49 protein-coding genes, 2 tRNA genes and 1 pseudogene (2 of these 52 cut by a window edge) are annotated in these 57,671 nt (G+C 63.0%); 28 read left to right on the forward strand and 24 right to left on the reverse strand.

Features of this window, described 5'->3' with window-relative positions; all coding sequences use genetic code 11:
- Nucleotides 1-1,202 carry the 3' portion of an exodeoxyribonuclease V subunit alpha gene (gene recD / locus P3T23_RS07715; protein WP_429315587.1) on the forward strand. 838 nt of this gene lie to the left of the window's left edge, so only the last 1,202 of its 2,040 coding nucleotides appear in the window; its start codon lies beyond the left edge, outside the window; it ends in the stop codon at nt 1,200-1,202.
- A gap of 51 nt (nt 1,203-1,253) precedes the next feature.
- Here recD and P3T23_RS07720 read toward each other — a convergent pair whose 3' ends face one another.
- Nucleotides 1,254-1,898 (reverse strand): VC0807 family protein, encoded by a 645-nt coding sequence (locus P3T23_RS07720; protein ID WP_429315588.1) that lies wholly within the window; start codon nt 1,896-1,898, stop codon nt 1,254-1,256.
- A gap of 183 nt (nt 1,899-2,081) precedes the next feature.
- Here P3T23_RS07720 and arfB point away from each other — a divergent pair, with 183 nt between their 5' ends.
- Nucleotides 2,082-2,486, forward strand: coding sequence for an alternative ribosome rescue aminoacyl-tRNA hydrolase ArfB (gene arfB, locus P3T23_RS07725; protein ID WP_429315589.1), 405 nt, complete (start codon nt 2,082-2,084; stop codon nt 2,484-2,486).
- Between the two features lie 51 nt (nt 2,487-2,537).
- Here arfB and P3T23_RS07730 read toward each other — a convergent pair whose 3' ends face one another.
- On the reverse strand, nt 2,538-3,812 hold the full coding sequence (locus P3T23_RS07730) for a sensor domain-containing phosphodiesterase (RefSeq protein WP_429315590.1): 1,275 nt from the start codon (nt 3,810-3,812) through the stop codon (nt 2,538-2,540).
- 273 nt (nt 3,813-4,085) lie between these two features.
- Between P3T23_RS07730 and P3T23_RS07735 the strand changes: the two genes are divergently transcribed.
- Complete coding sequence (locus P3T23_RS07735; RefSeq protein ID WP_429315591.1) at nt 4,086-4,376, forward strand: putative quinol monooxygenase; 291 nt, start codon at nt 4,086-4,088, stop codon at nt 4,374-4,376.
- 145 nt (nt 4,377-4,521) lie between these two features.
- On the opposite strand, the gene P3T23_RS07740 is transcribed toward P3T23_RS07735, so the two are convergent.
- The 3 genes from P3T23_RS07740 to P3T23_RS07750 all read right to left on the reverse strand — a co-directional run bounded on the left by P3T23_RS07740 (nt 4,522) and on the right by P3T23_RS07750 (nt 6,142).
- On the reverse strand, nt 4,522-4,779 hold the full coding sequence (locus P3T23_RS07740) for a DNA-binding protein (RefSeq protein WP_429315592.1): 258 nt from the start codon (nt 4,777-4,779) through the stop codon (nt 4,522-4,524).
- A 177-nt stretch (nt 4,780-4,956) separates the two neighbouring features.
- On the reverse strand, nt 4,957-5,193 hold the full coding sequence (locus P3T23_RS07745) for a hypothetical protein (RefSeq protein ID WP_429315593.1): 237 nt from the start codon (nt 5,191-5,193) through the stop codon (nt 4,957-4,959).
- Nucleotides 5,194-5,422: 229 nt separating this feature from the next.
- Entirely contained in the window at nt 5,423-6,142 is a 720-nt protein-coding gene (locus P3T23_RS07750; protein ID WP_429315594.1) for a YdcF family protein, read from the reverse strand.
- A 246-nt stretch (nt 6,143-6,388) separates the two neighbouring features.
- Between P3T23_RS07750 and P3T23_RS07755 the strand changes: the two genes are divergently transcribed.
- Nucleotides 6,389-6,709 (forward strand): hypothetical protein, encoded by a 321-nt coding sequence (locus P3T23_RS07755; RefSeq protein ID WP_429315595.1) that lies wholly within the window; start codon nt 6,389-6,391, stop codon nt 6,707-6,709.
- A gap of 267 nt (nt 6,710-6,976) precedes the next feature.
- On the opposite strand, the gene P3T23_RS07760 is transcribed toward P3T23_RS07755, so the two are convergent.
- Both P3T23_RS07760 and P3T23_RS07765 read right to left on the reverse strand, forming a co-directional pair.
- Complete coding sequence (locus P3T23_RS07760; protein WP_429315596.1) at nt 6,977-7,231, reverse strand: hypothetical protein; 255 nt, start codon at nt 7,229-7,231, stop codon at nt 6,977-6,979.
- Nucleotides 7,232-7,536: 305 nt separating this feature from the next.
- Nucleotides 7,537-7,932: pseudogene (locus P3T23_RS07765) on the reverse strand (transposase); the annotation flags it as partial.
- 409 nt (nt 7,933-8,341) lie between these two features.
- Here P3T23_RS07765 and P3T23_RS07770 point away from each other — a divergent pair.
- From P3T23_RS07770 to truB, 9 genes are all read left to right on the forward strand, one after another.
- Nucleotides 8,342-9,244, forward strand: a complete 903-nt coding sequence (locus tag P3T23_RS07770) for a LysR substrate-binding domain-containing protein (RefSeq protein WP_429315597.1) — start codon at nt 8,342-8,344, stop codon at nt 9,242-9,244.
- Nucleotides 9,245-9,349: 105 nt separating this feature from the next.
- The gene (locus P3T23_RS07775) at nt 9,350-10,567 is read left to right on the forward strand and encodes a pyridoxal phosphate-dependent aminotransferase (RefSeq protein WP_429315598.1); all 1,218 of its coding nucleotides are present in this window, start codon (nt 9,350-9,352) and stop codon (nt 10,565-10,567) included.
- Between the two features lie 285 nt (nt 10,568-10,852).
- A complete protein-coding gene (scpB, locus tag P3T23_RS07780) occupies nt 10,853-11,950 on the forward strand; it encodes an SMC-Scp complex subunit ScpB (protein ID WP_429315599.1) in 1,098 nt (365 codons plus the stop codon).
- Nucleotides 11,951-12,012: 62 nt separating this feature from the next.
- A complete protein-coding gene (gene rluB, locus P3T23_RS07785) occupies nt 12,013-13,839 on the forward strand; it encodes a 23S rRNA pseudouridine(2605) synthase RluB (RefSeq protein WP_429315600.1) in 1,827 nt (608 codons plus the stop codon).
- A 394-nt stretch (nt 13,840-14,233) separates the two neighbouring features.
- Nucleotides 14,234-14,692, forward strand: a complete 459-nt coding sequence (rimP, locus tag P3T23_RS07790) for a ribosome maturation factor RimP (RefSeq protein ID WP_133663653.1) — start codon at nt 14,234-14,236, stop codon at nt 14,690-14,692.
- A complete protein-coding gene (gene nusA / locus P3T23_RS07795) occupies nt 14,689-16,164 on the forward strand; it encodes a transcription termination factor NusA (protein ID WP_429315601.1) in 1,476 nt (491 codons plus the stop codon). Before rimP ends, nusA begins: the two co-directional genes overlap by 4 nt.
- A gap of 93 nt (nt 16,165-16,257) precedes the next feature.
- Entirely contained in the window at nt 16,258-19,161 is a 2,904-nt protein-coding gene (gene infB, locus P3T23_RS07800) for a translation initiation factor IF-2 (RefSeq protein WP_429315602.1), read from the forward strand.
- Nucleotides 19,162-19,313: 152 nt separating this feature from the next.
- Nucleotides 19,314-19,679, forward strand: a complete 366-nt coding sequence (gene rbfA / locus P3T23_RS07805; protein WP_429315603.1) for a 30S ribosome-binding factor RbfA — start codon at nt 19,314-19,316, stop codon at nt 19,677-19,679.
- A 38-nt stretch (nt 19,680-19,717) separates the two neighbouring features.
- Nucleotides 19,718-20,650 carry a tRNA pseudouridine(55) synthase TruB gene (gene truB / locus P3T23_RS07810; RefSeq protein WP_429315604.1) on the forward strand — a complete coding sequence of 311 codons (933 nt, stop codon included), beginning with the start codon at nt 19,718-19,720 and terminating at the stop codon, nt 20,648-20,650.
- A gap of 89 nt (nt 20,651-20,739) precedes the next feature.
- Here the strand turns inward: truB and P3T23_RS07815 are convergent, their stop codons facing one another.
- Genes P3T23_RS07815 through P3T23_RS07830 form a run of 4 tightly spaced genes read right to left on the reverse strand, consistent with a single transcriptional unit; the run spans nt 20,740 to nt 25,689 of the window.
- A complete protein-coding gene (locus P3T23_RS07815; RefSeq protein WP_429315605.1) occupies nt 20,740-22,299 on the reverse strand; it encodes a DHA2 family efflux MFS transporter permease subunit in 1,560 nt (519 codons plus the stop codon).
- Between the two features lie 36 nt (nt 22,300-22,335).
- A complete protein-coding gene (locus P3T23_RS07820; RefSeq protein ID WP_429315606.1) occupies nt 22,336-23,571 on the reverse strand; it encodes an EmrA/EmrK family multidrug efflux transporter periplasmic adaptor subunit in 1,236 nt (411 codons plus the stop codon).
- A gap of 53 nt (nt 23,572-23,624) precedes the next feature.
- Nucleotides 23,625-25,121: an efflux transporter outer membrane subunit gene (locus P3T23_RS07825; RefSeq protein ID WP_429315607.1), complete on the reverse strand. Its 1,497-nt coding sequence runs from the start codon at nt 25,119-25,121 to the stop codon at nt 23,625-23,627.
- 52 nt (nt 25,122-25,173) lie between these two features.
- Nucleotides 25,174-25,689 (reverse strand): MarR family winged helix-turn-helix transcriptional regulator, encoded by a 516-nt coding sequence (locus P3T23_RS07830; protein WP_429315608.1) that lies wholly within the window; start codon nt 25,687-25,689, stop codon nt 25,174-25,176.
- A 352-nt stretch (nt 25,690-26,041) separates the two neighbouring features.
- On the opposite strand from P3T23_RS07830, the gene typA reads away from it, so the two are divergent.
- From typA to P3T23_RS07860, 6 genes are all read left to right on the forward strand, one after another.
- Nucleotides 26,042-27,868 carry a translational GTPase TypA gene (gene typA, locus P3T23_RS07835; RefSeq protein WP_429315609.1) on the forward strand — a complete coding sequence of 609 codons (1,827 nt, stop codon included), beginning with the start codon at nt 26,042-26,044 and terminating at the stop codon, nt 27,866-27,868.
- Between the two features lie 328 nt (nt 27,869-28,196).
- The gene (locus P3T23_RS07840) at nt 28,197-31,052 is read left to right on the forward strand and encodes a 2-oxoglutarate dehydrogenase E1 component (protein ID WP_429315610.1); all 2,856 of its coding nucleotides are present in this window, start codon (nt 28,197-28,199) and stop codon (nt 31,050-31,052) included.
- A gap of 135 nt (nt 31,053-31,187) precedes the next feature.
- Nucleotides 31,188-32,465 carry a 2-oxoglutarate dehydrogenase complex dihydrolipoyllysine-residue succinyltransferase gene (gene odhB / locus P3T23_RS07845; protein WP_429315611.1) on the forward strand — a complete coding sequence of 426 codons (1,278 nt, stop codon included), beginning with the start codon at nt 31,188-31,190 and terminating at the stop codon, nt 32,463-32,465.
- A 101-nt stretch (nt 32,466-32,566) separates the two neighbouring features.
- The gene (gene lpdA / locus P3T23_RS07850; RefSeq protein WP_429315612.1) at nt 32,567-33,997 is read left to right on the forward strand and encodes a dihydrolipoyl dehydrogenase; all 1,431 of its coding nucleotides are present in this window, start codon (nt 32,567-32,569) and stop codon (nt 33,995-33,997) included.
- Between the two features lie 91 nt (nt 33,998-34,088).
- Nucleotides 34,089-35,186, forward strand: a complete 1,098-nt coding sequence (gene zapE / locus P3T23_RS07855; RefSeq protein ID WP_429315613.1) for a cell division protein ZapE — start codon at nt 34,089-34,091, stop codon at nt 35,184-35,186.
- A gap of 23 nt (nt 35,187-35,209) precedes the next feature.
- On the forward strand, nt 35,210-35,782 hold the full coding sequence (locus tag P3T23_RS07860; protein WP_429315614.1) for a transposase: 573 nt from the start codon (nt 35,210-35,212) through the stop codon (nt 35,780-35,782).
- Nucleotides 35,783-35,895: 113 nt separating this feature from the next.
- On the opposite strand, the gene P3T23_RS07865 is transcribed toward P3T23_RS07860, so the two are convergent.
- On the reverse strand, nt 35,896-36,381 hold the full coding sequence (locus P3T23_RS07865; protein ID WP_429315615.1) for a DUF2147 domain-containing protein: 486 nt from the start codon (nt 36,379-36,381) through the stop codon (nt 35,896-35,898).
- A gap of 407 nt (nt 36,382-36,788) precedes the next feature.
- On the opposite strand from P3T23_RS07865, the gene P3T23_RS07870 reads away from it, so the two are divergent.
- Nucleotides 36,789-37,547, forward strand: a complete 759-nt coding sequence (locus P3T23_RS07870) for a DUF2968 domain-containing protein (protein WP_429315616.1) — start codon at nt 36,789-36,791, stop codon at nt 37,545-37,547.
- 201 nt (nt 37,548-37,748) lie between these two features.
- Here the strand turns inward: P3T23_RS07870 and P3T23_RS07875 are convergent, their stop codons facing one another.
- Both P3T23_RS07875 and P3T23_RS07880 read right to left on the reverse strand, forming a co-directional pair.
- Nucleotides 37,749-37,898 (reverse strand): hypothetical protein, encoded by a 150-nt coding sequence (locus P3T23_RS07875; protein ID WP_429315617.1) that lies wholly within the window; start codon nt 37,896-37,898, stop codon nt 37,749-37,751.
- Between the two features lie 241 nt (nt 37,899-38,139).
- Entirely contained in the window at nt 38,140-38,298 is a 159-nt protein-coding gene (locus tag P3T23_RS07880) for a hypothetical protein (protein WP_429315618.1), read from the reverse strand.
- A gap of 280 nt (nt 38,299-38,578) precedes the next feature.
- Between P3T23_RS07880 and P3T23_RS07885 the strand changes: the two genes are divergently transcribed.
- Nucleotides 38,579-38,836, forward strand: a complete 258-nt coding sequence (locus P3T23_RS07885; protein ID WP_429315619.1) for a hypothetical protein — start codon at nt 38,579-38,581, stop codon at nt 38,834-38,836.
- A gap of 47 nt (nt 38,837-38,883) precedes the next feature.
- On the opposite strand, the gene hfq is transcribed toward P3T23_RS07885, so the two are convergent.
- Nucleotides 38,884-39,393, reverse strand: a complete 510-nt coding sequence (gene hfq / locus P3T23_RS07890) for an RNA chaperone Hfq (RefSeq protein ID WP_429315620.1) — start codon at nt 39,391-39,393, stop codon at nt 38,884-38,886.
- A gap of 359 nt (nt 39,394-39,752) precedes the next feature.
- Here hfq and P3T23_RS07895 point away from each other — a divergent pair, with 359 nt between their 5' ends.
- From P3T23_RS07895 to P3T23_RS07920, 6 genes are all read left to right on the forward strand, one after another.
- On the forward strand, nt 39,753-39,899 hold the full coding sequence (locus P3T23_RS07895; RefSeq protein WP_429315621.1) for a hypothetical protein: 147 nt from the start codon (nt 39,753-39,755) through the stop codon (nt 39,897-39,899).
- Nucleotides 39,900-39,929: 30 nt separating this feature from the next.
- Entirely contained in the window at nt 39,930-40,448 is a 519-nt protein-coding gene (locus tag P3T23_RS07900; protein WP_429315622.1) for a sigma-70 family RNA polymerase sigma factor, read from the forward strand.
- The gene (locus tag P3T23_RS07905; RefSeq protein ID WP_429315786.1) at nt 40,448-41,242 is read left to right on the forward strand and encodes an anti-sigma factor family protein; all 795 of its coding nucleotides are present in this window, start codon (nt 40,448-40,450) and stop codon (nt 41,240-41,242) included. The genes P3T23_RS07900 and P3T23_RS07905 overlap by 1 nt, the downstream gene beginning before the upstream one ends.
- Before the next feature lie 272 nt (nt 41,243-41,514).
- Nucleotides 41,515-41,991 (forward strand): hypothetical protein, encoded by a 477-nt coding sequence (locus tag P3T23_RS07910; protein ID WP_429315623.1) that lies wholly within the window; start codon nt 41,515-41,517, stop codon nt 41,989-41,991.
- 81 nt (nt 41,992-42,072) lie between these two features.
- Nucleotides 42,073-43,665 carry an FAD-binding protein gene (locus P3T23_RS07915; RefSeq protein ID WP_429315624.1) on the forward strand — a complete coding sequence of 531 codons (1,593 nt, stop codon included), beginning with the start codon at nt 42,073-42,075 and terminating at the stop codon, nt 43,663-43,665.
- A 79-nt stretch (nt 43,666-43,744) separates the two neighbouring features.
- Complete coding sequence (locus tag P3T23_RS07920; protein WP_429315625.1) at nt 43,745-44,152, forward strand: hypothetical protein; 408 nt, start codon at nt 43,745-43,747, stop codon at nt 44,150-44,152.
- Here P3T23_RS07920 and P3T23_RS07925 read toward each other — a convergent pair.
- The 9 genes from P3T23_RS07925 to P3T23_RS07965 form a co-directional block, all read right to left on the reverse strand.
- Complete coding sequence (locus P3T23_RS07925; protein ID WP_429315626.1) at nt 44,149-45,114, reverse strand: DUF1571 domain-containing protein; 966 nt, start codon at nt 45,112-45,114, stop codon at nt 44,149-44,151. The genes P3T23_RS07920 and P3T23_RS07925 overlap by 4 nt on opposite strands.
- Nucleotides 45,115-45,161: 47 nt before the next feature.
- The gene (locus P3T23_RS07930; RefSeq protein WP_429315627.1) at nt 45,162-46,952 is read right to left on the reverse strand and encodes an AMP-binding protein; all 1,791 of its coding nucleotides are present in this window, start codon (nt 46,950-46,952) and stop codon (nt 45,162-45,164) included.
- Between the two features lie 120 nt (nt 46,953-47,072).
- The gene (locus P3T23_RS07935) at nt 47,073-48,374 is read right to left on the reverse strand and encodes an acetyl-CoA C-acetyltransferase (protein ID WP_429315628.1); all 1,302 of its coding nucleotides are present in this window, start codon (nt 48,372-48,374) and stop codon (nt 47,073-47,075) included.
- Between the two features lie 151 nt (nt 48,375-48,525).
- Nucleotides 48,526-49,437, reverse strand: coding sequence for a MaoC/PaaZ C-terminal domain-containing protein (locus P3T23_RS07940; RefSeq protein ID WP_429315629.1), 912 nt, complete (start codon nt 49,435-49,437; stop codon nt 48,526-48,528).
- Between the two features lie 2 nt (nt 49,438-49,439).
- The gene (locus tag P3T23_RS07945; RefSeq protein WP_429315630.1) at nt 49,440-50,849 is read right to left on the reverse strand and encodes a 3-oxoacyl-ACP reductase; all 1,410 of its coding nucleotides are present in this window, start codon (nt 50,847-50,849) and stop codon (nt 49,440-49,442) included.
- A 94-nt stretch (nt 50,850-50,943) separates the two neighbouring features.
- Nucleotides 50,944-53,442, reverse strand: a complete 2,499-nt coding sequence (locus tag P3T23_RS07950; protein WP_429315631.1) for an acyl-CoA dehydrogenase — start codon at nt 53,440-53,442, stop codon at nt 50,944-50,946.
- A 344-nt stretch (nt 53,443-53,786) separates the two neighbouring features.
- Complete coding sequence (locus P3T23_RS07955) at nt 53,787-55,007, reverse strand: MFS transporter (protein ID WP_429315632.1); 1,221 nt, start codon at nt 55,005-55,007, stop codon at nt 53,787-53,789.
- Nucleotides 55,008-55,518: 511 nt separating this feature from the next.
- Nucleotides 55,519-55,605, reverse strand: a tRNA-Leu gene (locus P3T23_RS07960).
- A gap of 186 nt (nt 55,606-55,791) precedes the next feature.
- Nucleotides 55,792-55,878, reverse strand: a tRNA-Leu gene (locus P3T23_RS07965).
- 263 nt (nt 55,879-56,141) lie between these two features.
- On the opposite strand from P3T23_RS07965, the gene rnr reads away from it, so the two are divergent.
- A protein-coding gene (rnr, locus tag P3T23_RS07970; RefSeq protein WP_429315633.1) for a ribonuclease R crosses the window boundary here: on the forward strand, nt 56,142-57,671 show its 5' portion. The gene runs 951 nt beyond the window's last position; the window shows 1,530 of its 2,481 coding nt (coding positions 1-1,530); its start codon is at nt 56,142-56,144; its stop codon lies off the right edge, out of view.

A 57,671-nucleotide genomic window follows, 5' to 3' on the forward strand; every position in this document is an offset into this window, starting at 1 on the left:
GGGACAACCCGTTGCCCTACGATGTGATCGTGATCGACGAAGCGTCGATGATCGACGTCGCGATGGCTGCTCATCTGCTCGATGCGATCGCACCGCAGACGCGTCTCGTGTTGCTCGGCGACAAGGATCAACTCGCGGCAGTCGAAGCCGGCGCCGTGTTCGCCGAACTCAGCGCGCAGCCGTCATTCAGCGCGAAGGGCACCGCAAGGATTGCAGCGGCATTGGGCATTGACGCATCGCAGCTTGCGGCATCGCTGCCGGTTGCCGAGGCGAACACGCTTAACCCGCTGCCGCCTGTCGACGATCTTTTCGCCGACGCAACTCATGGAGAACGCACAGCCATCGCAAGTCCGCAGCAAAGCCGCGACCCAGCCGCACTTGCTGACGCCGTCGTCTGGCTCGAGCGCAACTACCGCTTTGGCCTGGAATCGCCGATCGGACAGCTCTCGCTGGCGATCCGGCGCGGCGATCCACAGGCCGCGCTCGCGACCTTGACTCCCGATCCGGGAGGTCCATGCGCCGCAGCATTCTACGAAGACCCGGGGCCGGCTCCAGGCGATCGCACTATCGCAAGACTCGCGAGTGGCTTTGCCCTTTATGCAGAAGCGCTCTCTGTCGCGCTTGCCTCGGCCATGCCGGAGCCGGCGCCGCTTTTCGATGCGCTGAACCGCTTTCGTGTTCTGTGTGCGACGCGCTCGGGTCTGCGCGGTGTCGATCAGATCAACGCGCTGATGGCCGCGCAGATACGCCGCGTGGCGCGCGTGCCGCTTGCAGTCGGCGCCAGCTGGTTTGCGGGCCGGCCTGTGATGGTTACACGCAACGACTACGCGCTCGGACTCTTCAATGGTGACATCGGGATTGCCCTGCCGGGCGAAGACGGTGTGCTGCGCGTGTATTTCCGTTCGGGCGACGGCAGTCTGCGGGCCGTATCGCCCGCGGCGCTGCCACCGCACGATACGGCGTTCGCACTGACGGTCCACAAGTCGCAAGGCTCGGAGTTCGAACACGCTGCACTGATGCTGCCTTCGGCGTTCAGCCGCGTGCTATCGCGTGAACTGGTTTATACGGCGATTACACGAGCGCGCGAGCGTGTCGAAGTGATCGGCTCACGTGCAGTGCTGGCGCAGGCGATCGCGACGCCGACGCAGCGCGACTCCGGCCTCGCGGCACGCATTGCCGAGGCCATGGAGCGTGGGAGATGACACTCGGCATGGGGGCGAGGCAGGCTGGCAACGCGGCGGTGCGAGGGCGACTCAGCCCGTGACGCCATCGGTCGCTTCGCCGCCCGCTGTCGCGCGATCACGCATGCCTTTGCGGTACCACACCGTCCACAGCAGCAACGCGCCATAGATGCCGTAGCCGATAAACGGCGATACGACGAGAAAACGCTCGACAGGCCACGTCATCGCCATCCACGCGCGCAGGGCGGTTTCGCCGGTCAGGCCGGCGCCCCAGACGGCGGTCATCAGCCGAAGCGCGGACACGAAGGCGGGACGCTCGTGCCACAACGCTTCGATGCGCGCTGCGCCGTCAGCCATTTCGCGCGCGACGGTGGCACGTGCCAGATAGAACACGAGCGGTCGCGGCATCGCGAGGGAGAACAGGAACGCGACGCCGACGGCGCCGGACACGAGCGATTCGCGCAGTAACAACATGCGAGGGCTGCCGCCAAGCGCCATCGCCGCAATCGACAGCACGATGCCGAGCAGCACCATCACGCTCAACGCATCGACACGCCGGAAACGCGCCAGCTCAACCGCGCTCCAGACGAGCGGCGGCACGGCGGATGCAATCAGTCCGCCCGTCTCGCCCCAATGCGGAACAGCGAGCCGATAGGCAAGCCATGGTAAAACCAGGTTGACTGCCAGCTCGAAAAGGAAGCTCGCGCGTAGTTTCATGTCGATCGGTATTGTGGATAGGGTTGTCAGGCTCGACCAGCCACGTCTTCGCGAGCACGGGACAAGCTCGACATTGCCTGTCGCCGGCGTGCGTTTGCTGCGTGCACGAATCGAATCACCAGGCGCGGTCGCGGCCTGCAATAGTCTGTGCGAAACTTGTGTTTCGCCGCCCAACAAGCCGCCATGATCTCACGTTACCCAATCCCGCCAAACGAAATCGAACTGACTGCCGTGCGTGCGCAAGGGGCGGGCGGGCAGAACGTCAACAAGGTGTCGAGCGCCATTCACCTTCGCTTCGACGTGCATGCATCTTCGTTGCCTGACGTACTCAAGATGCGTCTGCTCGCGCTCTCCGATCATCGGTTGACGCGAGATGGCGTGGTCATCATCAAGGCGCAGGAGCACCGCACCCAGGAAATGAATCGCGCGGCGGCGCTCGCCCGTCTGGACGAACTGATTCAGAGCGTCAGCGTGACCCGCAAGGCGCGCGTCGCTACGCGTCCGACCCGCGCGTCCAATATGCGCCGGCTCGAAGGCAAGTCAAAGCGTAGTGAGATCAAGGCCGGGCGTGGACGTGTGAGCGACTGAGCTGTTGTCCCAGCCGTTGCCTCCACGTGGAGCGCGGAGCCCGGGTTGCGTTCAGCGTGGTCCGGCTCTCGACCGGTCGGGTAGAAAGTCGGCACAGAACACTTCGAGGCCGTCCTTGCCGCTGATCGCGATGGCGGTCGTGTAACAGTCCTCGCCCTCGGTCAGCGAGTAGTGCGGCCCCATCATCGCGACCCGTCCGGGAGCCGCCAGTGCATGCCGGAAATAGGCGCGTCGCGACCAGTTGCAAAGCGTGTCGGGAAAGAGCGGGGCGAGCCGCGCTGGCGGCGGCACGACATCGTGCGAGGCGACGGACGGCCGCTGCTGGAGCCCGTTCGCATCGAGTACAAAGACGCGGCGCGCTTCGCTCACGCGGAACACATGTTCAGCCGCCTGCGCGAGATCGCCGGTCGCGGCAAACACCATGGCGCCCGCGCGGACGGCTTCCGCGAAGCTCTCGAAACCGAGCCGCTGATAACGCGCGTTCGCGACATCGTAGGCAGCGTACTTTTGCCACATCGATTCGATCAGGCGAGGCGCGGCGGCGCCCGCGGCCTGTACCGAAGTCTGCGGCTGTCCGAACCAGAAGCCCTGCACGAAGTCGACGTCCGCCTGCATCAGGATCATCAGTTCATCGTCGGTTTCGACGCCTTCCGCGAGCACGAGCGTTCCTGCCTGATGCAGCATGGCAATCAGATGGGTCATCAGCGTCTCGTCACCCTCTCGCTTGCCGGCGCGAGCGATCAGCGACCGGTCCAGCTTCACGATATCGGGCCGGAAACGCCAGACGCGGTCGAAGTTCGAGAAGCCGGTGCCGAAGTCGTCGATCGCAATCAGAAAGTCGCGCGGCCGCGTGGCCGCGAGCGTGCGCGCGACCGCGGCTTCGTCGCCGGCGGGCTGCTCCACCAGTTCGATCACGATGCGCTCGTGCGGCAGCCCGAAATGCGCGGACAGCTCGTCGATGAAAGCGCGATGCGGCCAGCGTGTCTCGAAGACCTGCGGCAGTGCATTGAGGAAGAGCCAGCAGGTATCGATCTTCTGTTCGACGAAATTCGCGACGTGCAGACACCGTGACAGACGGTCCAGGATGGGCGCATTGGCGTGCGCTTCGGCCTGCGCGAAGAGGGTGTCCGGTCTCACCGGGTTGCCCGCCGGATCGGTCGCGCGCAAGAGCGCCTCGTAGCCGACGATGCGCTGATGCGTGATCGACAGAACCGGCTGGAACACGCTATAGAGCGTGATCGAACGCCAGTTCGCCGACCAGCCGGCGCCATCCCGCACGATACGGGGGAGGAGGCGGGAGAGCGTCAGTTCGTCGACGGTGGACATCGTGGCTCGCTGTGTAGACAAGGCAGTGCTGCAAAGCGCTGCCAGCCGCGCGCGGATACCGCGTAGGGTCGGCGACGATCCGCATCGCCTGAGCGGTCAAACCTGTGTCCCCAACGCGCAAGTCAACGCCTGCTTCGCCAGACTTCGGCCATGGATTGGGTCATCAAACAGTCTATCAGGTCATTTCCCCCTACGAGTGTTCGGGGCATCACACTGCGCTCTGTGTGTTCGCGGCGTGCCGGGTATCCTGCTGCTTTTCCAAAGGAGATGGGCATGGCGGAAATTGCAGTGGTGGCAATCTCGGTGGCGAAGCCTGGTTATGAGGCGCAGTTGCGCACCGCGCTCGAAGCTATCGTGGCCCCGACGCGCAGCGAGGCGGGCGCCTTGCAATACGATCTGCATCAGGATCTGCATGAACCGCGTCGCTTCGTCTTCGTCGAACGATGGGAAAGCGAGGCGGCGCTGGCGGCACACGCGAAGTCAGCCCATATATTGGCCTACAGCCAGGCAGTGGCGGACTGGATCGAGCACTCGGAAATTCGCGTGCTGTCGAAGATCGCCTGAACGGCGGATGGCGGACAGATGAAGCGCGGGGCCCGTTCAGGCGTCACGGAACGGATATTGCTGGCCCCGCCACCCCCATCGCTCACGGGGTGAATGAAGGCGGACGCGTGCGTGCCTTCATCCGTCGCCGGGTGGAACGGCTGGCTTAGTGCGTGGCTTGCGGTACGTCGAGGATCAGGATAATGGTCCAGTCCGCGTCGCCCTCGTGGTGGTACTGGCGTTCGGCGACGATAAACGGTTGCTGCTTGCCTGCCGGGCCCAGAAACAGCACGTCGCCTTCCATGGGCAGGCATTCGACGGGCGGCAGTGCAAGGAATGCTTCCTGGGTGCCGCGCGGCATCAGTTTTTCGATCTTGCGGGATGCCGCTTCAGTCCATTCGATGTCCAGCTGGATGTTACTCATTCTGTCCTCCGCACCAGGGTGCGCACGGGTTGGGGATGGTTCGGTGCGCGACTTTAGCATACCGTCACCCGTCCTCCGGCAATAAAAAAGCCGAAGCCGGTTACGCCGGCTTCGGCTTTTCCACCTGCGCGGCGCATGCCGCGACGCCGGGCCTTGACCCGTGGTTCCTGCTATTCGTTATTCGCTGGCGGCCATCGGTTTGGCGGCCTTCTTGTGGTGCATCATCTTGTGTTGCGGCATGGCTGGCGCGCTTTCCATGGCTTGCTGCTTCGACTGCACGTCTTGTGCGTGTTGCTCGAATTCAGCTGCTTTGGCCGGATCGGTGCTCATCGTGATGCCTTTGTCCGTTTGCGCATAAGCCGCGCCCGTCATCGCGGAAAGGGCTACCAGGACTGCCAGGGACACTTTTTTCATCGCTACCTCCGTAGAGTGGTTTATGGACCCGAGTAATGCCTGTCCAATCGGAAAGACACTGCATTCTAGCCAGCAATATCCGCTCCAGTAGGCAGGTTGTAACAGAATTAACGGATCGTTACATCTGGTTACATATTCCGGATGTGGCCATCAGCCTTGCTGCGCAAGGCGGCGAGGCGACGCGCGTGGATTCAGGAAGGGGGCGCGTACTCCTTCGGTCCCGGTTCGCTCAAAACCAGCCGATTGCCCGATAGATGTGAAATTGTGCAATGCCGATCAACTCATGCAGGGCGATTTCTGCATTGACGAGATTGGCGTAGCGCGGCAACACGCCCGTCTGGGCGCGACGGGTATTCGACACGACAGGCTGCGGCGTGACGCCAAAGCGCCTGAAATCCAGCAATGCCCGTCGCATATGATGAGCTGACGTGACCAGTATCAACGAATCGTAATGTTCGCGGGCCAGAATAGGGGTGACGTACTTTGCATTTTCGTAAGTGGTACGGCTTGCGTGCTCAAGAATGATGTCAGGTCGCGCGACGCCCTTACGCAGCAGCCAGGGCAGATAGACGTCTGCTTCGGCGGCTTCGTGCCGTTGCGGGTTGCCGCCGCTCACGATCACCGTGCAGCGGGATGCGACACGCGTGCAGATCGTGTACAGGTCGGCGGTTTTTTCGATTCGGGCGAAGCCATCGTGTTTTGGAATCAGGCGGTCGTCATCGTCGTATTCGGTGCCGCTGCCGAGCAGGATGATCGCGGGGCGCCCTGAGAAAGTTGCGTGCGCAACCGGCTGCATGCCGGCCTGAGCCCAGGCGAGCAGCGGCGCTGTCAACCATCCCGCCGACAGCAACCAGAAGAGCGTCAGGCCAGCGATAACAATCGTCAGACGCAAACGCCGGACTAGCACGAAAGCGGCAAAAAAAAGCGCCAATAAAGTGAATAGAATCAATTTAAATGGGGTAACGTATGACTTTCGGGACAATCCTCGCGCCAGCCATCGCACCGGGACCGGTTGCATCGTCGGCACGTGGAGGGAACGCAAAAAGCGCGTTCTGACGGGGGTTCTGAATACTACAGGCAGCGCCCGGTGACAAACGGAACATCGGGCAGATCCGGTGCTTCGCCTCTTGTCGGTGGCGCGATGATGAGGTGTCGTGCAAGTTGTGTCATGGCTGCACTTTAAGAAAGATGTGAGATGACCACGTATTCCAATGAAGCGGTACTTGAAGCGCTGCGGCGGGCGCAATATCGCCAGGTGCCCTGGGCGCGACGTCCCGGTGTTTTCGAATATCTTCGCGCGCTGGGTCTCATGGAGACGGTCCGCCAGCGTACGGTGGCACCCGCGCCGGGCTTTCACGCTCCGGTGGACATTGCGGTGTTGACCGAGCGGGGCCGGGCAGAGTTTGCGCGGCTCGAACGCGACGAACGTTCGCTGAACTGGCAGGCCCACCGGATGAACGACTACGTCGCTCTGGTCCGCGAAGCGAGTGCGACCGCGCTCGAAGCGCGCCCCTGACACCGCCACGGACTATCTGTGAAGCCGGCGAATACGCCGGCGTCGGGGTCATTACGCGAAAAAAAGCCCGTATCGTGAGATACGGGCATACCGGAACTACTTTGCCACGCTGTGCTTATGGCTTGGGTGAGACCGCAACGGTCTCAAAGTGGTTCCCGGCATTGTTCGCCTCGTGTGTTTGACTGGGGGATTTTCCTCGCGCGTCTGAGCTGAGTCTGCCTCGATCCTCCGTCCAGTCACTCTGCTTCGATAACCCTGGCCGTAGATTCACCGACGCCGCTGCCCACCGTCGCGAGGCGGTTCGGGCCGTTCGCGGACATTGCTGGCGATGTCGCCGCGCAGGTCGCCGCGCGGCGCAGGCGGTGTGAATGCGTGACCGCGGGCATCATCCTGCTGCCAGGCTTCAATGCTGGCTGAATGTTCCGGACGCCAGTTCCAGCCCTGCGGGCGTTGCTGGGCCAGCGCCGGTGCAGCAAGCGATGAAACCACAATGCCGCACAGAAGCATGGACATTGGTTTCATGATGGGCTCCCGTCAAGCCGCCTGGATAGGGCTTGTTCGCATACTCGTACGGTATGCCTGGGAGCGAAAGCCTGCTGTAAATAATGGTAATGAGATGTTTCGTCAGGCGCTGAATACGTAGTCGGTCTCACCTTCAGCAAAGGTGGAGGCCCGGCAGTCTGCTGCGGTCTGATTGTCGGCGAGTTGCCCCGCCCGGGGAAAAACAGCGTCAGGGGCGCAAACCTGTCGTTCGCGCACGAAAGCAGATCAAGCGATGAATGCGCAACGGGCGCCCGAAAGCGCCCGATGGCATGGGGTCGGCCTCAGGCCATTTTCACCGGCGCGCGCCAGGATTCCGGATTGGTCCAGAATGCGCCACGCAGACGATCGCGGCTCGGCGGTGCAGGCGGCTTCGCTGCTGTCGCGCCGATCCGGCCGCGCAGCGAAATTTCCCGGCCGCTCGTGCCGAGGCGCTTGACTATTTCGGCGAGCGTACCATCGGCCTGCCACTCGTCGAAGCGGCGGCGGCACGTCGGCGGCGACGGATAGCGGCCCGGCAGCTTGGACCAGCCTTCGCCTGTCGACAGCACCCACAGGACGGCGTTGACAACCGCGCGCGCTTCCACGCGAGGCCGACCGCGTCGCTCGCTCCGTGCTGGCTCCGCACAGAACAACGCCTCGACCAGCGCCCACTCGTTGTCTTTCAAATCGTCGAACAGCATCATGTTTTCACCTCAGCGAAGCTAACTCCGGTGCGCTGCCCCGCGCCGCGCACTCTTGATGCACTCGATCTCGAGTGCCAGGCGGGGTCGGGCAAGCCACGGCGATTGGAATGAACTATCGGCAACCCGCGCCGACCCAGTGCATACCCTTATGCAGGAAGCGTGCCATTTCTCCTGCAACCCCCTTGAAACCCCGTGGCAACAGGCCAGCGCGGGCGCTAGCCAGGGGCGTATGAGAATCCAAAAAATCCATTTCGCAAATCGGGACAATCACCAATCTTGTGCAATCAGGCCCGCCCAGCGTGCGTCTGCGCTTTATTGCTGCATTGCAGCGAATAGTCGTCGATGGGCTTCCATCGAAAGAAACAATAGAATGCGCATCAAAGCCTGGTATTTATGAGGTCGATGGATGAATGTGACGCTGCGTCAATTACGGGTCTTTATCGAGGTCGCGCGACTGCAAAGTTTCAGCCGCGCGGGGGATGAAATCGGGTTGACCCAATCCGCCGTGAGCCGCTGCGTGCGGGAGCTTGAAGCGGAAATCGGGCTGAAGCTGATCGACCGTACGACACGCGAAGTGCAACTGACCGATGTCGGCGGCAACCTGATCGCAAGTGTGTCGAGGCTCCTGACCGATCTCGACGACGCCTTGCGCGAAATCCGCGAAATGGGCGAGCAGCGGCGCGGACGGGTCGTGGTGGCGGCAAGCCCGACGGTCGCCTGCCGGCTGATGCCGCAGGTGATAGCGGGATGCGGTCAGCAGTTTCCGTTCATCACGCTGGGCTTGCGCGACGACGTACAGAGCGACGTCGTGCGCAAGGTGAAGTCGGGCGAGGTCGATTTCGGTGTGATCATCGGGCCGTTTTCTGCGGATGATCTCGCGAGCGAATCGTTGATGAGCGATTCGTTCTGTCTCGTGTCGCGCAGTGACCATCCGCTGGCTGCGCAGCAGCAGGTTGCCTGGACGGATCTCGAGGGGCAGCGCCTCGTGATGCTCGACTATGCATCCGGCAGCCGGCCGATCATCGATGCCGTGATGGCCCAGCATGACGTCAAGGCCACCGTGGTGCAGGAACTCGGGCATTCGGCGACCGTGTTCGGGCTGGTGGAGGCGGGTATCGGCGTCAGCGTGTTGCCGTGGCTCGCGTTGCCAGTGCCGGCGGATTCGTCGCTGGTCGCGCGGCCGCTCGTGCCTCGCGCGGAACGCACGGTGGAACTGGTTCGGCGGCGCGACCGCTCGCTCTCTCCCGCGGCAGAGGCGGTTTGGGGGTTGATCCGGCAGTTGCCTGCACGGGCCGAAGACTTGCGCTGAGAACGGCGCGGCCGGGGACGGATGCCGGCTTGCCGTCGCGGGCGTCCGGCGAACCGTTAAACTGACGCTTTCCGATCAATCAACCCAACCGACCTGAATGCCTCGATGACCACAGCGGATCTGCCCCAGCTTTCTTCCCCCAATGCCCGGGACGCCGTGCGCGCGTTGCGGCCTTCCCAGATTCGCGAGGTAGCAAACGCCGGCTTCGGTGTCGACAATGTGCTGCCGTTCTGGTTTGGCGAATCCGACCGCGTCACGCCGCAGTTCATCCGCGACGCGGCAAGCGAAGCGCTTGCCGCCGGTGCGACTTTCTACACGCACAATCTGGGAATCGCCCCGCTGCGTGCAGCGCTCGCCGACTACGTGAGCGCGCGGCACGGAGCCACCGACGTCGGGCACGTCGCGGTCACGAGCGCCGGCGTGAACGCGCTAATGCTGGCAGCCCAGCTCGTCGTCGGGGCGGGTGACCGGGTGGTTGCGGTGACGCCGCTGTGGCCGAATCTCGTCGAAATTCCGAAGATCCTTGGTGCCCAAGTGCATACCGTCGCGCTCAGTTATGGTGCGGCGGGCTGGACGCTCGATCTGGAAGCGCTGATCGCGGCGCTCACGCCGGATACCCGGCTGCTGATGCTCAACTCGCCCAATAATCCGACCGGCTGGGTGATGACCCGCGAAGAGCAGCGCGCGGTACTCGAACATTGTCGTCGCAACGGCATCTGGATCGTCGCCGACGAAGTCTATGAGCGTCTCTACTACGGCGATCAGGCCGGCCCGGACGAGCGTGCCGGCAGCGCGCCGTCGTTTCTCGATCTGGCTGCGCGCGATGAACGCGTGATTTGTGTCAATTCATTCTCGAAAGCCTGGTTGATGACGGGTTGGCGGCTAGGCTGGATCGTCGCTCCCGCCGCGCTGATGGACGATCTCGCGAAACTCGTCGAGTACAACACGTCGTGCGCGCCGTCGTTCGTGCAGCAGGCCGGCGTCGCGGCCGTACAGCACGGCGAGCGTTTTACACAGGATCTGGTCGCCGGGCTGCGCGCCTCCCGCGACCATCTGGTGCGGGCGCTGTCCGCCTTGCCGGGCGTCGACGTCAAGGCGCCTTCGGGCGCGATGTACCTGTTTTTCTCGTTGCCGGGGGCGGGGCAAAGCCTCGAGCTGTGCAAATCGCTGGTGCGCGAGGTCGGGCTGGGGCTCGCGCCCGGAAGTGCATTCGGCCCGGAAGGCGAGGGTTTCGTGCGCTGGTGCTACGCGTGCGATACGGCGCGACTCGATGCCGGTGTGGAGCGCCTGCAGCGTTTTTTGCGCGAACACGGTGCACGCTGAGCGGCCCCGGGTGAAGACGGGACGGACCTGAGCGCGGGATTACGTCCTGTATTTCGTCTTTACGCACCGGATATTTTTGCGTAAGATGGCGCTCAGTCACGCGATTCCTTACGGGAATTTCGCTGATCCGTCCGGCTGGGCTTGGCTCGATTAGCCTGTTTCGCCTCCCCCCGGTGCGTGCTCCCATCAATATGACCGATCAGAATCGGGCGAGCGCGTCTTCAGTTCCATATCGTCTGTCTGATCCGGTTCTTTGACCCTAACTCATAAGGTCGACCTGGCTGCATGAATACCCAAGAGGCGAAAATCGTCCTCGAGACTGCCTTGATCTGCGCGCAGGAGCCGTTAAAGCTCGGCGAGTTGCGCAAGCTCTTTGCCGACGGCGTGTCGGCAGACACGGTTCGCACGTTGCTCGAAGACCTGAAGCAGGACTGGTCAGGTCGCGGGGTGGAACTGGTGGGGTTGGCGTCCGGCTGGCGCTTCCAGAGCAAGCCGGCGATGCGCTCGTATCTCGATCGTCTGCATCCCGAGAAGCCGCCGAAATATTCGCGCGCCGTGCTCGAGACGCTCGCGATCATTGCGTACCGGCAACCCGTCACGCGCGGCGACATTGAGGAGATCCGCGGCGTGACGGTCAACACGCAGGTGGTGAAGCAACTCGAGGATCGTGGGTGGATCGAGGTCATTGGTCATCGTGATGTACCAGGGCGTCCGGCGCTGTATGCGACGACGCGTTCGTTTCTCGATGACCTCGGGCTGAAGGCGCTTGATGAACTTCCGCCCCTCGACGACCCGTCGGCGCAGCTGAATGTGAATCTGCTTGGTCAGCATGCGATCGAATTCGCTGACGGTGAAATGCCAGGCGGCGAACCCGTGGCCGAAGTTGCCCCAGACGTCGTTGCGGACGCGATGCACGAAAATAGCGAGTTGCCGGAGCCCGTTGCTGGTTATGTCGACGCGGAAACCGCGGCGGCGCCAGAAGGTGCGATGGGCGTCGAGTTTGACGCCGAACGGGCGCACGAGGCGGCGGGCGAAGACGAACCCGCCCGGCCTGCGCATGCGATGGAAGCCGTCGCTCGCGAAGAACACGGCGCTGCGGCTGCAGAGGTATCGTCGCAGACCACTGAATCAGATTTTGAGTTGCACACCGGGGATGCCATAGGCGTTGCCGGGCAGGCAGTAAATCAGGATCGGGTCTCCCAGGCCGATCCGGCAGCACCCGCGCACGACTCGGGCGATCTTCGCGTTGCAGACAACGCAGAGCCCGCCGCTGAGCCGAACCCGACACGTGCGGCACACGACGACGATCAGGATGATCGCCGCGAAGCCGTGCGGGACGCAGGCCTCCTGACCGACGACGAAACCGAGTCGCGCAGCGCCTGACGTAACCGAACTATTTGCCGCGCCCGCAACGGGCGCGCGCGACCTGACATTTTGAGGTTGTTTTGACACATACCCACGACACCGATTCGTCCGAATCCGAGCACGCCGTGAAATCCGCACGCTCCGACGAAACGCGCGAGGCGCAGACGCCGACCGGCGAGAGTGAGCGCAGTGGCGAGAGCGCGGGCGCCGACGGCGAAGACCGTCCGCGTCGCGGCCTGCGTCGCGGCCCACGTAGCCTGATCGCGCGCCGTCGCGCGGGGGCGAAGGCGAAGGGCGCCGAAGGTGCGTCTACGCAGGACGCCGTTGCTCCGGTGGTGGCGGAATCGCCGCCGGACGGCGAAGTCGTGGCGCAACCGCGGATGCCGCGTAAGGATGGCGGCAACGGCCAGGGGCCGCGAAGGAACAGCGGTGGTGGCAAGCGGCCGGGCGCCGTGCGCGAAGGTGCGCCGCGCGAGGGTGGTCAGCGGCAAGGCGGTCAGCGCCAGAACCGCCGCGGCGACGTGCCGCCGGTGGTGGCTGCAAGCGAGGCTTCGCAGGACGATCTGTTTTCATACGTGACTTCGCCGGCTTTCGACGCCGACAACAGCGCCACCGGTGGCGTGCGTGCGCCAATGCTGCGTCGTGGGCGTCCGCAGGCGCCCAAGCGGGTGCTGTCGCCGGACGACGACGCGCCGAAGCTGCACAAGGTGCTCGCTGAAGCCGGAATGGGCTCGCGCCGCGAGATGGAAGAGCTGATCGTCGCCGGGCGGGTGTCCGTCAACGGCGAGCCGGCGCACATTGGCCAGCGCATCATGCCGACCGACCAGGTTCGGATCAACGGCAAGCCGGTCAAACGCAAGCTCCAGAACAAGCCGCCGCGCGTGCTGCTTTATCACAAACCCACCGGCGAGATCGTCAGTCATGCGGATCCGGAAGGTCGTCCATCCGTATTCGACAAGCTGCCGCCGATGAAAACCGCCAAATGGCTCGCTGTGGGGCGCCTCGACTTCAATACCGAAGGTCTGCTAATGCTGACTACTTCGGGTGACCTGGCTAACCGCTTCATGCATCCGCGCTATAGCGTCGAGCGCGAGTATGCGGTGCGCGTCGTCGGCGAACTGGCTGAGGGCATGCGTCAAAAGCTGCTGCACGGCGTCGAACTGGAAGATGGTCCGGCGAATTTCCTGCGGATTCGCGATGGCGGCGGCGAAGGCACGAATCACTGGTATCACGTGGCATTGGCCGAAGGCCGCAACCGCGAGGTGCGCCGCATGTTCGAAGCCGTGGGCCTGATGGTGAGCCGGCTGATCCGCACCCGCCACGGTCCGATTTCGCTGCCGAAGGGTCTGAAGCGCGGCCGCTGGGAAGAGTTGGAAGAAAACCAGGTGCGCGCGCTGATGGCGTCGGTTGGTCTTAAGGCGCCGAGCGAAGAGAAGGGCGGCCGCAATGCGGCGCCGGAACGCCGGCAGCCGGATCCGATGCAGACGTCGATGGGTTTTATTAGTCGTGAACCCGTGCTGATGTCACACGGCCGTTTGGCGGACCAGCAGCCGCGCGGCCAGGGTCGCCGTGGTACGGCCGGCGGCTTCGGCGGCGGTGCGTCATCGGGCCTCGGCGGCGGCTATGGCGGTGGCCGTGGTGCCGGCATGGGGCGTAGCGGCGGTCCTGGAGCGGGTCCGCGTGGCGGACGCGAAGTCGATGGCAACCGTGCACCCTCGGGCAATGGTGGCAATCGTGCTGCCGGCGGCAATCCGAACCGCGCGGGCGGCAGCGGCGGCGGCAACCGCACGCCGGGCGGCAATCGCGGCGGCAACGGTGGCGCTCGTGCAGGCGGCAATCCCAATGCGGCGGGCAATCGTGGTGGTCCGCGCAGCGGCAGCCCGCGTAGCCGTCCGCGTAGCCGTTAAAGCGGTGTTTGAGGTCAATGCGGCGACAGCACCCTGGCGGTGCCGCCGCAGCTTGGGCGATGGCTTGCTCCGGCTTCTCTGTCACACTTTCGTGAGCACGCAGCAGCGCGGAAGTTTCCTGTGAAATCAGGCTGAAGTGCGCGCTGCGCAAGCATTGGCGGTTTGCGTTTGTACCGAAAAATGCTACAATCGCAAAGTCGCTGGGCGTGCGGCTTTTCAAGTGCGGCTCAGGTGCGACCACCGGCAATAAGATGATGGGCGTTTAGCCCATTTTTTTTTGGCCGAAGCGGTTCAGCATCTCGGGTAGCACGAACGTGCGCCGGCCTGGCGCGCGGCCCGCAGGTGTTCGTTGGCAACCCGGCAGGCTCGCTGCGCGAACATCTTAGAGGGCACTGTGCAACTGACGGAACTGATTGAAACCACGGTCGTGGGCCTCGGCTACGAGCTCGTCGATCTCGAGCGCACCGGGCGCGGCATGCTGTGTGTGTATATCGACCAGCCGGCCGGCATCGCGATCGAAGACTGCGAAAAGGTCACGCGTCAGCTCCAGCACGTTCTGACGGTCGAAAACATCGACTACGAGCGGCTTGAAGTCTCGTCACCCGGTCTCGACCGTCCGCTGAAAAAACTGGCGGACTTCGAACGCTTCGCGGGCAGCGAAGTGGTTATCACCTTGAAAAAGCCATTGGACGGACGGAAATCGTACCGGGGCATCCTGCATGCCCCCGAAGGCGAAACGATCGGTCTGGAATTCGAAGGGAAGGAAGGCGCCGCGATGCTCGATTTCACTGTAGCGGACATCGATAAGGCACGCCTAGTCCCCAAAGTTGACTTTAGGAGCCGCAAACAATGAGTCGCGAAGTGTTGATGCTGGTGGATGCGCTGGCACGCGAGAAGAACGTCGACAAGGACGTGGTTTTTGCCGCCCTTGAGGCGGCGCTCGCTTCGGCCTCCAAGAAACTCTTCGAAGAAGATGCGGACATCCGCGTCCATATCGACCGTGAAAGCGGTGAGCACGAAACCTTTCGCCGCTGGCGAGTGGTGCCGGACGAAGCCGGTTTGCAGGAGCCGGATCAGGAAATCCTGCTGTTTGAAGCACGCGAGCAGAAGGCCGACGCGCAGATCGACGATTTCCTTGAAGAGCCGGTGCCGTCGATCGAATTCGGCCGTATCGGCGCGCAGGCCGCCAAGCAGGTGATCCTGCAGAAGGTGCGCGACGCCGAGCGCGAGCAGATCCTGAACGACTTCCTGGAACGCGGCGAAAGCATCATGACTGGCTCGGTCAAGCGCCTCGACAAGGGTAACTTCATCGTCGAATCGGGCCGTGTCGAAGCGCTGCTGCGCCGCGACCAGCTGATTCCGAAGGAAAACCTGCGCGTGGGCGACCGTGTGCGCGCCTATATCGCGAAGGTCGATCGCACGGCTCGCGGCCCGCAGATCGAGCTGTCCCGCACGGCGCCCGAATTTCTGATGAAGCTCTTCGAAATGGAAGTGCCGGAAATCGAGCAGGGCCTGCTGGAGATCAAGGCGGCTGCGCGCGATCCCGGCGTGCGGGCGAAAATCGGCGTCGTTGCGTACGACAAGCGCATCGATCCGATCGGCACCTGCGTCGGTATCCGCGGCTCGCGCGTGCAGGCTGTCCGTAACGAGCTCGGTGGCGAAAACGTCGACATCGTGCTATGGTCGGAAGATCCCGCCCAGTTTGTGATCGGCGCGCTCGCGCCGGCAGCCGTCCAGTCGATCGTCGTCGATGAAGAGAAGCATTCGATGGACGTCGTCGTCGACGAAAACGAACTGGCGGTCGCAATCGGCCGCAGTGGCCAGAACGTGCGTCTTGCCAGCGAACTCACCGGCTGGCAGATCAACATCATGACGCCGGACGAATCTGCGCAAAAGCAGAATCAGGAACGCAGCGTACTGCGCGACCTGTTCATGGCGCGTCTCGATGTCGACGAAGAAGTCGCTGACATCCTGATCGACGAAGGTTTCACGAGCCTCGAAGAGATCGCTTATGTACCGCTCAACGAGATGCTCGAGATCGAGGCGTTCGACGAAGACACCGTCCACGAGTTGCGCAACCGCGCCCGCGATGCACTGCTGACGCAGGCGATTGCAAACGAGGAAAAGGTCGAGAATGTAGCGCTCGACCTGAAGAGTCTCGACGGAATGGATGCGGACCTGCTCGCGAAGCTGGCCGAACATCAGATCCAGACGCGCGATGAACTCGCCGAGCTGGCAGTGGATGAGCTGGTCGAAATGACCGGAATGGAAGAGGATGCCGCCAAGGCGTTGATTATGAAAGCACGTGAACACTGGTTCCAGTGAGAAATGACCATGGCGCACTGAATTGAAAGCGGCCCTCAGGCCGCATGACAGATGCTAACCGCAAGGAATCGGTCCTTGCATTAAGAGGAATGAATGGCGAGTAACAACGTAGCCCAATTTGCCGCGGAACTGAAAATGCCTGCCGGCGTGCTGCTCGAACAGCTGCAGGCGGCGGGCGTCACAAAAGCGAGCGAAGACGATACCTTGTCCGAAACGGACAAGGCGCGTCTGCTTGACCACTTGCGCAAGTCGCACGGTTCGACGGATGCCGACAAGCGCAAGATCACGCTGACGAAGCGGCACACGTCGGAGATCAAGCAGTCCGACGCGACGGGCAAGGCTCGCACCATTCAGGTCGAAGTGCGCAAGAAGCGCACCTTCGTTCGCCGTGACGAAGCGGCCGAGCAAGGCGGTGAGGCATCGAACAATGTGGCCGACGAGACGGATGATCTCGAACTCCAGCGTCGCGAGGAAGAAGCTCGCCACGAAGCCGAGCTGCTCGAAAAGCAGGCTCAGGAGTTGAAGGCACGTCAGGAACAGCTCGAGCGCGAAGAGGCAGAGCGCCAGGCACACGAACAGGCGGCCGAGGCGGAGCGTCGTCGCGCGGAAGAAGAGACGGCGAAAAAGCGTGCCGCGGTACTCGCCGAAGCGGCTGCGCGAGCTGAAGCGGAACAGGCCGTGCAGGCTGAGCGCTCAGCCGAGCAGGACGACGAACGCGCTGCGGCGGAACGCGCGGCGCAACGCGAAGCCGCGAAGAAGGCTGAAGACGCCGCTCGCCAGGCAGCCGAAAAGACGCGTGCCGAGCAGGAAGAAGTCAGCAAGCGTCGGGCAGCGGCAGAAGCCGAAGCGCGCGCGATCCGCGAGATGATGAACACGCCGCGCAAGGCGCAGGTGAAGGCGCCGGAACCGGCACCGAAACCCGTTGCAGAGCCGGCCAAAGCCGCGGAAGCCAAGGGCACGCTGCACAAGCCGGCGCGCCCGGCAGGCGAAACGACGGCCCGTCCGGCCGCGAAGAAGCCTGCTGTTGCGGCACCGGCTGCGACAGCGGCGCCTTCCTCTGCCGGCGACAAGAAGAAGCCGGGTGGCGGCAAGGGCGGCTGGCAGGACGATGCAGCGAAGCGCCGCGGCATCAAGACGCGCGGTGATTCGAGCGGCGGCGTCGATCGCGGCTGGCGCGGTGGCCCGAAGGGTCGCGGCAAGCACCAGGATCAGAGCACCACGTTCCAGGCTCCGACCGAGCCGATCGTGCGCGAAGTGCATGTGCCGGAAACGATTACCGTTGCGGATCTCGCGCATAAGATGTCAGTGAAGGCTTCGGAAGTCATCAAGGTGATGATGAAGCTCGGCCAGATGGTCACGATCAACCAGATGCTGGACCAGGAAACGGCGATGATCATCGTCGAGGAACTGGGTCATCACGCGGTTGCCGCGAAGCTGGACGATCCGGAAGCGATGCTGGTCGAAGGCGAGATCTCCGACGCAGAAGCGCTGCCGCGTCCGCCGGTCGTCACCGTGATGGGTCACGTCGACCACGGCAAGACCTCGCTGCTGGACTACGTCCGTCGCGCGAAGGTGGCGGCGGGTGAAGCGGGCGGAATTACGCAGCACATCGGTGCGTATCACGTTGAAACGCCACGCGGCGTCATCACGTTCCTCGACACGCCGGGTCACGAGGCCTTTACGGCTATGCGTGCCCGCGGTGCGAAGGCAACGGACATCGTGATTCTGGTGGTCGCCGCCGACGACGGTGTGATGCCGCAGACGAAGGAAGCGATTGCCCACGCTAAGGCAGGCGGCGTGCCGCTCGTTGTCGCGATTAACAAGATCGACAAGCCAGATGCGAATCCAGAACGCGTGAAGCAGGAACTCGTCGCCGAAGGCGTCGTGCCGGAAGAATACGGTGGCGATTCGCCGTTCGTGTCCGTGTCGGCGAAAACCGGCGCGGGTATCGACGATCTGCTCGAAAACGTGTTGCTTCAGGCCGAAGTGCTGGAACTGAAGGCACCGGTCGAAGCTCCGGCCAAGGGGCTCGTGATCGAAGCGAAGCTCGACAAGGGTAAGGGTCCGGTCGCAACGATCCTTGTCCAGTCGGGTACGCTCAATCGCGGCGACGTCGTTCTCGCAGGCAGCGCCTACGGCCGCGTGCGGGCTATGCTCGACGAAACGGGCAAGCCGACCAAGTCGGCGGGGCCGTCGATCCCGGTCGAAATCCAGGGTCTTTCGGAAGTCCCGGCGGCTGGCGAAGAAGTCATCGTCATGCCGGACGAGCGCAAGGCGCGTGAAGTCGCGTTGTTCCGCCAAGGCAAGTTCCGCGACGTCAAGCTGGCGAAGCAGCAGGCAGCGAAGCTCGAAACCATGCTCGAACAGATGGGCGAAGGCGAAGTGCAGTACCTGCCGCTTATCGTCAAGGCCGACGTGCAGGGTTCGCAGGAAGCGCTGGTGCAGTCGCTCCTCAAGCTGTCGACCGACGAAGTCCGCGTGCAGATCGTGCACAGCGCAGTAGGTGGCATCAGCGAATCCGACGTCAATCTGGCGACGGCTTCGAAGGCGGTCATCATTGGCTTCAACACGCGTGCGGATGCGCAGGCGCGCAAGCTCGCGGAATCCAATGGCATCGATATCCGCTACTACAACATCATCTATGACGCGGTGGATGAAGTGAAGGCCGCGATGTCGGGCATGCTGGCGCCGGAGAAGCGCGAAGTCGTGACCGGTATGGTCGAAGTTCGCCAGGTCTTCAAGGTGCCGAAGATTGGCGCAGTGGCCGGCTGTATGGTCACGGACGGCGTGGTCAAGCGGACGTCGTCGGTGCGCGTGCTTCGCAACAACGTCGTGATCCACACCGGCGAACTCGACTCGCTGAAGCGCTTCAAGGACGACGTCAAGGAAGTGCGTCAGGGCTTCGAGTGCGGTATGTCGATCAAGAACTTCAACGACATCGTCGAAGGCGACCAGTTCGAAGTGTTCGAAGTGACGGAAGTCGCGCGTACGCTGTAATTCTGGCGCAACGCTCAAAGGGCGGAGCGGGCGCTTGCCCGACTCCGCCCTTTGCTTTTTGTGTCGGCGCGTGGCGTCGGCGTTCGTCTCGCTGCGGCACAAGTCCGCCGCACGAACGCGAACCCGCCGACAAAACGAATCACGGATTCACTATGCCGAAAAAACGCACCTCTCCCAATCGCAACGTGCAGATTGCCGATCAGATCCAGCGCGATCTGTCTGAACTGCTGCGCGAAGTCAAAGACCCGCGCATCGGGCTCGTCACGATCCAGAGTGTCGAACTGACGCCGGACTACGCCCACGCGAAAGTCTTCTTCACGACACTGACGGGCGACCCACATCAGACGAAAGACGCGCTCAATCACGCCGCCGGCCATCTGCATAATCAGCTCTTCAAGCGTTTGCATATCCATACGGTGCCGACGCTGCATTTCCACTACGACAAGACGATCGAGCAGGCTGTCGAGATGTCGCGTCTGATCGATGAAGCGAACGCCACGCGCGCGAAAGAAGACTGACTTCGCGCCTTTGACCACACTGCGTTTGCCTCATTGATATGACTGCACCTCAACGCCCACGTATACCGCGTCGCGCGCTGGATGGCGTGTTGCTGCTCGACAAGCCAGTCGGCCTGTCGAGCAACGACGCGCTGATTCGCGCCAAGCGTCTCTATCTGGCGAAGAAGGCGGGCCACACGGGCACGCTCGATCCGCTTGCGTCAGGTCTCTTGCCGCTGTGCTTCGGCGAGGCTACGAAGTTTTCCCAGGACCTGCTCGAAGCCGACAAGACCTACGAGGCGACGATGCGCCTCGGTGTCCGTACCACGACGGGCGACGCCGAAGGCGAAGCCGTGCAAACGCGCGATGTGGCATGCGATCAGTCCGCTGTCGAACAGGCGCTGAGCCGGTTCCGCGGCGAAATCGTTCAGGTTCCGCCGATGTATTCCGCACTCAAACGCGACGGCAGGCCGCTGTACGAGTATGCGCGGGCGGGTCAGGTGGTCGAGCGGGAAGGACGGAACGTCACGATTCACGCGCTCGATCTGCTTGCCTGTGCTTTGCCGGATGTCACGTTTCGCGTGACCTGCAGCAAGGGCACGTATGTACGTACGCTGGCGGAGGACATCGGCGAAGCGCTGGGTTGTGGCGCGCATCTGGTGGCGTTGCGGCGCACCGGTGTAGGCGCGCTGACGCTCGAACACGCAGTGACGCTCGATGCGCTGTCGGACGCGGGCGAGAGCGAGCGAGACGCGTGGCTGCAGCCGGTCGATGCGCTGCTGTCGACGTTTCCGTCCGTGCAGCTCGACGCAGAATCCACGCGGCGCTTTCTGCACGGCCAGCGTTTGCGTCTCGCTGATCTTTCCATCGGCGATGCGGTGACTCAGGCGGCGCGTGTTCGCGTCTACGGTCAAGGCCGGCTGCTTGGTGTCGCGAAAGCGGCGGAAGGTGTGTTGGCGCCGGACAGGCTCGTCGTTACCGCTTCGAGCTGAAATACCCGAGTGATAAAAAAGGCGGACCCGCATGATTGCGGCTCCGCCTTTTTGATTTCCCGACTCGGCAACTGCGCCGAACAACGAACCTAGTGTGCTGCCGAAGCCGCCGCGCTTGCGTCGCCTGCGCCGGCTCGCTCTGGCCTCGTGACCCAGATCAACCCGATCAGCGCAACGAAAATGCCGGCCGATATGAAGAACAGATCGTTGACGCCCAGTTGCGCAGCCTGCTGCGACACCATGTTGTTGAAGAGCCCGAGCGCCTGCGGCTGACTGTAGCCCGCCGCACCCATCTGCTGCATCGAATGATCGAACACAGGGTTATAGGCGTTCGCCTGCTCCGTCAGTTGCGCGTGATGCATGATCGTGCGGTGATCCCAGGCCGTCTGGAAGATCGATGTTCCGATACCGCCGCACATGATCCGCACGAAATTCGATAGCCCCGACGCCGCCGGAATCCGGTTGCCCGGCAGCCCCGACAGCGTGATCGACACGAGCGGGATAAAGAAACCTGCCATGCCGATGCCCTGGATCAAGGTCGGCATCAGCAAGGAGAACGTGTCGACGCCCGTCGTGTAGCGCGAGCGCATCCAGAAACACAGTGCAAAGACGAGAAACGATGCCGTCGCGATATAACGTGGATCGGTGCGGGGCAGATACTTGCCGGTCAACGGCGACAGCAGGACCGCGAACAGACCGACGGGCGCCATGACAAGGCCGGCGTCGGTAGCGGTGTACCCGATGTCGGTCTGCAGCCAAAGCGGCAGCAGCACGAGATTGCCGAAATAGAGCCCGTAGCCGATCGACAGCGCGACCGTCCCGCCCGTGAAATTACGCCGCGCGAACAGCGACAGGTCGACGACAGGATGCTCGGCCGTCAATTCCCACACGATGAAGAAGGCGAGGGCGATCACCGCGACGAGCGCCAGTACGACAACCGTCGTCGATGAGAACCAGTCGAGGTCCTTGCCTTTATCGAGCATGATCTGGAGCGAACCGACCCAGATAATCAGCAGCGCGAGACCGATCCCGTCGATGGGCGCTTTTTTGACGACCGAATCGCGGTTGCGGAAGATCGCCCACGTCGCGGCGGCGGCCACGATGCCGACCGGAATGTTGACGTAGAAGATCCACGGCCACGAAATATTGTCCGAGATCCAGCCGCCGAGAATCGGCCCGGCAACCGGCGCGATCAGGGTCGTCATGGCCCACATCGATAACGCCATCGGCGCTTTCGCACGCGGGTAGCTGGCGAGCAGCAGCGTCTGCGACAGCGGAATCATCGGGCCGGCCACCGCGCCCTGCAGCACGCGTGACGCGAGCAGGAACGGCAGCGTCGGCGCGAGACCGCACATCCACGACGAGATGACGAAGAGAACGATCGACGCCATGAAGAGCCGCACCTGGCCGATGCGGTCCGTCAGCCAGCCGGTCAGCGGCACGGAGATCGCGTTCGCGACCGCGAACGACGTGATTACCCACGTGCCCTGGTCGGACGACACCCCGAGATCGCCGGATATGGACGGGATCGATACGTTCGCAATCGACGTATCGAGCACATTCATGAAAACCGCCAGCGAGACTGCGATCGTCCCGATGACCAGTTGCGCACCCTCGAGCGGCGGGTGCGGCGCTGGAGCCTGAGCCATGGAAGCCTTGTTATTGTGCAATGCCGGCGGTGCCGCTTACATCAGCTTCGCCGCGCCTTTCGCGCTGCGATCCGCTGCCTTTTGCGCGCCGCTATACTGGCCGCCGTTGGGGCCGGCGTTGGCTGCAATGATGCGGGCGATTTCGGCGTCGGCTTCGTCGCCGTACCTGTCGAACACGTTGGTCTCATAGACCGTGTTCGGCGCATTGCCGAGTTCGCCGCCGCTCTCGTCCTTGATGTTCACGTCAGCCTGCATCGACAGGCCGATACGCAGCGGATGCTTTTCGAGTTCCTTCGGATCGAGGCCGATACGCACCGGCAGACGCTGGACGACCTTGATCCAGTTGCCCGTCGCGTTTTGCGCAGGCAAGAGCGAGAACGCCGAGCCCGTGCCGGCCGAGAAGCCGATCACCTTGCCGTTGTACTTGACGCTCGAGCCGTACACGTCTGCCGTCAACTGGACCGGCTGACCGATACGCATATGCTTCAACTGGACTTCCTTGAAGTTCGCGTCGACCCATACGGCCTCCAGCGGCACGATCGCCATCAGCGGCGTACCCGGCGAGACTCGCTGGCCAACCTGCACCGAACGCTTCGCCACGTAGCCCGTAACCGGCGCCGGCAGCGTGTTACGCGCGTTGGCGAGGTAGGCGTCGCGCACCTTCGCGGCAGCTGCCTGCACGTTCGGGTGGTTGGCGATAGTCGTGTTCGCGGTCAACGCACGGTTCGCGGCGAGCTGCTGCTGGGCGGCGTCGACAGCGGCCTGCGCGCTCTTGACGGCGTCGCGGGCATGCGAGATTTCTTCCTGCGACACGGCGCCGGTCTGCGCGACCGTCATACGGCGCTTCAGGTCGTCCTGTGCGCGTGAGAGATCCGACTGACGCTGCGCAACCTGCGCGAGGTACTGGCTGTCGTCGGCGAAGAGGCCACGCACCTGGCGCACCACCTGCGCGAGGTTGGCTTCCGCCGATTCGAGGGCGACGCGCGAATCGGCCGGATCGAGCACGACGAGCGGATCGCCGGCCTTTACGATCTGCGTGTCGTCGGCTTTGACGGCGATCACCGTGCCGGTGACCTGCGGCGTGATCTGCACGACATTGCCGCTTACGTATGCGTCGTCGGTTTCTTCATGGAAGCGTGCGACGAGGAAGTAGTACAGGCCGTACGCGATCGCCGCAATCAGGATCACGATGACGAGCAGCGTCATCATGCGTTTGCGCTTGCCGGTGTTTGCCGTTTGCGTGCTCGCAGCGGGCTGTTGGGGGGTGCTCATTGATGTGCTCCGTGTTCTCTCAGTCTTCGTCGGTTATCCGGATTGGCATTCGGTCAGTTGGACGCATGCGCCGATGACGGCGCGTCGGTCGGCACTACGAGCCCGGTTGCCGTCGCATCGAAACCGCCGCCGAGCGCCTTGATGAGGCCGATCTGCAGGTCGCGGCGCCTCATCTTCAGGTTGGTGACCGTCTGTTCGGCGGCGAGGAGGTTCTGGTCGGCGTTCAGCACCTGCAATTGCGGCGACAGCCCCGCCTTGTAGCGGATGACGGCCAGCTCATAAGCTTTTCTCGAGGCATCGAGCGCCCGCTGCGCATCGCCCGACTGTTTGTCGATCGAGCGGATCGACGAGATCTGCGTTGCGACGTCGGAGAGCGCAGTGATGAGCGTCTGGTTGTAGTTCGCCACATCCAGGTCGAAATCGGCGTAACGGCCCTTCAGTTGCGAACGCAATGCGCCACCGTCGAAGATCGGCAGGTGGATCGCCGGGCCAAACTGGATCTGACGGCTCGACGAGGTCAGGAATTTGCCCCAGCCGAACGCATCGAAGCCAGCCGCGGCCGCGAGATTGACGTCCGGAAAGAACTCGGCCTTGGCTTCCTTGATGCCGTGCGTGTCGGCTTCGACCTGCCACCGTGCTGCCACGATATCCGGTCGGCGTGACACGAGATCAGCCGGCACGTTGTCCGGCAGGGCGACCACCGCACCTGGATTCAGCACGGGCTTTGCAATCTGCAGGCCGCGATCCGGCCCCTTGCCGAGCAGTGCGCCGAGCTGGTAACGCACCGTCGTGATCTGGCCGTCCAGTTCGGTCAGGTTGGCCTGGCTCGTCGCGATGTTGCCGTTCGCGGTCTGCTTCTCGACATTGGTGTCCAGGCCCGCCGCGACGCGGCCGTTGGTGATCCGGCTGATATCCTGGCGATTGTCGATCTCGCGCTCGGCAATCTCGCGCAACGCGTAGAGTTGCGCCAGCTGGTTGTACGTGCTCGCAACCGACGACGCGAGCGTCACGCGCGCCTGCTGCATGTCCGCTTCCGCCGCTTTTTCCTGCGACACGGCCTGGCCTAGACGCTGACGGTTCTTGCCCCAGAGGTCGAGGTCCCACGACGCGCTTGCCAGCACGTTGTTCTCGCTATACCAGGTGCCACCGAAGGGCGGCGGGAAGAGGGCATTCTCCGAATACAGTTCGCGCGTCCACGAATAGCTGGCGTCGACCTTCGGATACAGGTTCGAGCGGGTGCTTTCGATATACGACGAGGCCTTCGCAAGACGCGCCTGCGCCTGGGCGATCGACGGGCTGCCTTCAAGTGCTTCGTTGACCAGCGCGGGCAGTTGCGGGTCGCCGAACTGACTGGCCCAGTCGAGCGATGGCCACTGGCCGCCCTGCGCCGGGAGGCTCTGCGCCGATTCGAACTGCGCCGGCGCCGCCATCTGCTTGTCGCTCTTGATGCCGATGTAGTTCGCGCAGCCCGTGAGGGCGAGCGCTGCCACCGCAGCGGCGACAGCAGCCCGGCACGACGGCGCCGGCGCGGACAGGGAAGGGGATTTCATCGCTCGACTCTTCTTTGCGTGGAAGGTAATGATGGACGCTGCAACTAATTTCTTACGATTTGTTATCGGGAGTGATTGCCAGGTCACGGATCATCCCGGTTTGATCGCCACTCGTGACGAGGATGCGGCGCAGCATGCTTTTTAGAAAACCGACTTCTTCGGCGGTGAAGCCCGCCAGCAGTTTGTCGATCACGCTGTTAAAGATGGCGGGCATGCGAGCCGCGAGCGCGAGACCTTCCGGAGTCAGGGCGAGCCGCACGGCGCGGCGGTCTTCGCTGCTGCGCACGCGGCTTAGCAGGCCGCGCTTTTCCAGACGATCGATCAGGCGCGTCACGGCGCTTGCGTCGATGCCATATTCGCGCGCCAGTTCGGCGGCCAGCAGGCATTTACCGCTGGCGACCATGAACAGGATGCTGGCCTGCGTACTGGTAATGCCCAGTTCGGCCATTGTGCGCTGCGTGACCATGTTCGACATCGTCGATTTCACGCGGGAAAGGAGGTAGCCGACGCTCTCGCCAAACTGATATTCGGCAATATCGGGCGGCGGCGCAGGGGGCAGATTGGCCATAATTCTCGTGCGACAGCAATGGTTGACCAGGCAGGATTATAGGTGCGGTTAGTTGACGCGGCAAGCGTTATTACAGCTTAGGCAAGGAACTTTTGTCGCTCAAGAGGGTTATCTTTCCGATGCTTGCCTGTAAATAGGGTGCGGACGCAGACGCTTGGTGGGCAACGGGGTGGTGCGTCCGTGTGCGGGCCGGAGAGGGTGCGTCGCGCGGGGTCCTGGGTGCGTTCCGAGTTGACAGGTCGGAAACTTTCATCTCGGCGTGCTATAATTTTGGGTTCCCAAAAGTGCGCTTTGGGCTTGTTGACAGTTTCAGGAAGCGAGCTGGCGCACTCATCACTGTCTCCAGGTTCCTATGACCCGCGCCCTTCGCAACATCGCAATTATTGCTCACGTCGACCACGGCAAGACCACACTCGTCGACCAGCTGCTCCGCCAATCCGGCACGTTCCGCGAGAACCAGCAAGTCGCCGAGCGCGTCATGGACTCGAACGACATCGAAAAAGAGCGCGGCATTACGATTCTCGCCAAGAACTGCGCGGTCGAATACGAAGGCACCCACATCAACATCGTCGACACTCCGGGCCACGCCGACTTCGGCGGTGAAGTGGAGCGCGTGCTGTCGATGGTCGACTCGGTGTTGCTGCTCGTGGACGCGGTCGAAGGTCCGATGCCGCAAACGCGCTTCGTGACCAAGAAGGCGCTCGCGCTCGGTCTGAAGCCGATCGTCGTCGTCAACAAGGTCGACCGTCCGGGCGCGCGGATCGACTGGGTGATCAACCAGACGTTCGACCTCTTCGACAAGCTCGGCGCCACCGAAGAACAGCTCGACTTCCCGGTCGTCTACGCATCGGGTCTGAACGGCTACGCCGCCCTCGATCCGAGCGTGCGCGAAGGCAACATGCGTCCGCTGTTCGAAGCAATCCTCGAGCACGTGCCGGTTCGCCCGGCGGATCCGGAAGGTCCGCTGCAACTGCAGATCACGTCGCTCGACTATTCGACGTACGTCGGCCGTATCGGCATTGGCCGTGTCGCCCGTGGCCGTATCAAGCCGGGTCAGCCGGTCGTGGTGCGCTTTGGTCCGGAAGGCGAGACGATCAATCGCAAGATCAACCAGGTGCTGTCGTTCCACGGTCTGGAGCGCGTGCAGGTCGAATCGGCGGAAGCGGGCGACATCGTGCTGATCAACGGTATCGATGAAATCGGCATCGGCGCGACGATCTGTGCGCCGGAAGCGCCGGAAGCGCTGCCGATGATTACTGTCGACGAGCCGACGCTCACGATGAACTTCCTTGTGAATTCGTCGCCGCTCGCGGGCAAGGAAGGCAAGTTCGTGACGAGCCGCCAGATCCGCGACCGTCTGATGAAGGAGCTGAATCACAACGTGGCGCTGCGCGTGAAAGATACGGGCGACGAAACCGTGTTCGAGGTGTCGGGCCGCGGCGAACTGCACCTGACCATCCTGATCGAAAACATGCGCCGCGAAGGCTACGAGATGGCCGTGTCGCGTCCGCGCGTGGTGCTGCATGAAGTCGATGGTGTGAAGCACGAGCCGTACGAACTGCTTACGGTCGACCTCGAAGACGGTCACCAGGGCGGCGTGATGGAAGAGCTGGGTCGCCGTAAGGGCGAAATGCTCGACATGGCATCGGACGGCCGTGGCCGCACGCGTCTCGAGTACCGTATTCCGGCGCGTGGCCTGATCGGCTTCCAGGGCGAATTCCTGACGCTCACGCGTGGTACGGGCCTCATGAGCCACGTCTTCGACGAGTACGCGCCGGTCAGGGAAGGCTCGCTCGGCGAGCGCCGCAACGGCGTGCTGATCTCGCAGGACGACGGTGCCGCCGTCGCCTACGCGCTGTGGAAGCTGCAGGATCGCGGCCGTATGTTCGTGAAGCCGGGCGACGCGCTGTATGAAGGCATGATCATCGGCATTCACAGCCGCGACAACGACCTCGTCGTGAATCCGATCAAGGGCAAGCAGTTGACCAACGTGCGCGCGTCGGGTACCGATGAAGCCGTGCGTCTCGTGCCGGCAATCCAGATGTCGCTCGAGTACGCAGTCGAGTTCATCGACGAAGACGAACTGGTCGAGGTTACGCCGCAGTCGATCCGTCTGCGCAAGCGCCATCTGAAGGAACATGAGCGCCGTCGCGCGAGCCGCGAAGCCGCGGTCGACTAAGCCGGGCAACCGGCGGTTGGAAGAGACGTAAATGCCTGTACAAAAGCCGCCTTCGGGCGGCTTTTGTTTTTTCCGGATCGACATTTGTGCGTTGCAAAAACCGCTGGAAAATCATATGCAAATCCAGCAAAACCCCGCTGCGACAGGCTTTCGCGGCGTGCGGCCAGCTATCTGGAGTATCGGTTCTGTGATATGCTTTTCAGGATGCAAGTTAAGGTCCTTCCAAGCAAGACTTGATTCGCGCAATCCGCTAAACGGTCAGGCCGTGTCGCGGAAGGTTTTGTAACCCGCTATTTCTCGAGAAACTCGAAGAAAGGTGAGCGTAAACATGATGAAGCAATTCCAGTCGAACTCTTATCTGTTCGGCGGCAACGCTCCGTACGTCGAAGAGCTGTACGAAGCGTATCTCGATAATCCGGCGTCAGTGCCCGAGAACTGGCGTGAGTATTTCGACGCGTTGCAGAACGTTCCGGCATCGGACGGCAGCAACGTGAACGACGTGGCCCATGGCCCGATCGTCGAGTCATTTGCCCAGCGGGCCAAGGCCAATGCCTTCATCCCGCGCGCCGGCGGCGAAGATCTCGCTACCGCGCGCAAGCAGGTCTATGTGCAGTCCCTCATCGGCGCATATCGCTTCCTCGGCTCGCAATGGGCCAATCTGGATCCCCTGAAGCGCCGCGAACGTCCCAACATCCCCGAGCTCGAACCTGCGTTCTACGACTTCACTGAAGCCGATATGGACCAGACGTTCAACGCTAGCAATCTGTACTTCGGGTTCGAGCAGGCATCGCTGCGCGAAATCATCAAGGCGCTGCGCGATACGTACTGCGGCACGATCGGCGCTGAGTACATGTACATCAGCGATCCCGAGCAGAAGCGCTGGTGGAAGGAGCGTCTCGAGTCGATCCGCTCGACGCCGAACTTCTCCGTCGACAAGAAAAAGCACATCCTGAACCGCCTGACGGCAGCCGAAGGCCTCGAGCGCTTCCTGCACACCAAGTACGTCGGCCAGAAGCGCTTCTCGCTGGAAGGCGGGGAAAGCTTCATCGCGTCGATGGACGAAGTCGTGCGTCACGCAGGCGCGAACGGCGTCCAGGAAATCGTCATCGGCATGGCCCACCGCGGCCGTCTGAACGTGCTGGTCAATACGCTTGGCAAGATGCCGGCTGACCTCTTCGCCGAGTTCGAAGGCAAGCACGTCGACGATCTGCCGGCTGGCGACGTGAAGTACCACAAGGGCTTCTCGTCGGACGTGTCGACCGAAGGTGGCCCGGTTCACCTGTCGCTCGCGTTCAATCCGTCGCACCTCGAAATCGTCAACCCGGTAGTCGAAGGTTCCGCGAAGGCGCGGATGGACCGTCGCGGCGACGACAACGGCCTGCAGGTTCTGCCGGTGCAGATCCACGGCGACGCGGCCTTCGCGGGCCAGGGCGTCGTGATGGAAACGCTGAACCTCGCGCAGACGCGCGGTTACGGCACGCACGGCACGCTGCACATCGTCATCAACAACCAGATCGGCTTTACGACGTCCGACCCGCGCGATGCCCGCTCGACGCTGTACTGCTCGGACGTGGTCAAGATGATCGAAGCGCCGGTGCTGCACGTCAACGGCGACGATCCCGAAGCGGTCGTGCTGGCTACGCAGCTGGCGATCGACTTCCGGATGCAGTTCCACAAGGATGTCGTGCTCGACATCATCTGCTTCCGCAAGCTGGGTCACAACGAGCAGGACACGCCGGCGGTCACGCAGCCGCTGATGTACAAGACGATCGCGAAGCACCCGGGCACGCGCGCGCTGTACGCCGAAAAGCTCGTGCAGCAGGGCGTGATCACCGCAGAAGAAGGCGACGAATTCGTCAAGGCGTACCGTAAGGCGATGGACGAAGGTCATCACACGATCGACCCGGTGCTCTCGAACTACAAGAGCAAGTACGCGGTCGACTGGGTGCCGTTCCTGAACCGCAAGTGGACCGACGCAGCGGATACGGCCGTGCCGCTCGCCGAACTGAAGCGTCTCGCGGAACGCATCACGACGATTCCGGAGAACTTCAAGGTTCACCCGCTCGTCGAGCGCGTGATCAACGACCGCCGTGCGATGGGCCGTGGGGAAGCGAAGCTCGACTGGGGCATGGGCGAACACCTCGCCTTCGCGTCGCTGGTGGCGTCGGGCTATGCAGTGCGCCTGACGGGTCAGGACTCGGGCCGCGGCACGTTCACGCACCGTCACGCTGTGCTGCATGACCAGAATCGCGAACGCTGGAACGACGGCACGTATGTGCCGCTGCAGAACATCGCCGAAGGTCAGGCGAAGTTCACGGTGATCGATTCGGTGCTGTCCGAGGAAGCCGTGCTCGGCTTCGAATACGGCTACTCGACCGCTGAGCCGAACACGTTCGTCGCATGGGAAGCGCAGTTCGGCGACTTCGTCAACGGTGCGCAGGTCGTGATCGACCAGTTCATCTCGTCGGGCGAAGTGAAGTGGGGCCGCGTGTCGGGTCTCACGATGCTGCTGCCGCACGGCTATGAAGGTCAGGGTCCGGAGCACTCGTCGGCACGTATCGAGCGTTTCCTGCAACTGTGTGCAGATCACAACATGCAGGTCGTTCAACCGACCACGCCGGCGCAGATTTTCCACCTGCTGCGTCGCCAGATGATTCGCCTCTTCAGGAAGCCGCTGATCGTCGCTACGCCGAAGTCGCTGCTGCGTCACAAGGAAGCCGTGTCGGACCTGTCGGAACTCGCGAAGGGTTCGTTCCAGCCGGTGATCGGCGAAGTGGACGAAGCCATCGACGCGAAGAAGGTCAAGCGCGTGGTGGTCTGCTCGGGCCGCGTGTACTACGACATCGTCGCGCATCGCCGCGAAGCGAAGGCAAACGACGTCGCGATCGTCCGTATCGAACAGTTGTATCCGTTCGCGCACAAGCAGTTCGAAGCGGAAATGAAGAAGTACGACAACGCGACGGAAGTGGTCTGGGTGCAGGACGAGCCGCAGAATCAGGGCCCGTGGTTCTACATCGAGCATCACCTGAAGGAGGGCATGAAGGACGGGCAGAAGCTGGCATACAGCGGCCGTCCGGCTTCGGCCTCGCCGGCAGTCGGCTACTACGCGAAGCATTACGAGCAGCAGAAGGCGTTGGTCGAAGGTGCATTCGGCCGTCTGAAGAGCGCGTCGATCGCCAAATAACTACTTGAACCGAACCGGGAAAGCGCAGCGCGCTTTCCCGTGCCGCGTTTGATGGGTTGTTAGCGGGATGCTCACAGCGCATACACGGTTCGCAGACGGTTCGTTGTCACCAGATACGTATTCAGGAAAATCACAATGGCTATTGTTGAAGTCAAGGTTCCCCAGCTTTCCGAGTCGGTCTCGGAAGCCACGATGCTGCAGTGGAAGAAAAAGCCCGGTGAGGCTGTCGCGCAAGACGAAATCCTCATCGAAATCGAAACAGACAAGGTTGTGCTCGAAGTACCGGCTCCCTCGGCTGGCGTGCTCGCGCAGGTCATCAAGAACGACGGCGATATCGTGGTCGCCGACGAAGTGATCGCCAAGATCGACACCGAAGGCAAGGCTGGCGCCGCTGCCGTCGAAGCAGAAGTGAAGCCGGCACCGGCAGCCACCGCTGCCCCGGCACCTGCCGCACAGGCCGCATCCGCAACGGGTGCAAACACGGCGGCATCGCCCGCTGCTGCCAAGCTGATGGCAGAAAAGAATCTGTCGGCTGGCGAGCTCGCCGGCTCTGGCCGCGATGGCCGCATCACCAAGGGCGACGTGCTGACGGCAGGCGTGGCCGCACCGGCTGCCCGGGCTGCTGCACCGGCACCGGCTGCCGCACCGAAGGCTGCGAAGCCGTCGCTGCCGGACGTGAAGGCGCCTGCATCGGCCGAGCAATGGCTGCGTGACCGTCCGGAACAACGCGTGCCGATGTCGCGTCTGCGTGCGCGTATCGCCGAGCGTCTGCTCGAGTCGCAACAGACCAACGCCATCCTCACGACGTTCAACGAAGTGAACATGGCGCCGGTGATGGACCTGCGCAACAAGTACAAGGACAGGTTCGAGAAGGAACACGGCGTGAAGCTCGGCTTCATGTCGTTCTTCGTGAAGGCCGCCGTGCACGCGCTGAAGAAGTTCCCGCTCGTGAATGCGTCGATCGACGGTAATGACATCGTCTATCACGGCTACTTCGACATCGGTATCGCTGTCGGCTCGCCGCGCGGCCTGGTGGTGCCGATCCTGCGCAATGCAGATCAGATGAGCCTCGCGGACATCGAAAAGAAAATCGCCGAATTCGGCCAGAAGGCCAAGGACGGCAAGCTGTCGATCGAAGAAATGACGGGCGGCACGTTCTCGATCTCGAACGGCGGTGTGTTCGGCTCGATGCTGTCGACGCCGATCATCAACCCGCCGCAGTCGGCGATTCTCGGTGTGCACGCCACGAAGGAACGCGCTGTGGTCGAGAACGGCCAGATCGTGATCCGTCCGATGAACTACCTCGCGCTGTCGTACGACCACCGGATCATCGACGGTCGCGAAGCGGTGCTGTCGCTCGTCGCCATGAAGGATGCGCTGGAAGATCCGGCCCGCCTGCTGCTCGACCTGTAAGCACCCGGACTCGCGCATTCAGTCTCTCGCATTGGCTTGAACCGGAGCAGTGCGCGCCATGAAACATGGCCGCGCACTGCTCCGTCATCAAAAGGATTGTCATGTCCAAAGAATTTGACGTAGTCGTGATCGGGGCGGGTCCCGGCGGCTATATCGCAGCCATCCGCGCCGCACAGCTCGGCAAGTCGGTTGCCTGTATCGAAAAGTGGAAGAACCCGGCCGGCACGCTGAAGCTCGGCGGCACGTGCCTGAACGTGGGCTGCATTCCGTCGAAGGCGCTGCTCGCGTCGTCGGAAGAATTCGAAAACGCTTCGCATCACCTCGCTGATCACGGCATCAGCGTGTCCGACGTGAAGGTCGACATCGCGAAGATGCTGGCTCGCAAGGAAGGCATCGTCGAGAAGATGACGAAGGGGATCGAGTTCCTGTTCCGCAAGAACAAGATTACGTGGCTGAAGGGTCACGGCAAGTTCACCGGCAAGACCGACGCCGGCGTGCAGATCGAAGTGAGCGGCGAAGGCGAAACCGAAGTCGTCACAGCGAAGAACGTGATCATCGCGACGGGTTCGAAGGCGCGCCACCTGCCGAACGTGCCGGTCGACAACAGGATCGTCGCCGACAACGAAGGCGCACTGACGTTCGACGCCGTGCCGAAGAAGCTCGCCGTGATCGGCGCGGGCGTGATCGGCCTGGAACTCGGCTCGGTGTGGCGTCGCCTGGGTTCGGAAGTCACCGTGCTCGAAGCACTGCCTGAATTCCTCGGGACCGCCGACCCGGCGCTCGCGAAGGAAGCGGCAAAGCAGTTCAAGAAGCAGGGCCTCGACATTCATCTCGGCGTGAACATCAGCGAAGTGAAGGCAACGGACAAGAGCGTATCGATTGCCTACACCGACAAGGACGGCAACGCGCAGACGCTCGACGCCGACCGTCTGGTCGTGTCGATCGGCCGCGTGCCGAACACTGACAACCTCGGTCTCGAAGCGATCGGCCTGAAGGCCAACGAGCGCGGTTTCATCGACGTCGACAGCCACTGCGCGACGAGCGTGCCGAACGTGTACGCAATCGGCGACGTGGTGCGTGGCCCGATGCTCGCGCACAAGGCGGAAGACGAAGGCGTGATGGTCGCTGAAATCATCGACGGCCAGAAGCCGCACATCGACTACAACTGCATTCCGTGGGTGATCTACACCGAGCCGGAAATCGCATGGGTCGGCAAGACGGAGCAGCAGCTGAAGGCAGAAGGCCGCGAAGTGAAGACGGGCCAGTTCCCGTTCATGGCGAACGGCCGCGCGCTTGGCATCAACAAGGCGGATGGCTTCGTCAAGATGATCGCCGACGCGAAGACCGATGAACTGCTCGGCGTGCACATCATCTCGGCGAACGCATCGGACCTGATCGCGGAAGCAGTGGTGGCGATGGAGTTCAAGGCGGCGTCGGAAGACATCGGGCGCATCTGCCATCCGCATCCGTCGCTGTCCGAAGTGATGCGTGAAGCTGCGCTGGCTGTCGAGAAGCGCGCGCTGAACATGTAAGGCGTGGAGGTCGACTGACCGCACTCTCGCATCACACTACGAAGGCGGGCGGGTTCAATCCCTCCCGCCTTCTTGTTATCGTCACCGCACCATGAACGTCACCGAATACTACGAAAACGAACTGCAGACACGGGGTTACCAGGCGGATCCGGCGCAACGCGCGGCGGTGGACCGTCTGCAGCGGTGCTATGAGGAATGGGTGGCGTACAAGGCGCGGCGGTCGAATGCCTTCAAGAAGCTGATCATTCACCCGGACCTGCCGCGCGGCATTTACATGTGGGGCGGGGTGGGGCGTGGCAAGAGCTTCCTGATGGACAGCTTTTTCACGGTGGTGCCGGTGCAGCGCAAGACGCGTCTGCATTTCCACGAATTCATGCGCGAAGTGCACCGCGAACTCGAGGACCTGAAAGGGCAGGCCGACCCGCTCGACGAACTCGCGCGTCGCATCGCAAAGCGCTACCGGCTGATCTGTTTTGACGAATTCCATGTGTCCGATATCGCGGACGCCATGATTCTGTACCGGCTGCTCGACCGCCTGTTCAACAACGGTGTGCAGTTCGTGATGACGTCCAACTACGATCCGGACACGCTGTATCCCGATGGCCTGCATCGAGACCGCATGCTGCCCGCGATCGAGCTGATCAAGTCGAAGCTCGATGTGATCAACGTCGATGCAGGTGTCGACTATCGGCAACGCACGCTGGCGCAGGTCGAGGTGTACCACACGCCACTCGGCGCGGCCGCCGACAAGGCGCTGCGCGACGCTTTTGCGCGCCTCGCCGCGGTGCCCGATGAGAGCCCGCTGCTGCGCATCGAAAAACGCGAACTGAAGGCGCTGCGCCGTGCGGACGGGGTCGTCTGGTTCGATTTCGCGACGCTGTGCGGCGGTCCTCGCTCGCAGAACGACTATCTGGAACTGGCGAGCCGTTTCCACGCGGTGGTCCTGTCGGGCGTGCCGCAGATGACGCCGCGCATGCAATCGGAAGCTCGCCGTTTCACGTGGCTCATCGACGTGTTCTACGACCACAAGGTCAAGCTGTTGATGTCGGCCGCAGTGCCGCCCGAGCAGTTGTACGTCGACGGTCCGATGGCTAACGAGTTTACGCGTACTGTGTCGCGCATCGTCGAGATGCAGTCGAAGGAATATCTCGACACCCCCCGCCGCATCGTGGATACCTCGCTGACCTAGAATCGCAGCATTGCGCCGGGTCAGTGAATACCCGGTATCCGCTGCCATCCGGGCGTTATTTCAACATTCGGACTGATCCCATATTCGCCGGAAAGCTGTCTCTATATCTTCTCCCGATGGTTTTGCTTAAGGAGAAACCCGTGACATCTTTCCGTGATATCAATGATGAAGAATGGCAGCGCGTTGTGCCGCTGCTGCCCGAACTGCGCCCGCGCCGCGAAATGCGCGGCCGCCCGCTGGCTAATACACGTTCCGTGCTCAACGGTGTGCTTTGGGTCATGTACAGCGGCGCAACGTGGTCGGAGATACCATCCCGATACCCGTCCTACCAAACGTGCCATCGCCGCTTCAAGGTGTGGTACGCGTCCGGTGTGCTGAAGCGCTTGCTGGATGAGTTATACGGTGCGGCATCCGAAGAGCTGTGTGGGATGATGCAGGCGCGCATGCGCATGAAGGCGACATCGGCGCAAAAGTCCGCCCGTCTCGGGGTTGGTTTCGGCACACAGCCATCACAGCTCGCACCGACGTTGCCGCCGGCTACGGACGCTGTATCGCAGGTCACAACCTACTCGTCAGACTATAAGCACGCCGCATGATCGACCGACTGCGGTACTTCAAAAGAAACCGGCCGCACGATTGCTATCGTCGGCCGGTTTTTTGTTTTTCAGGTGCATCTTAAGAGCTTGTCGCGCCCATCTGCGCCCGTCGCTTATTGCTCGCGAATCCACGTCTGCGAACGCCCGAGCAGCGATATCCCGATATATCCACGCACGACGAGTTTCTGACCGCCATCCTCGAGGTGCATCTTGCACCTGTAGATCTTGCCGTTCTCCGGATCGAGAATCTGTCCGCCGTCCCAGCCGTCGCTGTCTTTCTTCATGTCGTTGATGATCGTCATGCCGAGCATTGGCTGATCCTTCCTCGCATCGGTGCATGCCGTGCAGCGACGGTCCGGATTGTCGTTCGCGCTGAGTCCTTTGATGATCTTGCCAGACAGGGTGCCGCTTCCGTCCTGCGTAATCTGCACGAGCGCTTTCGGCTGACCCGTGTGGTCGTCGATTGTTTGCCATGTGCCAATCGGGCTCGCGTTTTGCGCCATCGCCGCGACAGCGCTGGCCACCAGTGCGCCAGCAACCATCGCGTGTTTCGCCGACTTGAGCGCTGCTGCGCGGAAGCCTTGCGTGAAATGCGTCATTGTCTTCCTCCTTGTTAAACATCGTCGCGATCCTCGTCGCGCGGCATCGTGTGACTGTCAGACGCCATGGCCTGAAAACGGCTCCAGGCAGCATACGTGAAAGCGTGGGTAACGTTTAATAGTGATGCCTCTAATCAGACGGTGGGCACGCCCTTTTTCCACCGCCTTCCATCAATCGGTCAGTCGATACGGGTACGTATATCACCTGATCCACCGAGGCCCCGATTGGCGTCAATGCCAACGACACAACAGCGGCACGACAGCATGCAACACCTCGGCCCAGTGCAAGGTGTTGCGAGAAAAGATACGAAAGCACCAAACTTTTTGATGAGGAACCCGCAACGCGCAAAAGTGAGTAATAATGAGACGGATTGGCTACAACAAAAAACTGTTAGAGCAAAAATTACATGGACCAAAAGTCAAAAGTTCGTCAGCTCGCGCTGGTAGGGCTGGTTGTAATCGGGGGGTTGCAAGGCGTTCGTGCCCAGACGAGCCCAGATAACAGCGCAAACATTACGGTTGCAAGTAATACCCCAGTTGCAACGGTAGCACCGCTCACCGGGGACACGGCGACTGCGGCGTTGTCGGCCGACGCACCAACCGCGGCATCGAGCGCGCCCGTGGTGCTGACCGCCGACGAGGCGAAGCAGTCGGCCAGCGGCAACGTCGCAGAGTTGCAACAGATGATCCACGGATCCGATCTGAGCGAACTGCGCACGACGTACAACGGCAGCTATGGCGCCAGCCTGCTGTTCTACGGCAAGGAAATGACCTACTACGTCGCGCTCTTCCAGCAGAAGAACTTCTGGCGCGTCATCAAGACCCAGGACGATGGCCGCGCTGAAGCGATCTATCGCGACTTCGCGCGCCAGACGGTGCAACTGTCCGAGGTCGAAATCCGCCGCACGCGACTCGATGCGCAAAAGGTCCTCACCGAGCGCCTGATCGCGCTCTCGCAGGACCGCGCAAACCGTCTGCAGGCCGACCTGACTGTTGCACGCCAGCAGCAGGCAATCGTGGCCAGCCAGCAGAAGCAGACCCGCGACGAAGCCGCGGCGCTGCAGACGCAGAAGCTGGCAGCACAGGAACAGTTACGCGCAGCGCAGCGTCAGGTGCACGACCTGCAGCGTCAGCTGGAAACCGGTCTTCCGGTTACTGTGCGCTAGTCGATACCGGCGACCCAGGTCTTTTGCCTGGGGTTGCATTCTGGCCTGATTTTTCTGGCCAGCTTCGTCGAGCATGACGCGCGGCCATTCGCGCCGCCACAAAGCCCCGTGCGGTTCCACTGTGCGGGGTTTTCGTCGTTTTCGTCCGGCTGGCGCCTTCTGCTATCTGGCGTTGACCTGATCTGCTTGCGGCGACGCGGGTCACGACACGCTCTCCCACGCGGCTACGCCGATCATCACAGCAGTCGTGAGGTCGCTCATCATGAGCAGGTCGGTGTGGAACGCGAGCGGGACGATGACGGCGAAGAGACCAGGCGCGATCCAGTGCGATAACGGAAACCAGCCGTCCACGATCCGTTTGTAATGCCCGTTTGCCGATGATATAGAGAGCCGGGCCGCAGACCAGCAGCCAGCCGGTCGCAAGCGCGCCGCGCTGGTTCAGGTCGAAAAATTGTTCGACATACGTGACGTGCGCTTCATGGCCGTCGCGTTCGCTCAGGAAGCGGGCGGTGTCGGTGAGCACATTGTTGTTTCTTTCGTGGCGCTGGCCGACAGACCTGAAAGAAGACGGGGTTGTGCGCGTTATTCGCGCTCAGTGACGCTTTTTCTCCTTGGTGGGAGGTTCGGCGGGCTCTTCTTCCGGATCGACGGCGATCGGATCGCTGGCCGGGAATGTTTCGTCGAGCGCCTCGTCGAGGCGGTCTTCTACCGGCGCGTGGGGTTCCGGCGTACTGGGTTTGGGCTTGGACATGGCTTGCTCCGCTCGCGAACGTGGAACGGTCAGCATAGCGCAACGCGGCTGACGTGGAGAAGCTGGCCGGATGGCATCGAAGACGTCGGCAGCCCGGCGCAGGGAAGCGGCAAAGCGTTGTAAGCGTTCTTTGGAGGCCACGCCGTAAGCAGGATCAAACGGCAGTGGGTAAACCGTCGATCTGCCTGCAAAATCGCGCCGCGTGCGCCGTCTTCGGTGTGTCACGTTGAGGCGACATGCTGATGTCCTCGCGTCGGCATACTCACGAGGTAGCACGGACATGAACACTGAAAGCAGGAGCCCGGCTGGCAAGGCGCAACGCGTTCACGCTTCGCACATGGTCGAGGAAGAACTGGCTCATCTGGAGTGGGCCACGCGACAGCCCGTCGACAGCATGCTGAGCCCGGGCTACTGGCATCGCCGGGTACTCGCGATCAAATGTGGATTTGAGCTGACGCAGCAGCAGGGGCAGCGTATCGATGCGATTCTGATGCGGATCGAGACTGTCCTGAAGCGACTCGACGAACGTCTGCGGTAGTGCAGTTAGCGTGGCAGAGGGCGCTCGCCGGCCGGCTGCGGCGCGTCTTACTCGTTGCCGTTGTTGTTGTTGCCGTCCCCGTTGCCGCTGCCGGTACCGAATAGACGGCGGCGGCGTGTCACCACCACCGGGCCATCCGACGGTGTACGATCGGACGATGCCGGCGTGCCGGAGCGTTCCGGCGCTCCCGATGAAGAAGACGACGAACTCTGGCCCGTACCGCCATATGACTCACGCGGTTCGCGGGGCTCGCGAGGTTCACGCGGTTCGCGGTGGTCGCGCGAACCGTGCGGACCACGCGTCGTATGTTCGCCATGCGACGGACGTCCCGCGCGGGGTGCCGGACGGGTGCCGGTGTCGAGCTGGATGGTCGAGATGGCGCGCTTGTAGATGCCCTGCAGGCCGACAGGCGTGCGCAGCATCACCAGATACTGATCGAACGACTCGATGCATCCCGTCAGGCGGATACCGTTGACGAGATAAATTTCAACGCGCTTTCTTTCTTTGCGCGCTGCGTTCATGAAGTCGTTTTGCGGATGCGATTCTGCGGAAGGCATGGGCGATTCGGAGGCGGGCAGCGATGCGCCGCGGTCAGTTATAAGAACGGTTGCTCGCCGCGATTCTACCCTGTTGTCGGATACAAACGCGCGTTGCGGCGACCTCACGCCCACTATAACGGCTTGCGCGGCCGGAAGCATCTCTTAAAGTATTGTGTAACGTGTCGTTACGATTTCCCGCAATCCGCTTTCATTCGCGTGTGGGGAATAAAACTGTCCGTCCGAACGTTAATTGTGCATGGCAGCGTCAAGAAGTTCTTACCTGCCCGCTCATTCCCAACCCGGGCGCGCCAGCTGGCGCACCGCGCATCCCGCGCGGCAAGGCTTGTCAGCTGGTGTGCAACATCTGGAGACGACAAATGAACATGGCTCGCATTCTCTCGGCCGCCCTTGCGGTGCTGGTGCTCGCGTTTGCTTCGCTGTCGACGGGGTGCACCGCGGCAACCGACTCGGGCGCGTCCGGCAGCGGCACAAGCGGTGGCAGCAGCGGTGGCGGCGGTTACTGACCGTCCGTGCTGCGCTTCGACACGCGCCGCGTGAGTTTCGAATCGGATGTGATTTCGTGGCTCCCGCAGCTGCGGCGCTATGCGCGCGCGCTGACGGGTGATTCCGCATGGGCGGACGATCTGGTGCAGGACACCGCCGAGCGCGCACTGGCCCGCTGGAGGGCGTTCCGCCCGGACAGCAACCTGCGCGCGTGGCTGCTGACGATCCTGCGTCACCTCTACATTGACCAGTTGCGGGTGCGCCGCGAAATCGCCGTCGACGACGAAAGCGCGCCCTGGCGCAACCTGGAAGCGCCGCACGGCGAAGTCGACGGACTCGTGCTGCGCGATGTGCAGCGGGCGCTGTATTACCTGTCTGTCGAGCAGCGTGAAGTGCTGCTGCTGGTGTGTGTCGAAGAATTGACGTATCAGGAGGCGTCGTTGGCGCTCGGCGTGCCGGTCGGCACGGTGATGTCGCGGTTGTCGCGTGCGCGCGAACATATGCGGGCGTTGCTGACCGAAGGCCCGACGCGCAAGTCGCCGCCGTTGAAAGTAGTGAGAGGCTCGTGATGCACAACGACGACGAATACGATCACGATCCCACGGCCGGGATGGACCCGCGCATGCTCTCCGCGTTCATCGATGATGAATTGCCACAGGGCGAGCGGGCGCCCGTGCGCGAGCGGCTCGCTCAGGATCCCGACGCTGCCAGCCGCGTCGCGGCGTACCGTGCGCAGAAAGCCGCCTTGCAGGCGTTGTGCGCGTTGCCCGCGCGTGCCGACGCGCCGGTTGTCGTGCTGCGCGTGCGCGTTCCGTGGTGGCGGCGGGTGGGGGTGGCGGCCTGCTGGCTTGTCGCCGGTGCCGGTCTCGCGCTGGCGCTGGGGCCGATGGCGCCGCGCTTCATCGGCGGCGGCAGTGAGCCGATGGCGTTTGCGCAGCGCGCCGACGTCGCCTACGCCGTGTACACGCCGGAGCGCCGTCATCCGGTCGAAGTGGCGGCGAGCGAGGAAGAACATCTGATCACGTGGCTCTCGAAGCGGCTTGACCGGCCGCTGTCGGTGCCTTCGCTGCAGGAGTATGGGTATACGCTCGTCGGCGGCCGGCTGCTTCCGGGCGAAGCGGGCCCGGCCGCGCAGTTCATGTACGAAAACCAGACGGGCGAACGGCTGACGCTCTACGTGACGGGCACACCCAAGGGCGAGACCGCGTTTCGTCTCTTTCGCGATGGCAATCGTCGTACCTTTTACTGGGTCAGCGATCAGATGGGGTATGCGCTCTCCGGGCCGATATCGGAAGGCAAGTTGCGCACGATCGCGCTCGAGGTCTGCAGCGAACTGGGCGGACGGCCTGAGTCGTGGCGATAGCCCTACATCGCGCGGGAATCCCGAAGCGGCCGGCTTGTGAAAGCCGGGTCGTGACGCGGCAGGAAATACTGCGTAACAAACGCGTATGACGGTGCCGTCCGCGAGCGGAATAGCGCTTGCGGGCGAGTCGTTTACTCAATGCAGGCACGTGCTGTCACGCGTCATCGCGCGGATGCTGCGGCGCGGCGCATGCAAGGCGAACCGATGGGGCCTTCACGGCGCCGACGCGTCGTTCGTGTCGCGTTGCCGGACCATCGAGGCGGGACGGGATCATGCGCAACCTCATTGGACTCGGGATGGTGCTTGGCACCTGCATGGCGTGTACCACACCGGTGCCACCACCGTCGATGGCGGCCGCTCCGCTCGACGATCAGACGCTCACCTGCCGCATGGTCGTCGGGCAGGCGGAGATCGACGGCACGATGCAGCAGATCGCGGGCCGCGCGTGCAGGCAACCCGATGGCACCTGGCAGATCATGCAGGACGCGGACGGCGGCGCAGTAGCCGTTTACCCGCTTACTGCGTACCCATACTATCCGTACTATGACCCATGGTACTGGGGGCCGCCGGTGGCGATCGGTGTCGGAGGGTCGTTCATCTTCGTCGATCACTTTCACCACTTCCATCACATGGATCACGGTCACTTCGGGCACCCGTCCGGTGGCATGGGCGGACGCGGAGGCTTCCACGGGATGGGCGGCGTGCGTCCAACCGGAGGCGGGATGTCAGGTGGCGGAGCGAGGCATTAGCGCACGTTTTCGCAGTGTCATTGCGCGCCCTGCGTTTGCGCCTGCGCCCGGCCTCGCGCCGGTCACATCGAGGAGGGCGCCTTGACACGCGCAGCGACACGCTTATTGCCGCCGGACGTTCCGGAAGCAAAGTTCGACCGCGCACTGGCCGCCTGGACGGCGATCGTCGGCGCGCAGCATGTGGTGTCGTCGGATCCCGGGCTGGCGTCATATCTCGATCCCTTCGCGATCGGGCCGCAGCAGGCGGCATTTGCGGCCTCGGCGGCGTTGCTTCCCGCCTCGGTCGAAGAGATCCGCGCGATCCTGCGCATTGCCACTGAGTTCCGGATTCCGTTATGGACCGTATCGACGGGGCGCAATTTCGCGTATGGCGGCGCGGCGCCCCGTCTGTCGGGTTCCGTCGTGCTCGACCTGCAACGGATGAACCGGATCATCCACGTCGACGAGACACTCGCCTATGCGCTCGTCGAACCGGGTGTCAGCTACTTCGACCTGCATGCGTATCTGCGCAGCAACGGTTATCGACTGTGGGTCGACCCGCCTGCGGCCGGCTGGGGCAGCGTGATCGGCAACACGCTCGAGCGCGGCTTCGGCTACACGCCGTATGGCGATCACGCGGCGACGCAGTGCGGCATGGAGGTCGTGCTCGCGAACGGGGACGTCGTGCGAACGGGGATGGGCGGAATCGACATCGGCACGTCGTGGCAGTTGTACAAGCCAGGCTACGGGCCGTCGTTCGACGCGATGTTCATGCAGTCGAACTATGGCATCGTCACGAAGATGGGCGTGTGGCTGATGCCTGCGCCGCCTGCCTATATGCTCGCCGAGTTCCAGTTTCGGCACGAGAGCGACCTGGAGACGATCGTCGATATCCTGAGGCCGCTGCGGCTCGACGAGACGATCCGCAATCATGCGGTGATCGAAGGTGCGATCCGCCGCGCGGCGAGTACTGCGCCGCGCTCGCAGTGGTACGACGGTGCGGGGCCGATGCCGGAGACTGCCGTGGCGGCGATGATGGACAAGCTGCATATCGGCCGCTGGAACCTGCATTTCGCGCTTTACGGCGCGCAGGAAGTCATCGACGCCCAGTACGCGATCGTGCATCGGGCGTTCGCTCGCGTGCCGGACGCAGTGCTGTCAGCGACGCGCTACGCGGGCGATGCGGAACCCACCGGCGGCGGCGCCCGCAACTTCGCCGGCATTCCCGCGATGACCGCGTTTCGCATGCTCGACTGGCGCGGCGGCGCGGGTGCACACGTGGATTTCTCGCCGGTCTGCCCGGCGACGGGTCGCGATGCGATGCGCCAGTACACGATGGTGAAGGCCCGCGCCACCGAATACGGCTTCGATTACTACGGTGGCTTTACGGCGGGCGTTCGGCATCTGCATCACATTTTCGCGTTGATCTTCGATCGTGACGATCCGCTTGCGCCGGAACAGGCCGGCGATCTGCTGCGCGTCGTGATGAGCGACGCGCGCGCTGCCGGCTACGGCGAATATCGCGCGCATCTTGCTTATATGGATTTTGCGGCCGCGCAGTACAGTTTCAACGACGCAGCGTTGCTGCGTCTTTCAGAGACCATCAAGGATGCACTCGATCCTGCCGGGATTCTGGCACCGGGAAAGCAGGGCATCTGGCCGCGCGTCTGGCGCGGCAAGCGCGGCTATACGTAGCCGGTAACGTAGCCGGAATGCAGGCTACAGGTAGAAACGCCGCCAGCGCGTACTGGTGAGGGCCTCGACGGAGCAGATGATGGACCGACGTACATTCGTCAAGACTGGCGCGTGGCTCGCCGCAACAGGCTGCGTGTTGCCCCGGCTGGTGCTTGCCGCGCGAACGGCAGGCGCCGTTGCGGTCTTCGATTCGACGCTGGCCGATGGCCGCGCGCTGGCTGATCACGCCGCACGGGCGAACCTGGCGACGTTCGATGTCGGTGACGATATCGGGGCGCTTTGGTACTCGACGCTCGCACCGCATCTGGCACGCGCGCCGGGCATGCTGATTGGCGTGACGCGTCCAGCCGATTATTTCGTGTTGACGCATTGCGTTCCGCACTCCGCCCTGACGGCCCGCGAGGTGCGCGAAGCGGGCAGCCGCGCGCCGGTTGCCTTCGTGATCGACTGCTCATCGAGCCTGACGCAGGCCCCACGCGGAACCTAGAATTTATAGGCCGGATTTTTCGGGTCGAATGTTGTATCGTCGAAAGTTTTGGGCGTGATGGTTTCGAAGACGATCCTCTCGAAGATCCTGCCGTCGTTGTCATAGGACTCGACGCAGCGAAACCAGGGATGGCGCAAATCGAGCCCCAACGTCTCCTTCTTCGCGTAGAACTCGGGCTGGCCTGTCGCTGTTTCGTACGTGAACGCGACGACGCGTACGCCATCGACGGTCTTCACGTCGATCGTGAGCGGCCGCGTAATGCCGGCCTCGGCGAACTTCATGCCTTCCGACACGAACTGGTTCGCGATGTACTCGGTGCCGAGATCGCGCACCTGATGGCGCGACTGCGTGTGTGCCAGCGTTCCGTTGACTGACGTCCACAGCGGAATCACGCTCAGCAGGCCGCCCAGGTGGCCGTAAAGTTCGTCGCTGCGTTTCGACTCGTCGTAGATGATCTCCTGGCCGGAATGCGCGCCATCCGGCAGCCATCTGGCGTAGATGCGCAGCGGCCCGCGCGAGAGGCGCACCAGCATGTGATCGGGGCTGCCGGGCCATACGCCGTGGATGCGTTCCTGACGCGACATCGTGAACTCGTAGGACGGATAGCCGTTTGGTCCTTCCTTGATGTAGCGGGGCACCGTCAACGGATCGAACGACTCGAACAGCGCGTCGAGCTGCGCGTCGGTGAGTTTCTCGAGCGCGCCGCTTTGCGCGGCGCGGCGCAGCCAGCGCACCTGCTCGTCGACGGGGAGCTTGCCAACCTGCGCGGGCGACGCAGACGCTGCCTCGAGCGGGGCGGGCAGATCGACCGTCACGGCCTGCGGGTCGTCGGTCTGGGCGGACGATACGCCTGCCGCGCAGGCGAAAACACCTGCTGCAAAGAGGCTGACGAGACGCTTCAGTGTCGTGGAACTGGCACAACACGAACGAGGACGCATGGGACGATGCATTGCGTACGTCATGAATCTCTCCAGAATCTAAACCGCCCGCCTGTGCCAGCCTCGCGGGCTCAGGCGGGTCTCTGCCGGGCCAGTTCCTCGTCGCGCAACTGGCGGCGCAGGATCTTGCCGACATTGGTTTGCGGAAGTTCGTCGCGGAACTCGACCACCTTCGGCACCTTGTATCCCGTCAGATGCTTGCGGCAGTGTGCGATGACCTGTCCTTCCGTCAGGTCCCGGCTACGCCGCACGATGAATACCTTGATGCGTTCTCCCTGAGCCGCGTCGGGAATGCCGATCGCCGCGACTTCACGCACGTCCGGGTGCATGGCGATCACGTCTTCAACCTCGTTCGGATAGACGTTGAAGCCCGACACCAGGATCATGTCCTTCTTGCGGTCGATCAGCCGGATGAAGCCGCGCGAGTCCATCACGCCGATATCGCCGGTGGCGAGCCAGCCTTCGTCGTCGAAGACTTTCGCGGTTTCGTCGGGCCGGTTCCAGTAGCCTTTCATCACCTGCGGACCCTTGACGCACAGTTCACCCGGCTCGCCGATGTTGGCCCACGTTCCGTCGTCTTTCCTGAAGCGCACCTGGGTCGACGGGGCGGGCAGTCCAATCGAGCCTTCGAAATCGCGCATGTGCTTCAGGTCGACCGGATTCATCGACACGATCGGCGAACATTCGGTCAGCCCATAGCCTTCGACGATCGGCTGGCCGGTCACCGCCTTGAAGCGGTCCGCGACGGCCTTCTGCGTGGCCATGCCGCCCGCCATCGCGAGCTTCAGGTCGGAGAAGTCGCGCTTTCTGAACTCCTCGTTGTCGAGGAACGCGTTGTAGAGGGTATTGACCGCGGTGATGCCGGTGAATTTCTCGTGCCGGATGATCATCATCACGCGCTTCACGTCACGCGGATTGGCGATCAGGATGTTGCGGCCGCCGAGCCCCATGAAAATCAGCGCGTTTACGGTCAGCGAATAGATGTGATAGAGCGGCAACGGCGTCAGCACAGTTTCGATGGTGGCCGTCAGCTGGCCTGCGGCCCATGCTTTCGCCTGCAGGACGTTCGCGATGATGTTCCGGTGCGTGAGCATCGCGCCTTTGGCGACGCCCGTCGTGCCGCCGGTGTATTGCAGGAACGCGATGTCGAGAGGCGTGGGGCGGACAGGCGTGAGCGGCGCCGCATAGCCGGTCCTGAGCGCATCGAGCAGCCACACCGCTTTGGGCAGGTTGTAGGCGGGCACCATCTTCTTCACGTGCTTCAGCATGAAGTTCAGAAAACGGCCCTTGAGATTGGGGCCGTCGGCGAGCAGGTCGCCGAGACCGGTGACGATCACGTTCTGTATCTTCGTGCCTGGAAGCGCGTCTTCGAGGGTCTTCGCGAAGTTCTCGAACACGACGATCGTCTGTGCGCCGCTGTCCTTGAGCTGATGCGCCAGTTCGCGCACCGTATAGAGCGGGTTCACGTTGACGACGATCGCGCCCGATTTGAGCACGCCAAACAACGACACCGGATACTGGAACGTATTCGGCAGCATGATCGCCACGCGCTCGCCAGGCTTGACGCCGATGCTCTGCAGATACGCCGCGAACGCGCTTGCCTTGCGGCCCAGCTCACCGTACGTCAGGTTCGCGCCGACGCTCACGTACGCGACGCGCTCGCGATACTGCTCGATCGATTCGTCGAAGAACTGAACGAGTGACTCGTACTGGTTGACATCGATGTCGCGCGGGACGTCCTCTGGATACGACGCGTACCAGATGCCATCGGTGTTGGGCGGTTTGGGCGCGCTCGCTCCGGTCGGTGCAGCCGGCGCCGGAGCGGAGCCCGCGGGCGGCGGCGTTTGCGTGGACTGGGTCATCGCTGGTCCTCCTGAGTCTGTCTGTGTTTTTCTGGGTGTCATACTGGCTTGATACGGGTTTGATACGCGCTGCGTACGGGCTTCATACGGGCTTCACTTGAGCTGCACTTCGACGTGCCTCTAGCGTTCGAGTATCGCGACGACACCCTGGCCGCCCGCCGCGCAGATTGAAATCAGTCCACGCGCTGTGCCAGCGGGTTTGTCGAGCTGCGCCAGCAGCTTCGCGAGGCCGGCGACGATCCGTCCGCCGGTCGCCGCGAACGGATGGCCGGTCGCGAGCGAACTGCCGTTCACATTCAGCTTCGCCCGGTCGATGACACCGAGTGGGCCGGGCAGGCGGAGTTGCGTGCGGCAATATTCGTCATCCTGCCACGCCGCGAGCGTGCACAACACTTGCGCGGCAAAAGCCTCATGAATTTCGTAGAAGTCGAAGTCCTGCAACGTCAGGCCCGCGCGCGTGAGCATGCGCGGCACGGCGTAGGCGGGCGCCATCAGCAAACCCTCCTTTTTATCGAAGAAATCGACCGCCGCCGTCTCCGACCAGGACAGGTACGCCAGCACCGGCAATCCGCGCGCGGCCGCCCACGCTTCGCTCGCCAGCAACACGGCCGACGCGCCGTCAGTGAGCGGCGTCGAGTTGCCGGCGGTCAGCGTTCCGGCGTCGCGATCGAATACCGGCTTCAGGCTCGCGAGCTTCTCGAGCGTCAGGTCGGCACGCAGGTTGTTGTCGCGTGCGAGGCCGCGCCAGGGCGTCATCAGGTCGTTCAGAAAGCCGCGCTGACAGGCATCCGCAAGCTTGCGATGGCTTTCATGGGCGAGGACGTCCTGCGCCTCGCGCGAGATGCCCCAGCGCTTGGCCATCAGTTCGCAATGCTCGCCCATCGACAGACCCGTGCGCGGTTCGCTATTGCGCGGCAGCAGCGGCTTGAAAAACATCTGCGGGCGCAGGCGGGCGAGCGCGCTCACGCGCTCGCTGGTCGTCCTGCCGCGATTCGCTTCGAGCAGAATCTTGCGCATGCGCTCGTTGACGCCAATCGGCGCATCCGAAGTCGTATCGACGCCGCCCGCGATCCCCACTTCGATCTGTCCGAGCGCGATCTTGTTCGCGACCAGAATCGCGGCTTCGAGCCCGGTGCCGCAGGCCTGCTGCACGTCATAGGCAGGGGTTTCCCTGGCGAGCGTCGTCGACAGCAGCGATTCCCGTGTCAGGTTGAAATCGCGTGAATGCTTGATGACCGCGCCCGCCGCGACCTCGCCGAGCCGCTCTCCATGCAGGTTGAAACGGTCGATCAGACCCTGCAGGGTGAACGTCAGCATGTCCTGGTTCGACGCGCTCGCGTATGCGGTGTTGGAACGCGCAAACGGAATCCGGTTGCCGCCAATGATCGCGACGCGCCGTACAGCAGGAAGCGGGTAGGACATGCGTGGCTCCTTCGGGTCGTTCCCCGTTACTCGACGGTTTGAACACGAGTGAGGATAGTGGCACAGCGCGCCCGCCGACTACCGGAATCTGTAAAACGAACCCGGCACGGCATTGATTCCACCCTTTCATTGCGGTGCGCCATGCCAACGCTCATTGCAGCGTCCACTGAAAGCGGCCGCGCAGATGCGGCTTCGCGCCGGCCACGTCGCGTACTTCGAGTTCGCGTGCAGTGGCAAGAGGCGAGGCCGTCCAGAGCGACGCCTCGCCGGGCAGCAGCATCGGCAGCTTGAATTCTCCACTGATGACGGCGCTCGCCAGCCGCTTGGGAGGTTGCAAGGCGGACGCCGCGCGCGCCAGCGTCCACATGCCGTGCGCAATGGCGCGCGGAAACCCGAGGGCGCGGGCCGAGAGCGCTGTCAGGTGAATGGGGTTGTAGTCGCCGGACGCCTTCGCGTAGTCGCGCCCCAGTTGCGGCGGCAGTTGCCAGCGTGCCTGTCGGGTAAGCGCGTCGCCGTCGATATCGAGCGGCGCGAGCGGATCGCCCTGCGCCCGGATAGCGCGCTTCAGATAGACGCTGTCGCCATCCCACACCGCCTCGCCGCGCCGGTAAAGCCGCGAGTGCAGCACGAATGCCTGACCCTTGTCGTGCTTGAGCAGCGCGCCGAATTCGACTTCGACGCGCAGCACGTCGCCGGCATCGAGCGGCTTGCGCAGATGGACGCTGTTGGCCAGATGCACGAGCCCGAGCGCGGGCCATGGAAACGCCGGATCGGTCAGCATCAGCAGATGGAGCGGGAACGCGAGCAGATGCGGAAACGTGAACGGCATGCCCTGTTCGGGGATGAAGCCGCATACGCGCGCGTAGTGATCGATCGCGGCCTCCTCCAGCGTGACGGCCGGTCGCACGAAGCGCAGCGGCGGTAGGGACGCTTCGCGCCTGCGCTTGACGAGACCGGACAGTGCGCGCCCGTATAGCGCCGCCGGCTTCGGCAAACGCTCGATCGTGATGGTCTTCGGCCGTGTCGAACCTACGGCGGGACCGTAGCCGAAGGGCTCACCCATGATTACGCTCCGAGGAGGCTCTGGCCGCAGACGCGAACGACCTGCCCGGTCACGCCAGCCGAGCCCGGATGTGCGAACCACGCGATGGTCTGCGCGACGTCGACCGGCTGGCCGCCCTGGCTCATCGAATTCATGCGCCGGCCGGCTTCGCGGATGGCAAGCGGAATCGTGGCGGTCATGTGCGTTTCGATGAAGCCGGGCGCGACCGCATTGATCGTGATGCGCCGCTCGCGCAGAGTGGCCGCCATGCTCTCTACGCGGCCGATCACGCCTGCCTTGGACGTCGCATAGTTGCTCTGGCCGCGATTGCCCGCGATGCCGCTGATCGACGACACGCAGATAATCCTGCCGCCGTCGCGCAGCGTGCCCGCTTCGAGGAGCACATCGTCGATCCGTTCCTGCGCCGACAGATTGATGTCGATTACGCTGTGCCACGCGGCTTCGCTCATCTTCGCGATCGTTTTGTCCTTCGTGATCCCCGCGTTGTGGACGATGATGTCGACACCGTTTTCGTCGAGCGCGGCGGCGATCTGCGCGGGCGCTTCGGAGGCGGCGATATCGAAGGCGAGGGCAGTGCCGTTGAGTTGCCGCATCGTCGCATCCAGCGCGCCTTTCGCCGATGGAATGTCGATGCCGATCACGTGCGCGCCTTCCGCCGCCAGCACACCGGCAATCGATGCACCAATGCCGCGTGCAGCGCCCGTCACGAGCGCACGCAGACCGGTCAGCGGCTGTTTCCAGTCGATCGCCTCGCCGCCGCTCGCGGCTTTCCCGATGCGCACGACCTGCCCCGACACATAGGCGGAACGGGGCGACAGGAAAAACCTCAACGTGGTTTCGATACCGTCTTCCGCGCCCTGCGCCACGTACACCAGATTGGCTGTGATGCCTCCCCGCGCTTCCTTGCCGAGCGACCGGGTCAATCCTTCGAGCGCGCGTTGCGCAGTCCATTGACGCGGGTTCGCGCACGCCTCGGGCGGCCGTCCGAGCACGACGACGCGGCCACACTTGCCGAGCGAGCGCAGCGCGTCGTGAAAGAATGCATAGAGCGCGTCGAACTGGCTGCTGTCGTCGATGCCGCTGGCATCGAACAGCAGCGCGGCGAGACGTCCCTGCGAAGCGTCGCCATCGACAGGCTCGAAACGGCCGGTCATGAGGCCGTGCCGGTTGGCGAGCGGCATCCAGAGCCCGGCGCCTTCGTGCGCGACGCTTGTCACGCCGAGGCGGCCGATCACGTCGGCAAGCGCATCGAGCAGCCCCGGCTGCGGTCCCGCGCCGATCGCGACGAGACCTTCGAATTCGGGTCGATCGGTCCGGTAACGGCGCAACACCTCGGGCTTCGGCAGGCCAAGCGAGCGCGCGAGCCGCGCGCCGAAGGGCGAGTTGACGAAGTTCAGGTAAGAGTCGTTCATCGTCCGGTGCTCCTCGCCCGTGGGATCGTTCCGTGGGATTGTTGTTAGGCCCTGTTATTAGCGTGACCAGGCCCTAGTGTGCACGGCGCAAGGTTCAGGCGGCAAGTTGCATCGCCTTGTCGAGCGCCTCCTTGCGCTTTTGCAGGCCGGCGAGCATGTCGAAGTCGGGCGCGAAATCATCGACTTTCACCACTTCCGCGCCGTAGCGTGCGTAGTCGGCGAGGAGCTGGTGTTCATTCGCGTCGATCAGGCCATGCTGCAGCGCGGCCTCGGTCCAGCCCGGGAGATCGGGCAGGCTTTGCGGCATCGGTGCGATCAGCCCTTGTCTGACTGCGTCGCGCAGCTTCTGGTCGATTTCATTCACGCGCGGCGTCAGCTCGAAGACGAGTTCGCCATAGCCGAGCGGATCGACTTCGACCGGCGGCACGTAGGAATCCGCCACCAGCCGATCGCGCGCGGCGCCTGGCGTCTGCATCAATTCCGCGATCGCGGTGCCGAGACTGTCCGGCGGCGCGCGATGCGGCAGCCCGAACGGAAAGGCGAGCACGCGCACAAGTCCGGCGGCTACGCGGTTCGGATAGTTCGCGAGCACGCCGTCGATGGCCTGCTGCGCCTGGTGCAGCGCATCTTCGACACCCCAGCAGACCAGCGGCAGATCGCTCTCCTGGCGTCCCTCGTCCTCGAAACGCTTGAGCGTCGCAGAGATCAGATACAGCTGCGACAGCACATCGGCTAGACGCCCTGAGATCCGCTCGCGACGCTTCAACTCGCCGCCGAGCACGAACATCGACACGTCCGCGAGCAGCGCAAACGCGGTCGAGAGTCGGGTCGCCGCGCGGTAGTAGTGCGCGAGCGGCGCGTGCGCGCGCTGCGGCTTTGTGATGAAGGCACCGCCCGTCACGCCATACACGAAGCTGCGCACGACGTTCGACATCGTGAAGTTGACGTGTCCGAAGAAGGCGTTGTCGAAATCGCGCAGCGCCTTGTTGCGATCCGTTTCGCGGGTCGCGGCCATTTCTTTCAGCACGTAGGGGTGGCAGCGGATCGCGCCCTGGCCGAAGATGATCAGGCAGCGCGTGAGAATGTTCGCGCCTTCCACCGTGATCGAGATCGGCACCTGCTGATACGCCCGCGCGAGGAAATTCGACGGGCCCATGCAGATGCCCTTGCCGGCGACGACATCCATACCGTCGTTGATCACCTTCCGGGCACGCTCGGTGATGTGATATTTGGCGATCGCCGAAATGACCGAGGGCTTTTCGCCGAGATCGATCGCATGGGCCGACAGGCGGCGCGCGGCGTCCATCACATACAGGTTGCCGCCCATGCGGCCGAGCGCTTCCTGAACGCCTTCAAACCTGCCCACGGCCGTGCGGAACTGGCGACGCACAGCGGCATACGCGCCGGTGCCGCGCACGGCGAGCTTGGCGATGCCGACATTCGATGAAGGCAGCGAAATCGCGCGTCCCGCCGCGAGACATTTCATCAGCATGCGCCAGCCGTTGCCGACCTGGGTGTGTCCGCCGATCACCCAGTCGAGCGGGATGAAGACGTCCTTGCCGGAGTTCGGGCCGTTCTGGAACACGGCATTGAGCGGCCAGTGGCGGCGGCCGATATTCACGCCCGGATGCTTCGTCGGTATCAACGCGCAGGTGATGCCGGGTTCGTCGTCGGTGCCAAGCAGGTGGTCCGGATCGTACGCGCGGAACGCAAGGCCGAGGACGGTCGCGATCGGGCCAAGCGTGATGTAGCGCCTGTCCCACGAGACGCGAAAACCGGACGTCTCGCGGCCCTCGAACATGCCCTTGCAGACGATGCCGACATCCGGTATCGCCGCCGCGTCCGAGCCGGCATAAGGGCTCGTGAGCGCAAAGCAGGGGATTTCCTCCCCGCTCGCGAGGCGCGGCAGATAGTAGCTTTTTTGCGCCTCGGTGCCGTAGTGCATCAGCAGTTCGGCGGGGCCGAGCGAGTTCGGCACCATCACCGACACAGCGGCGGCCGGGCAGCGCGTTGCCAGCTTCATGATGACCTGCGAATGCGCGTACGCGGAGAACTGCTTGCCGCCGTACTGCTTCGGAATGATCATGCCGAGGAAGCCTTTTTCCTTGATGTACCGCCACGTTTCCGGCGACAGGTCCTGCCAGACTGCCGTGGTTTCCCAGTCGTTCGCGAGATCGCACAGGTGCTGGCATTCGTTGTCGAGGAACGACTGTTCCTCGGCGGTGAGCGTCGCGGGGCCGTGCGCGAGCAGCGTGTCCCAGTGCGGCCGTCCGGAGAAGAGCGCGCTATCCCACCAGACCGTGCCGGCTTCGATCGCATCGCGTTCGGTCGGCGACATCTGCGGCAGGATCTTGCGGAAGACTTCGAATACGGGTTTCGTCAGCCACACACGGCGCCACGGTTTGATCGTGAACACGAGCGCGGGCAGGAGGAAGAGGATGGTCAGGAGCGTTGCGGCAACCGGTCCCGCTGCGCCGCTGATATACGCGAGCCCGACCCACACGCCGAGGAAGGCCAGCCACCACGAAGCACGCGCCTCGACATAGACGAGCGCGGCACTGGCGACGATCAGCGCAACGATGAGCAATGGCATGGCGCTTTCTCCCCGTTTCAAGGTCCGGCTGGCACGCCTCTCAGAGCGGCGCGCCCGCATTTGTCCAGCGAGGGCGCGTATGGGGCGCGGTCGCGATACAGCCGGCGCCACCTCGCCTGTGCGCGGCCTCAATGGCGCCTTCAGAACGCCTGGCTGGCCACGCGCTCTATCAGGCTGGCCGCTTGTCCCGACGCCCGTTGCGGCAAATCGGACTGCATCCTCCGGTGTTGCGACGTGGGTCACACCTGCCTGGCGGGTCTATAGACCGCCTGTTCTGGTGTGGCCGAGTCCGGCAATCAACCGGACTCAGGCGGAGTGAAACCGCGTCTGGCGGATCCCGGCGATCAGTCTGCTGTGGCGACCTCTTTGGCGGACTGGGTCATATCGATGCCGCGGCGCTCACGGCTAAAGAGAATCAGGACCGCGATCACAACCGCAACAATACCGATCACGGTTGCCATCACCGTCGCGTAGTTGTTGCCGTGTGCTTCGGCGACGCCGGCCTGGAGTGGTCCGTTGACCGATGCGATCAGGTTGCCGAGCTGGTACACAAGGCCCGGGAACGTAGCGCGGATTTCATCGGGCGAAATTTCGTTCAGATGGACCGGAATCACGCCCCACGCACCTTGCACCGAGATCTGCATCAGGAACGCGCCGGCTGCGAGCAGGAACGGCGTCGACGAGAACGCCCAGAGCGGCAGCACCGGCAGCGAGATCAGCGCTGCGATGAAGATGGCGCGTCGGCGGCCGATCTTTTCCGAAAGCGCGCCAAAGAACAGGCCGCCGATGATCGCACCGATGTTCAGCGTGATCGTGATCAACGACACCGTGTGCGCGTCGAACTCATGTTGCACGCGCAGGAACGTCGGATACAGATCCTGCGAGCCATGCGAGAAGAAGTTGAACGCGGTCATCAGCACGATCGAGTAGAGTGACAGCTTCACATTCTTCTTCAACGAGGCGATCAGGCCTGGGTGAGCTTTCTTCTCGAGCGTCTTGAAGGCGGGCGATTCGGGCACGTGCGCCCGGATGTACAGCACCAGCAGCGCGGGCAGCACACCGACGAAAAACATGCCGCGCCAGCCGATGTACTGGAAGAACAGGCCGAACACGACCGACGCGAGCAGATAGCCGCTCGGGTAACCCGCCTGCAGCAGGCCCGACACAAATCCGCGCGATTTTGGCGGGACGGTTTCCATTGTCAGCGCGCCGCCGACGCCCCATTCGCCGCCCATCGCAATGCCGAAGAGGGCGCGCAGCACAAGCAGGGTGGTCAGGTTCGGCGAGAGGCCGGACAGCAGTTCAAGCAATGAGAAGCACGCGATGTTGATCATCAGCGTCGGACGGCGGCCGAACTTGTCGGCAAGCCAGCCGAAAATCAGGGCGCCGAGTGGACGCATGATCAAGGTCAACATGATGGCAAAACTGACCGACTTCACGTCGGTGCCGAATTCCGCCGCAATGTCTTTCAGGACGAAGACCATCAGAAAGAAATCGAATGCGTCCAGTGTCCAGCCGAGATAGGCCGCAATCGTGACGTTTCTCTGTTCCCGGGTCCAGTTCATTTCATTGTTCTCCTGTGTCTCCAGTATCCCGCGTTCATGCAGCCGGCCGCCTGCACGGCCTTCGCATGCCCCGCGGGTGCGGGTTCCGAGCGAGTGTACGCCGACCGTTAAGTGGTTGCATGGTTGAAACCGTTTTATCCGTAATAATCCCTGGAGCCCATGCGTTCTCTTCGAAAGATGAAGAGCCGCAATGTTGGCTATATGTAATTTATGTATTATTTGAAAGGGATTTATTGGGTGATTTTTCAGTAACCCTTTTATTGGTGCATTGCAGCTGGATCTCGTGCTTTTAGTTGGGTGCGACGAGTCCGGCACGCTTCAGGGGCTGGATATTGCCGATCCCCGAAGACGGCGCAGGATCCGATGTCGAAATCGGCTGGCGCCTTGTACGGGAAGCGTGGGGCAAGGGGCATCGCATGCGAAGCGGCCGACGCGAGCCTGGACGGAGCGCAGAAACAAAAAACCCCGCAGGCTGATCGCTTTGCGGGGTGTCTTGTATTGCTCGAAACGGTGGTGCCCAAGAGAGGACTCGAACCTCCACGGTGTTGCCACCGCCAGGACCTGAACCTGGTGCGTCTACCAATTCCGCCACCTGGGCACGTTTCAAGCTAGACGGCTATTGTAGCGGGATGGTGCAGCGTGTCAATTGGAACATGTAAATTGATCTACAACTCACTGCCATCCGCTTTGCTGCACTGAGCTGGCATCTGGATGCAATCCTTCACAACCCGATGCAAGGTCTCACACAAAAAGAAAACCGCCCGAAGGCGGTTTCTTTTGAATCTGGTGCCCAAGAGAGGACTCGAACCTCCACGGTGTTGCCACCGCCAGGACCTGAACCTGGTGCGTCTACCAATTCCGCCACCTGGGCAGGTGGGTGTGCAGCAAAGAACGCAATTATAGCGTTACGAACGATCGTGTCAAGTATTTCGAGAAGGAGCCTCTGCACGGCCTGTGCGCCATGTCCGGCGAGCCTGCAAGGGCCGCGTGGCGGGCGGGACGGGTGTTAGAATGCCCCGCAGAAGTTCGATGGCACGGTGCACAAGCTCGCGAGGCAACCTGCACGAACCGGGTCAGGCAGTTTCAGCACAATGAAGCGCAGGTGCATCGCAACGGCATCACCGACCGACGTCCATGCAACGAGAAAAAATCATCGACAAGCCCTTGAGCAAATATCCCTATCCGATTCCGAGCCGTGAAGAAATTCTCGGCGTGCTGCGCACGGGCGAAACGCCGCTTGCTGCAAACGACATCGCCGAGGCACTGTCGATCAAGCGCCAGGAGCGCGAAGGTTTTTTCAAGCGCCTCGCGGCCATGGAGCGTGACGGGCAGATCCGTCTCGACCAGCGCGGCCACTATCAGTTGACCCATCCGTCGAATTTCGTCGCGGGTCGCGTGCAGGGGCATCGCGATGGCTACGGCTTTCTCGTGCGCGATGACGGTCAGGACGATCTGTTCCTGCCCACCGGCGAAATGCAGAAGGTCATGCATAACGACCGGGTGCTGGCGCGCATCGTCGGTTATGACCGGCGCGGCCGGCCCGAAGGCCATATCGTCGAGGTGACGGACCGCGCCAACCGGCGCGTGATCGGCCGGTTGCTCAACGAGAATGGCGCGCTGATCGTCGCGCCCGAAGACAAGCGCATCGGCCACGACATCCTGATCACACAGAACACCAAGAAGGCGAAAGTCGGGCAGGTGGTCGTCGTGGAACTGACGGACTTTCCGAGCCGTCATTCGCAACCGCTCGGACGGGTGGTCGAAGTGCTCGGCGACATCGACGATCCGGGCATGGAAATCGAAATCGCGGTGCGCAAGTATGGCGTGCCGTACGAGTTCAGCCAGGCCGCGCTCGACGACGCCGCGAAGCTGCCCGATGAAGTCCGTCCGTCGGATATCCGCCATCGGATCGATTTGCGCGATGTGCCGCTCGTCACGATCGACGGCGAAGATGCGCGCGACTTCGACGATGCCGTCTACTGCGAGCCGGTCACTGTCGGCCGAGGTGAAGGCTTCCGCCTGATCGTCGCAATCGCCGACGTGTCGCATTACGTGCATCCCGATAGCGGCCTCGACGTCGATGCGATCGAACGCAGCACGTCGGTGTACTTCCCGCGCCGCGTGATTCCGATGCTGCCGGAGAAGCTGTCGAACGGGCTGTGCTCGCTCAATCCGCAGGTCGACCGTTGCGTGCTGGTGTGCGACATGGTCATCACCGCGCGCGGCGAGATCAAGGCGTACCAGTTCTATCCGGGCGTGATGCATTCGGCGGCGCGGCTCACCTATACCGAAGTCGCCGCGGTGCTGACCAACACCAAGGGTCCGGAAGCCGCGCGTCGCGCGGCCTTGCTGCCGCAACTGCAGAACCTGCACGGCGTGTACAAGTCGCTCTTCACCGCGCGCCAGAAGCGCGGCGCGATCGACTTCGATACGACTGAGACGTACATCGTCTGCAACGCGCAGGGCAAGATCGAACAGATCATTCCGCGCACGCGCAACGACGCCCACAAGCTGATCGAAGAATGCATGCTGGCCGCGAACGTGTGCGCGGCCGACTTCATGAAGCGCAACAAGCATCCGGGCCTGTACCGCGTGCACGCAGGCCCCACGGCCGAGAAGCTCGAAAATCTGCGTACGTTCCTGCGCGGCATGGGTCTGACGCTC

Source organism: Paraburkholderia sp. GAS448 (assembly GCF_050435685.1).
In the GTDB taxonomy this organism is placed as follows: Bacteria; Pseudomonadota; Gammaproteobacteria; order Burkholderiales; family Burkholderiaceae; genus Paraburkholderia.

Bases quoted from the DNA above. Each gene is read 5' to 3' on its own strand.
- P3T23_RS07840 (WP_429315610.1), top strand. From the start codon at position 28,197: ATGATGAAGCAATTCCAGTCGAACTCTTATCTGTTCGGCGGCAACGCT.
- infB (WP_429315602.1), top strand. From the start codon at position 16,258: ATGGCGAGTAACAACGTAGCCCAATTTGCCGCGGAACTGAAAATGCCT.
- P3T23_RS07830 (WP_429315608.1), bottom strand. From the start codon at position 25,689: ATGGCCAATCTGCCCCCTGCGCCGCCGCCCGATATTGCCGAATATCAG.
- P3T23_RS07770 (WP_429315597.1), top strand. From the start codon at position 8,342: ATGAATGTGACGCTGCGTCAATTACGGGTCTTTATCGAGGTCGCGCGA.
- P3T23_RS07955 (WP_429315632.1), bottom strand. From the start codon at position 55,007: ATGAACTGGACCCGGGAACAGAGAAACGTCACGATTGCGGCCTATCTC.
- P3T23_RS07820 (WP_429315606.1), bottom strand. From the start codon at position 23,571: ATGAGCACCCCCCAACAGCCCGCTGCGAGCACGCAAACGGCAAACACC.
- P3T23_RS07950 (WP_429315631.1), bottom strand. From the start codon at position 53,442: ATGCCATTGCTCATCGTTGCGCTGATCGTCGCCAGTGCCGCGCTCGTC.
- typA (WP_429315609.1), top strand. From the start codon at position 26,042: ATGACCCGCGCCCTTCGCAACATCGCAATTATTGCTCACGTCGACCAC.
- P3T23_RS07870 (WP_429315616.1), top strand. From the start codon at position 36,789: ATGGACCAAAAGTCAAAAGTTCGTCAGCTCGCGCTGGTAGGGCTGGTT.
- lpdA (WP_429315612.1), top strand. From the start codon at position 32,567: ATGTCCAAAGAATTTGACGTAGTCGTGATCGGGGCGGGTCCCGGCGGC.
- P3T23_RS07815 (WP_429315605.1), bottom strand. From the start codon at position 22,299: ATGGCTCAGGCTCCAGCGCCGCACCCGCCGCTCGAGGGTGCGCAACTG.
- truB (WP_429315604.1), top strand. From the start codon at position 19,718: ATGACTGCACCTCAACGCCCACGTATACCGCGTCGCGCGCTGGATGGC.
- P3T23_RS07885 (WP_429315619.1), top strand. From the start codon at position 38,579: ATGAACACTGAAAGCAGGAGCCCGGCTGGCAAGGCGCAACGCGTTCAC.
- P3T23_RS07930 (WP_429315627.1), bottom strand. From the start codon at position 46,952: ATGACCCAGTCCACGCAAACGCCGCCGCCCGCGGGCTCCGCTCCGGCG.
- P3T23_RS07755 (WP_429315595.1), top strand. From the start codon at position 6,389: ATGACCACGTATTCCAATGAAGCGGTACTTGAAGCGCTGCGGCGGGCG.
- P3T23_RS07775 (WP_429315598.1), top strand. From the start codon at position 9,350: ATGACCACAGCGGATCTGCCCCAGCTTTCTTCCCCCAATGCCCGGGAC.
- nusA (WP_429315601.1), top strand. From the start codon at position 14,689: ATGAGTCGCGAAGTGTTGATGCTGGTGGATGCGCTGGCACGCGAGAAG.
- P3T23_RS07895 (WP_429315621.1), top strand. From the start codon at position 39,753: ATGAACATGGCTCGCATTCTCTCGGCCGCCCTTGCGGTGCTGGTGCTC.
- P3T23_RS07865 (WP_429315615.1), bottom strand. From the start codon at position 36,381: ATGACGCATTTCACGCAAGGCTTCCGCGCAGCAGCGCTCAAGTCGGCG.
- arfB (WP_429315589.1), top strand. From the start codon at position 2,082: ATGATCTCACGTTACCCAATCCCGCCAAACGAAATCGAACTGACTGCC.
- P3T23_RS07920 (WP_429315625.1), top strand. From the start codon at position 43,745: ATGGACCGACGTACATTCGTCAAGACTGGCGCGTGGCTCGCCGCAACA.
- P3T23_RS07735 (WP_429315591.1), top strand. From the start codon at position 4,086: ATGGCGGAAATTGCAGTGGTGGCAATCTCGGTGGCGAAGCCTGGTTAT.
- P3T23_RS07935 (WP_429315628.1), bottom strand. From the start codon at position 48,374: ATGTCCTACCCGCTTCCTGCTGTACGGCGCGTCGCGATCATTGGCGGC.
- rbfA (WP_429315603.1), top strand. From the start codon at position 19,314: ATGCCGAAAAAACGCACCTCTCCCAATCGCAACGTGCAGATTGCCGAT.
- P3T23_RS07720 (WP_429315588.1), bottom strand. From the start codon at position 1,898: ATGAAACTACGCGCGAGCTTCCTTTTCGAGCTGGCAGTCAACCTGGTT.
- P3T23_RS07730 (WP_429315590.1), bottom strand. From the start codon at position 3,812: ATGTCCACCGTCGACGAACTGACGCTCTCCCGCCTCCTCCCCCGTATC.
- P3T23_RS07760 (WP_429315596.1), bottom strand. From the start codon at position 7,231: ATGAAACCAATGTCCATGCTTCTGTGCGGCATTGTGGTTTCATCGCTT.
- P3T23_RS07880 (WP_429315618.1), bottom strand. From the start codon at position 38,298: ATGTCCAAGCCCAAACCCAGTACGCCGGAACCCCACGCGCCGGTAGAA.
- odhB (WP_429315611.1), top strand. From the start codon at position 31,188: ATGGCTATTGTTGAAGTCAAGGTTCCCCAGCTTTCCGAGTCGGTCTCG.
- P3T23_RS07825 (WP_429315607.1), bottom strand. From the start codon at position 25,121: ATGAAATCCCCTTCCCTGTCCGCGCCGGCGCCGTCGTGCCGGGCTGCT.
- scpB (WP_429315599.1), top strand. From the start codon at position 10,853: ATGAATACCCAAGAGGCGAAAATCGTCCTCGAGACTGCCTTGATCTGC.
- hfq (WP_429315620.1), bottom strand. From the start codon at position 39,393: ATGCCTTCCGCAGAATCGCATCCGCAAAACGACTTCATGAACGCAGCG.
- P3T23_RS07940 (WP_429315629.1), bottom strand. From the start codon at position 49,437: ATGGGTGAGCCCTTCGGCTACGGTCCCGCCGTAGGTTCGACACGGCCG.
- P3T23_RS07910 (WP_429315623.1), top strand. From the start codon at position 41,515: ATGCGCAACCTCATTGGACTCGGGATGGTGCTTGGCACCTGCATGGCG.
- zapE (WP_429315613.1), top strand. From the start codon at position 34,089: ATGAACGTCACCGAATACTACGAAAACGAACTGCAGACACGGGGTTAC.
- P3T23_RS07945 (WP_429315630.1), bottom strand. From the start codon at position 50,849: ATGAACGACTCTTACCTGAACTTCGTCAACTCGCCCTTCGGCGCGCGG.
- P3T23_RS07925 (WP_429315626.1), bottom strand. From the start codon at position 45,114: ATGACGTACGCAATGCATCGTCCCATGCGTCCTCGTTCGTGTTGTGCC.
- P3T23_RS07745 (WP_429315593.1), bottom strand. From the start codon at position 5,193: ATGAAAAAAGTGTCCCTGGCAGTCCTGGTAGCCCTTTCCGCGATGACG.
- P3T23_RS07740 (WP_429315592.1), bottom strand. From the start codon at position 4,779: ATGAGTAACATCCAGCTGGACATCGAATGGACTGAAGCGGCATCCCGC.
- P3T23_RS07905 (WP_429315786.1), top strand. From the start codon at position 40,448: ATGCACAACGACGACGAATACGATCACGATCCCACGGCCGGGATGGAC.